Origin of the sequence: Legionella sp. W10-070 (assembly GCF_900640175.1) — a bacterium.
Taxonomy (GTDB): Bacteria; Pseudomonadota; Gammaproteobacteria; order Legionellales; family Legionellaceae; genus Tatlockia.
The window spans coordinates 1-42,387 of the sequence record NZ_CAAAJC010000024.1; the positions used below are offsets into that span (position 1 = coordinate 1).

The window sequence follows — 42,387 nt, forward strand, 5'->3', positions numbered from 1 at the left end:
GGAGACCCTGTGACGCTAATCACCGCATCCGTTATCGCTGGCGCCTGAGAAATGCGTAAAATATTGGCGCTACTGGGCCGATAACACTGGCTGGTAGAACCTTGTTGGCAAACCACTGGCCCATCGGCAATAGGGCTGCTTATCTGGCTGCCAACTATTTGTAAAGACAGAATGCAGGAACTTTTGCCCCTGAGCACAAATGGATTGCCACAAATGCCCAGTCCAGAGTTGGTTTGGGTAACGCCACTAATGGATTGCATCACCAACGTCTTCGGCTTGCTCGATTGATTAGTCACCCGGTATTGCACCATCGCCGTACCATTGGCAGGCACTGCAACCGTGGTCGCTGTCAGGGGTTCAAAGATCCACAAGGGAGTCCCTGCCTGTGCTGCAGTCATCATCAATCCTGACGAAATAGATACGAGGAGTATGCAACTCAACAAAAGAACCCTGTTTTTTCTTTGCATTGCCTCAGTCCTTAATTTTATGCAAGTAAAAATTAGTAAAATACCATTGGCATCAATAAATTACTATAGGTCTTCAATCTCAAAAAAGTTGCTATTGATACAATAAGCAGTCTCATAAAATTGACATAATGCCTCTCTGAATTGGGCAGCACGCCGCGGCAAGCCCTGCTCGCAGTAACACAAAACCTGCTGATGAATCGCCTGCTTAAATGCTTCCGTCTCAGGAGGAGCCCCATTCAGATTATCGACACTGATGCGAAATCGATAGCCAGCAGCCATTGAAAGTATCCACTCCAATGCCTGGGGCTTTACTTCAACGCGCTGAAAGAGGGATTGCTGTTCTGCGTTACGCCCGTCAGCCACATACCAGTAACCATAGTCTACCTGTTTCCTGCGCTCTTTGCCTGCAATCAGCCAGTGCGCACACTCATGAAGGGCGCTGCTGAAAAAGCCATGGGCAAAGAAAATGGCATTAAATGGCCTTGTCGCATCCGCAGGAAGGTAAAGCGGCTCATCATTACCTCTGACGAGTTTAGTATTATATCGGGACTCAAAACAGCTATTAAAAATAGCAATTAAATCCTGATACTGATGCCTGGTCTTACTCAATCTGCCCCCTGTAAAAAATACCGATTTTAATTTGAACCTCCTGCCAATTGCCAGTTTCTTTATCTTAAGCAGAGAATTGATTAAAACCCGCCATTATGTCGCTATCATGCCGATATCATCTTACATATAGACAAAATTGCCAAGTTAAGGCAAAATCACCGCAATTTTGTTAAATGACCTCATAATGAAGAAAATACTTGCTCTCCACGGACCGAACCTCAATCGCCTGGGATTGCGCGAACCCCATATTTACGGGGGAACTACCCTGGCAGAACTCGATGCTTCATTGGTTAAGCAGGCGAATCAAGCGGGATTGTCATTAACCTGTAAACAAACCAACTCTGAAGCAAGCTTCATTGAGTTTATCCATCAGGCTGCGGATAACAAAACAGATTACCTGATCATTAATCCGGCAGCATTTACCCATACCAGCATTGCAATTCGCGATGCTTTGCTAGCAACAGCGCTTCCCTTTATTGAAATTCATATCAGTAATATTTATTCGCGCGAAAGCTTTCGCCATCACTCTTACTTTTCCGATATTGCCCAAGGGGTTATCAGCGGTTTAGGTGTCAGGGGATACTTCCTGGCTTTGCAAGCAATTACAGATAAACTAAATTAGAGAGTTATTATCAATGGATATCCGTAAAATTAAAAAATTAATTGAATTATTGGAAGAAACAGGCATTTCAGAAATTGAAATCAAGGAAGGCGAAGAGTCGGTACGCCTTAGCCGCCACAACTATGCCGTAGAGCAACCACCACAGGCACGTTACATTGCCCCGATTCCTCAGGCTACAGTTCAACCTGCAGCATCAAATATCGCTGCCCACGACAGCAAGCCTGAGACTCCGGTTGCTTCCGGCCATAAGGTGCGCTCACCAATGGTGGGAACCATGTATACTTCTCCCTCGCCCGATGCAGCCGCTTTTGTGACGATTGGCCAAACCGTCAAGGTAGGCGATACGCTCTGTATCGTTGAGGCTATGAAGATGTTCAATGAAATCGAAGCAGACCGCGCTGGAAAAGTAGTGGACATTCTGGTCGCTAATGGTGAACCCGTTGAGTATGACCAGCCTCTATTTATCATTGAGGAATAGGAGACACGTCCATGCTCAGTAAAATTGTTATCGCCAACCGCGGGGAGATAGCCCTTCGCATTCTCCGCGCCTGTAAAGAACTTGGCATCCAGACTGTTGCCGTTCACTCAGATGTGGACAAAGATTTACTTCATGTGCGGCTTGCTGATGAAACCGTATGCATTGGTCCTGCCAACTCACAAAAAAGCTATCTGAATATTCCTGCAATTATTTCCGCTGCAGAAGTTACCGATGCTGTCGCAATCCATCCGGGATATGGCTTCTTATCGGAGAATGCCGATTTTGCAGATATTGTAGAGCAAAGTGGTTTTCGTTTTATTGGCCCACGAGGCGATACCATTCGCTTAATGGGAGATAAGGTGTCGGCAATTGCCGCCATGAAAAAAGCCGGTGTTCCCTGCGTTCCCGGTTCAGATGGCCCTCTATCAGACGATGAGCAACTAAATCTGGCGTTGGGCCGTAAAGTAGGCTATCCGGTTATCATTAAAGCGGCAGGCGGCGGTGGCGGTCGAGGGATGCGGGTTGTCCATAGCGAAGCCAACTTGCTTAACGCGATTGCCTTAACGCGCAGTGAAGCAAAGGCTGCCTTTAACAATTCAATGGTCTATATGGAAAAATTCCTGGAAAATCCACGTCATGTTGAATTCCAGGTCTTGGGTGATGGCAAAGGCAATGCCATACACTTGGGGGAGCGTGACTGTTCAATGCAGCGTCGTCATCAAAAAGTCGTCGAAGAAGCACCAGCACCTGGTATTAGCCCCGAATTAAGAGAAGAAATCGGGCAATCAGTGATTAATGCCTGCCGTGAATTAAGGTACCGTGGCGCCGGTACTTTCGAGTTCTTATATCAGGATGGCTGTTTTTATTTTATTGAAATGAATACCCGTATTCAGGTTGAACATCCCGTTACAGAATTGATTACAGGAATTGATATCGTTAAAGAACAAATCAAAATTGCCAGTGATATGCCTTTCACATTAAAACAGGAAGACATCAAGTTTCATGGGCATGCAGTTGAATGCCGTATCAATGCAGAAGATGCAAAAACATTTATGCCCTCGCCAGGGACTATACGTCTTCTACATCAACCAGGCGGTCCTGGCATTCGCTTTGATTCCCACATTTACAGCAGCTACACTGTCCCACCTAATTATGACTCTATGATAGGCAAACTAATCAGTTATGGTGAAACCCGAGCCGAAGCATTTGCCAGAATGCGCAATGCCCTGGATGAAATTATTATCGATGGCATAAAAACCAACATTGAATTACATCAACGTATCCTGCGCGACAAAGCCTTTATGCAGGGCGGTACCAATATTCACTATTTAGAAAAAATGCTGAAGGAATGATGCAGTGTGGTATCAATTGCAAATTGAACAGTGTCAGCGCGACGAAGTAGAACGGTTGACCGAGGCACTCGAAGAAACGGGTGCCTTGTCAGTTACATTAACTGATCAGCATGATGAACCGGTACTTGAGCCCCAACCAGGAACAACCCCGCTTTGGCCTGATGTTGTTGTTAATGCTCTTTACACAGAAGAGCTGGATGCCCATCTGGCTCTGAAAATACTGGCTCAACAATACAGCCATTTGAACTTTAGCGTCCAGCAGCTGCCTGACCAGGATTGGGAGCGCGTGTGGATGGTTGACTTTAAACCTCAGCGTTTTGGTGAAAAATTATGGATTTGCCCTTCCTGGGCAGAGCCACCCGATCCTGATGCTGTCAATTTAATTCTCGATCCAGGACTTGCTTTTGGCACTGGAACCCATCCAACAACGTCACTTTGCTTAAATTGGCTGGATCAGGCGTCATTAGATGGAAAAGTAGTGATTGATTATGGCTGTGGTTCAGGAATCCTGGCTCTGGCAGCCTTAAAACTTGGCGCCTCAAAAGTTTATGCTGTCGATATTGATGAACAGGCGCTGCAAGCGACAAAAGATAACGCCATTGCAAATATTAAGGAGCCATCCCAACTCATTATCGGCTTCCCTGAGGATTTGGAAGGTCAAGCTGATTTACTCATCGCCAACATTCTTTTGGCACCATTAATCAGTTTGACAACCCGGTTTAAAGATCTGCTTAACGATAACGGTACTTTGGTTGTTTCCGGCATCCTGGAAGAGCAGGCCGCTTTGCTTATAAATGCCTATCAAGCTGACTTTAGCCACCAAAAAGCAGAAAGCCATGATGGTTGGTCCCTCTTGGTTTTTAAGCGCCGTTAGCGATACCTGTCAAAGCAAAAACTGCTTCTTCATCCATCGTTTAATCAAAGGACTATTAATTTTTTGATAATTATCCTTGACTCAAAATAAGAAGCTATTCAATATGAGGAAAACATAAGCGAGGATAGTTTAACGTGCCCCGAAATACTCTACGCCATTGGTTAAAAAACCGTACTCTCTTTCTGCACAAACTATTTGCTTCAGACGAGTGGAATGAAAAAATTGCCGAGCCTGAGATCCAGGAATCCATCCGGAAAACAAATAAAGAAAAAGCCCTGTACTCCTACATAGAACGAAGTTTTGCATGCGGCAGGGCAAACATCATCAACTGTAAATTAAGAGAAGCATTTACACAGCTCAATGCAGATGATTTTTCAAATCCTTCAGGCTTTACTGATATCATGAAAGCCAGCTCGAGAGTAAAGCGTTTCCTAGAGGAACGCAATATCCTTGAGTATTTCATTAAAGAGGACATTTGCTGCCATAATAAACGGGATATTCAGCTTAATACCTTTCGTCGATGGCTTTCTGTTGCCAATCTCCTGAAGAAAAATCACTGCTATGAAGGGTATTTTCTGGTAGTTAATCTGCTGTTAACAATTGATATTGATTATAAATTTAGCAAAGAGTTACCTAAGCCTTGTCAGAAAGATTTTGCAGTACAATGCGAAATGATTTCGCCTTTGAGTAATTTCCGCACATTAAGAAACGAAATTGCCCTGCACAAATCAGCTGAGAATTTAACGCCTGTTTTTTTAAGATCCAAGGATATAATTTCGTTAAATGAGGTATTGGGAGATGAGGAGGACAGCATTGGAGAGCAACACCCTAAATACAAAACACTCCAACTGAAGCAAAGGATCCTTCAGGAAATAACCAGTGAATGTATGGCAAAAAGCCCTGAGTTAGCCGGTTACTTACAGGATATCTATGCAAAGGTCAGAGAAAAATACGAAGGCAAATGCCTACCCACTGCTCCTGAAATAAAAAAAGAAGACAAAGATCCTCCCAAGGTTAAGGAAACAGCCGAATCATCCCGATATTATAGTCGCTTATTACCTTCATTATTGTTTCGAGGATGCAAAGAAAGCAGCTATTGGAAAAAGATGTTTTACATTCCTGAGAGCAATAATTCTGGGAGCAGTCCTAAGCCCAGGTAGGTTGCAAACCTGCCCTGCCCATTTTGGCGGTTAATGCAGCTTATAAGGGACTGTTATCACCAACCCCAGATCGATTTACAAGGTTAACTGAGGGCAATTAAAACTGCGGTTGGTGTTAATTAATGGTAGTCCGGATAGAGCTTATTATGCATGACAATCATCACCCTTCTGAAAACCCTGCCTGTTGCCATAAGTCAAAGAAACCAGTAACCAGACGGAACTCGTCTGACCTTTCTCATGGAACAATAATGTATACTTGCCCGATGCATCCTGAAGTCCGTCAGGAGAAACCCGGTAACTGTCCCCTTTGCGGCATGGCGCTTGAGCCTGAATCCATCCGTATGGAAGAAGGAACCAACCCGGAATACAAAGACATGCGCTACCGCTTTTGGGTCTCATTGATATTAACCCTGCCTGTTTTTATCCTGGCAATGGGGGAGCATATTTTTATCCAGGCGATGACCGCTCGTTTGTCAATCTGGATACAAATGATATTAGCTACACCGGTAGTCCTTTGGGGTGGTTGGCCATTTTTTCAACGAGGATGGCAATCACTAAAAACCCGTCACCTGAATATGTTTACCTTAATTGCTATAGGCACAGGCGTCGCCTGGGCCTATAGTCTGACAGCCACTTTATTCCCCAATCTTTTTCCACACGCTTTTCGCACTGAACAAGGTACAGTGGAAATATACTTTGAAGCCGCAGCAGTGATAATCACCCTGGTCTTACTAGGTCAGGTACTGGAACTTAAAGCGCGTGAAAAGACTGGCGGTGCTATTCGAGCCTTACTGGAATTAGCCCCGAAAACAGCTCATAAGCTTCAAGATGATAAGGAGTTTGAAGTCAGTCTCGATAAGATTGCACAAGGCGATTTACTACGCGTTCGCCCAGGCGAAAAAATTCCCGTCGATGGCGAAATTATTGAAGGGCGAAGCCTGATTGATGAATCGATGATCACGGGAGAACCCATCCCTGTTAGTAAAGGGATCGGCTCCCAGGTTATTGGAGCGACCATTAATCAAACTGGCAGCTTCATCATGAAAGCAGTGCATATCGGTCAGGATACAATGTTAGAGCGAATTGTACAGATGGTAAGCGAAGCCCAACGCAGTCGTGCTCCTATTCAACGATTAGCCGATGCCGTTTCCAGCTGGTTTGTTCCCGTGGTGCTGCTAATCGCTATTATTGCCTTGATTACATGGCTGCTTATTGGCCCCCAACCTGCTTTTAGTTATGCCCTGATTGCTGCCGTCTCCGTGTTAATTATTGCCTGCCCTTGCGCACTCGGCCTTGCAACCCCGATGTCGATCATGGTGGGCATTGGCAGAGGGGCTGGTCAAGGCGTACTGATTAAAAATGCAGAAGCTCTCGAGCGAATGGAAAAAGTGGATACCCTTGTGATTGACAAAACAGGAACCCTAACGGAAGGCCGCCCCAAACTCACTCGGATTATCAGCCTGGAAAAGACAGAGGATGAAATCCTGGCACTCGCCGCAGCACTCGAAAACAATAGCGAGCACCCCCTGGCTCAGGCGATTGTCCTCGCAGCAAAAAAAAAGGGATTGTCATTTGCAGCAGCCAGCAGTTTTGATGCCCTTACAGGTAAAGGTATACGCGGCGTTGTAAATGATAAGTCCATTGTAATCGGCACCATGCAATTAATGGAAAGTGAGCAGATTGATTTCTCCGCATTTGATGAGCAGGCTGACAGATTGCGCTCTACAGGAGCATCGGTGATGTTTATGGCCATTATGCATAAGCCGGCCGCAATGCTGGTTATCGAAGATCCGATTAAATCTGCAACCCCGGCAGCTATTAAAGCCCTGCAGCAAGAAGGTATCGAGATCGTTATGCTGACTGGCGATAACAAAAAAACGGCAGAAGCCGTTGCTGCTCAATTGAATATCCATCAGGTAATTGCTGAAGTGCTCCCCGCTGATAAAATCCGTATTGTCGAGGAATTTCAAAACAAGAAGAAAATTGTTGCCATGGCCGGTGATGGCATCAATGATGCACCTGCACTTGCTCAGGCAGAGATTGGTATAGCTATGGGAACCGGTACCGATATCGCCATTGAAAGCGCAGGCATTACTTTGCTGCATGGTGATTTACATGGCATTGTTAAAGCGCGTTTTTTATCTGAAGCAACCATGCGTAATATTCGCCAAAATTTATTCTTTGCCTTTATCTACAACGCGCTAGGCGTCCCTATAGCTGCAGGTATCCTATATCCTTTAACCGGGCTGCTTTTGAATCCAATGATAGCTGCTGCAGCCATGTCGCTAAGTTCTGTTTCTGTTATTGTTAATGCTTTGCGCTTGCGTTGGGTCAATTTATGAGAAGGGCTTTGTACCTGAAAATGCTTCTTTTCCTAATCGGATTTCTCCCCTTCATCGCCTTAGCCAAACCTGGATTAACATTAGAGCAGTTGATTAAGATTGCTATTGAGAACAACAGGGATTTAAAAGCAGCCCAATACAACCTTATATTAGCCCAAGCCAGACTAAAGCAGGCGGGATTATGGCCTAACCCAAGATTGGAAATTGCCGATAACGATGATCGTCTCTTTACGGATGAAGGAGAATATACGCGCAGTATAAGATTCCAACAGGCATTCCCCATCTCAGGGCGAATAAGCAAACAAAAAAATATAGCACGACTTGATCTTGCGCTTGCTGAAGCTGAAATCAGAAATGCCAAACGAGAACTCAAAGGCCAGGTAGCAGATAGCTTCTATACTCTTCTGATTGTCGAAGCCCGTTTGTCCCAATTAGACAGACTTTTGACTATTAACCAGCAACTCATCCAGGTAAGTCAGAAACGATTTCATGCAGCAGAGGTTTCAGAGCTGGACGTCAATACTTCAGCATTGGAGTATCAACGGATTTTACAGGAAAGACAAACCCAGGAAAGCTTAAGAGTCAATCAAATTGCCAAATTAAATCAGTTATTGGGGCGCTCTGGGCAGCCAGCATTAGCCTTTGATAAAAAACTGCCGAAACCAATACCGTTACCAGATATGAAAGTCCTGCAAAAAATAGCGTTAAAGCAGCGACCAGAAATGCAAATAGCCAGATTAAATCTTCATCGCTCCCAGGCACAACAACAACTTGCCCGCGCAGAACGATGGGCTGACTGGAGTGTCGGTCTTGGTATCCAACAAAACAAACAGGTCGTAGATGGTGCCCCACCCCAGCAGGCAGACAGAGCATTAATGATTAATGTCTCTGTCCCCTTGCCTTTACTAAACGCCAATCAGGGACGCATCGAGGAAGCAAATGCACAAGGAATACAAAGCCTGCTACGGCTCAAAGCAATAAAACTGGCTATTGAAACAGAAGTCATCAGCAACTACAGGCAGTTACAGGCCTTACAGGTAACAATGAAACAATCACAAACGAATCGCACGTTGAACCTTATTAACCGTAATAATAAGCTGGCAAGATCAGCTTACAGGAATGGACAACTTTCTTTATTGGATGTTTTGCAAATACAGCGCCAACAAAACGATTTACAAGTAGCCCAACTTAATTTACTCGAAAAATACCTGCAGGCTCTGGTAAGATTATGTATTGCATTAGGAAATTATACGGCATCGTTCTGCCCTAATTTTTCTGAGAAGGAATTCTAAATGCACGCCTCCAGGCCTAAAATTCTCAAATTAAAGAACCTGCCTCCAGGCTCTATGTTAATTTTATTAGCTGCCATGTTCCGCTGTCTCTGTGCCTTTGGTCATGGCGAAAAAATCGAAATCAGCGATTATCAGCCCAAAGGACCAATCTATTTAACTAAAGAACAACAAAACATCATTGACTTAAAATTGGTGAAGGCCAGTCGGCGGCCAATGACTCAGTCACTTGGCTTAAATGGTGAAATTCAACTCCTGCCAAACGAACAGGCGGATGTCAGTGTCAGGATAAGCGGCAATGTTGCGGCTGTATATGCCAATCTGGGCGATCAGGTCAAAGTAGATCAGCCACTACTCAAAGTACAGTCAAGATTGATTGGTGACCCGCCCCCCAGCATTATTGTTTATGCTCCAATTGCAGGAATAATTGATGCTCGCAATGTAAATTTAGGACAGGCTGTGGAACCTGACACCGTATTGTTCCATATCAGCAACCGCAAACGATTGCTCCTCATGGCAAAGGTTTATGAGGAAGACCTGGGGAAAGTTAAAGTGGGTCAAAAGGCCTCTCTGGATGTTTTAAGCTACCCTGCAAAGACTTTTACCGGCGAGGTTTTTCTCATCGAACCCAACCTTGACTCAATGACAAGAACGGTAAATGTACAAATTATGCTTGAAAATGTTGGCAATCTATTGAAACCAGGCATGTTTACACGCGCCAACCTGATGTTGGGGGAAAACCAGAACGCATTGACTATTCCCAATACCGCTATTCTGGAAGCCAATGGTGAAAAATTCGTTTTTATACGGCAAGACAATAAATTTCAACGTATCGTTATCCAGACCGGTCTAAGCAATGATCATTTCTCTGAGGTTACAGAAGGTCTGCATGCCGGAGATGAGGTGGTGGTTCAGGGAAACAGACAACTATATACTTTCTGGTTAACCGGCGGCGGCCATGCTGCCCCAGAAAAGGATCACCACTAGATGTTTAATCGTATAATCGCCTGGTCACTGACAAATCGTCCGCTGGTATTAGCCCTGACTTTGGGGTTGTGCATACTGGGTGGATACGCCTTAAAAAATATGCCGATTGACGTTTTTCCGGAATTTGCCCCCCCACAGGTTGTGCTGCAGACTGAAGCACCAGGCATGGCACCCCAGGATGTGGAAGCCTTGATTACCTATCCTTTAGAAAGTGCCATCAACGGGACGCCTGGCGTTGACAGCGTGCGCTCAAGAACTTCAGCCGGACTTTCAACCATTGTTATCATTTTTAATGATAACACAGACATCTACCTTGCCCGCCAACTGATTAATGAGCGAATTCAGCAGGTAGCAGGAAAGTTGCCGCCTGGAAGCTCATCACCCATTATGTTGCCGGTCATCTCCGCTGTAGGCTGGATGCTTAAATACGCCCTGGTCAGTGATAAATTCTCAGCAGAAGAATTACGCACTATTTCTGACTGGGTTATTCGCCCACGCCTGCTTGCCTTGGGCGGGGTAGCTTCTGTCGTCTCGCTGGGAGGGGAGGTCAAGCAATACCAGGTTCTTTTAGACCCGTCGCGGATGCTTGCCTATCGCATCAGTGTTGAAGACGTACGCGAAGCGCTGGCCAGCTCAAATCGCAATGTCCCAGGGGCTTATCTGCAAAAATCAGGCAGGGAATTAATCATTGGCACGATTGGGCGAATCAAGACACTGGACGATATTCGGAAAACGATTATCACAACCCGCAAAGGAGTGCCTATCACCGTAGGGAACGTCGCTACCATACGTTTTGGCGGCGAGATCAAACGGGGCGATGGGGCTTATGGTTTAAAAAATGCAGTGATTGGCACCATCTCAAAAACGCATGGTGCGGATACTCTGGCTACAACAAGAAAAGTAGAAAAGGCCTTGGCAGACATAACCCATGCGTTGCCCCCGGAGGTAACATTAACGACGGATGTATTCCGCCAGGCGAACTTCATTGAAGCAGCCATCCGCAATTTAAGTATTGCCTTGTTACAAGGTGCTTTAATTGTTATTGCCGTTTTATTCATTTTTTTGATGAATGCCAGGGCTTCTTTTATTACCTTCTTATCGATGCCGGTTTCCTTTATCATTGGCATTTTGGTTTTATATCTTTTTGGCCTCGGCATTAACGCCATGACCCTGGGCGGTCTTGCCATTGCGATAGGTGAGGTGGTTGACGATGGGATCATTACTGTTGAAAATGTAGTCCGTCGTTTACGCTTAAATCGCCTGGCTGCCACCCCCTTGCCTGCTCTGGAAATCGTTTTTGATGCTGTTCTTGAAATTAGAAACTCCGTTATTTATGCAACTATTATTGTCAGTCTGGTTTTCCTGCCTATTTTTTTCCTGTCTGATATTGCCGAACGTATTTTCAGTCCTCTGGCAGTCGCTTACATAGCCTCCGTTCTTGGCTCACTTGCCGTTTCTATTACCATGGTTCCAGCACTGTGCTACCTGCTTCTGGTTCGCAAAGAAGAAAAACAACCTGAGCGCGGAATCCATTTGCAGGCCTTGACTGATAAGGAGCGCCTGCCTCAATCAACAGAACTGCAGGTTAAATATCAAGAAAAGGAAACGGCATTTGCCATCTGGCTGAAGCATTATTTTCGCCCCCTGCTCCATTGGTCCGTTAATCATTTTCGCTGGGTCACTGGTAGTGCTGTAGCCGCTTTTGCCCTTGCATTAGCCCTGCTTCCTTTTTTGGGAACTTCATTTTTACCTGAATTTCACGAAGGAAATTTTATTATTGCCATGACTACCTTGCCCGGAACCTCTTTGGAAGAATCGATGCGCCTGGGCGCTCAGGTACGCAAACGATTATTAAGTTACCCTCAGGTGATTTCAATTTCCCAACGTGCCGGGCGAAGCGAGTTAGACGAAGACGCATTGCCGCCTAACGTCAGTGAATTTGATCTTTACCTTGATTTTGACAAAGATAAAAGCATGTCCTCAGCAGCGTTACTCAAGCACATTCGCGAGGATCTGAGCCTGATTCCAGGGGCAGCATTTAATATCGGTCAATTTATTGCCCATCGAATGGATGAGGTTCTTTCCGGTATACGTGCCCAGGTAGCCGTTAAAATTTTTGGTGATAATTTAGCTACCCTCAATCAATTGGGAGACGCTGTAGACGATCTGCTGAAACAAGTCCCTGGGGTTGTTGATCTTAATAAAGAACAACAAATAGATGTTCCCCAATTGATCATTAAAATTGATCGGCAAAAAGCCGCTTACTATGGAATCAATGTCGGGCAAATTTCAGAAGATATTCAAATTTTATTAAATGGACTTTCCGTTTCCACTGTGCTGGAGGGACAACGAAGTTTTGACTTATACCTGCGCCTGGCAGAATCCAGCCGTGACAGTATAAAAGATGTTCAGAACATGCTAATTGATGCACACGGTATCAACTCCAGACAAACTGAAAAAATTCCTTTACGCGCTGTCGCGGAAATTTCAGAACAGAAACAACCTTTTTTAATTAATCGGGAAAATGTACAGCGGATGATTATCGTTGCCTTTAATGTGCAAGGACGTGCATTAGGGCAGGTAGTAGAGGAAGTCAAACAGCTGGTTAAAGAAAAAATCAAACTTCCATCAGGCTATTTTATTCAATATGAAGGTCAGTTTGAAAGCCAGCAACAAGCATCCCGTACCCTTCTTTTTTTAGGAACCTTGACGGTTTTTGCCATGTTATTACTCCTGTACAAAGCGTTTGGAACATTAAGGGAGGCTTGCCTGGTGCTGTTTAACCTGCCGCTTGCCCTGATTGGCGGCATCGTGTCGCTTTTTATTGTTAATGGAGAAATGAGTATTGCAGCAATGGTAGGCTTTATTACTCTCTTTGGCATTGCAACGAGAAATGGTATTATTCTGGTCGCTCATTATAATCAATTACAAGCAGAAGGAAGACCATTGCAGGAGGTGGTTATGCAAGGTACCCTGGATCGTCTCATTCCAGTTTTAATGACAGCCACAACAACAGCCTTGGGTTTAATTCCTTTGTTATGGGGCTCCCCTGTAGGTAAAGAATTAGAGAGGCCTTTAGCAGAAGTATTATTGGGCGGCCTGTTCACCTCTACCTGTTTAAATATGCTGGTCGTACCCACAGTCTATAATGCGATGGAACAATGGCGTACAAAGCGCCAATTAATGGAGAACCCACTATTGTGAACAATTTCAGTAAGCTGTCAATGAGCGTTAGTCTACTATCGATAAGCCTGTCCTACCAGCCCTTGGCAGTTGCCGGCATGGATCACCACCATCAGCATAAGCAGCCAGTACATGCTGAGAAAAAAGCAGCAGTGACCCGGCTGTCAGTCGAAGAAATCATCAATAAAAATGGCAAAAAGCTTGTGCGTATAAAGCTTGCGGAAATCACCAGCAATAAACCCCTCACATTGAATGACCTTAGTGAAGTCCACACTCAGAAGATCCACTTATTGATTATTGATGATAGCCTCAAGGATTACAGTCATATTCATCCTGAAGAAACGAAAAAGCCTGGCATATATCAATTTGAATGGAACCCTAAACGTCACAATGCAACTTACCGCATGTGGGCTGACCTGCTTCCTTTAAGCAGCCAGACGCAGGAGTATGTTGTTACTGATCTAACCTCCCCCCCCAATAACCAACCAGCCACTATTGATCGCAAACCCTCCTATAAAAGCACTGTCAACGGTTATCAGTTTACCTTAACTTTCGATAAATCAGCGTTGAAAGCAGGCAACCCTGCTATGGGCAGGATCAAAATTACTGATATTGATGGTAAACCCGTCTCCTCTTTAGAACCTTTGATGGGCGCTTATGCGCATATCGTTGGGTTTAATGAAGACTTTAAGACAATAGTGCATATTCACCCTATGGGTAAAGAGCCACAGCATAAAAGTGATCGCGGCGGACCTGAGTTAGTGTTCCATCTGCAACCTGAAAAAGCGGGTTTTATTAAGTTATTCGCTCAGGTGAAAATTAATGGAGAAGAGATTTATGCTCCATTTGGGATTGCCGTTCAGTAGAATTCTCCTGACGTAATAGCTCAAGCCCTCATGTTGATGTTTGCCCAAACGGTTAGGTTTGAGTGTTGTGAGAAAATATTTCAAAAAAGGCGCTGCATTCATTGGACTATGAATTCAAGATCCCTGGGTCCTGCAGTCAAGCCGCAGGATCCAGGAAGTTAGTGAGAATAGATCTTGGTTTGGCATTGCCCTACTTAGTCCTTAAGCAAACCCAAGGCTTTAACCGTGTCACGCTCCTGGCGAAGCTCATCCAGGGTTTTGTCAAATTTTTCCTGACCATATTCGTTAAACTTTAATCCTTCTACTACCTGAATTTCATCATGTACACGATAGCAAGGGAAAGAGAAGACAAGGCCTTCATCCACACCATATTCGCCTTGTGAACTCAGGCACATGGAAAATGATTCATTCGCAGGCGTATCATTTACCAGATGGTTAACCCCCTGAATAATGGCATTGGCAGCCGATGCGGCAGAAGATGCGCCACGGGCTTTAAGTATTGCCGCACCACGCTGTTGTACCGTAGAAACAAACTCCCCTTTTAACCAAACCTCATCTTTAATAACAGACGCTGCCGGCAGGCCCTCAATTTTAGCATTATAAAAATCAGGATACTGAGTTGAGGAATGGTTCCCCCAGATTGTCATTTGACTTACGTCAGTCACAGCAACTCCGGCTTTTTTTGCCAATTGCGTACGCGCCCTTAATTCATCTAATGTGGTCATCGCATAAAATCTGTCATTAGGGACATCCCTTGCATTGTGCATGGCAATAAGACAGTTGGTATTGCAAGGATTGCCGACAACAAAGACTTGAACATCATCTGCAGCATAATCGTTAATGGCCTGCCCTTGTTTAGTGAAAATACCGCCATTAATTTGCAGTAGATCGGAACGCTCCATTCCCTGCTTACGTGGAACCGAACCAACCAGCAAGGCCCAATTCACCCCATCCATCGCCTTGTTTAAGTCCGCAGTGCAGACAATACGCCTTAGAAGGGGAAATGCACAATCATCCAACTCCATCGCCACCCCCTCAAGCGCAGGCAGTGCCTGCTCCAGCTCAAGCAAATGCAACTCGACATCGGTATGAGGGCCAAACATTTGCCCTGAGGCTATCCTGAACAACAAAGCATAGCCAATTTGTCCGGCCGCACCGGTTACAGCAACTCTAACTCGTCTATTCATTATTCTTTTCCTTTTTCCACCATTGTTTAACTAATAAAAGTGCAGCAATACTGCGTGCTTCAGAGAAATCAGGACGCAACAATAATTCATCCGCAGCGCTTAATGGCCATTCCACCACCTCAAGCGGCTCCGGCTCGTCTCCTGGCAATGGCGAAGGATATAAATCATAGGCAACAATCAGATCAAGCATCGCACCAAAATACCCTGGCGCTAAAGTCATCCGCCTTAGCCAATGAAGCTGCTTTGCCCCAAACCCCACTTCCTCTCGTAATTCACGATTTGCTGCTTCTAAAGCACTTTCCCCCCGGTTGATTAACCCTTTGGGAAAAGCCAATTCATAAGAATCGGTACCTGCTGCATATTCCCGCACCAGCAATAAGGATTCACCGGCTGTCAGGGCTACAATTAATACAGCCCCATGTCCATGGCTGCGAATTCGCTCGAAAATACGTTGAGCCCCATTGGCAAATTGAAGATGCATTTGCTCAATGGTAAACAAATTGGATTTCGCAACCACTGTTCTTTTGCTACAGACTGGTTTTTTTCGCATCCTGACAAACTCTGGGTTTTTGTCGAAATTCTTCTCATGATACTATTGGAAACTTTAACAAGCCAGTCCGATGTTAACAATGATGCCTGCTTCCTTATATATCCATATCCCCTGGTGCATCCGTAAATGCCCCTATTGTGATTTTAATTCCCACAAAACCTCAGGTCCCTTACCTGAAAAACATTATATCCAGGCCCTAATCGAAGATTTTAAATCAGACTTAACTGATTTCCCCCCCCGCGAAATCACCTCTATTTTTATTGGCGGCGGTACCCCCAGCCTATTTTCAGCTCAAGCCTATGACTCCTTATTCAGCCAGCTTAAGCAACTGGTACCCTTTTCTTCTACGGTTGAAATTACACTTGAAGCAAACCCCGGGACGGTTGAACAGCAACGTTTTTATGATTATCGACAATTAGGAATTAACAGGCTTTCTCTTGGCATCCAAAGCTTTAATGCACAGCATTTAAAAGCACTTGGGCGCATTCATGATGATCTGCAAGCCCACAAGGCCATTGAAGTTGCCCGTTTGGCAGGGTTTACTAACATTAATATTGACTTGATGCATGGTTTGCCAAATCAGTCCGTTCAGCAGGGATTGGACGATTTAAATCAGGCATTGGCTTATAAACCTGAGCATTTATCCTGGTATCAATTGACTATCGAACCTAATACCGTTTTCTATAAGCAAAACCCTCCCTTACCCAATGAGGATGATGCCTGTCTGCTGGAGGAACAGGGATTGGCTTTATTATCTGCCAATGGTTTTCATCGTTATGAAATTTCAGCATTTTGCCAGGCAGAACAATTCGCTTACCACAACCTTAATTATTGGCTATTTGGCGATTACTATGGCATTGGCGCCGGAGCCCATGGAAAGATAACCGTAAGCAATCAAGTTTATCGCACCCGCAAGCATCGCCAACCTAAAGATTATTTAAATCCCGATAAAGCCTTTCGCGCGACGAAAGAACTAGTGGCTCCGGATGCCCTGATCTTTGAATTCATGCTGAATACCACACGTTTACAACAGACTATACCTTATGAACTTTTCAGCCAGCGCAGCGGTCTTTCTCAGGCAATATTAAAACCCCTCCTGGTTAAAGCCGCAGAAAGAAAATTAATTGAATTTCATGAGAATGGCTGGCAAGTTACAGCATTGGGACGTCAGTACACCAATGATTTACAAGGCTTATTTCTTCCAGAATAAGGAGTAACTCATTAAAGAACTGCTACTGCAGGAGGTTAACGACTATAAGTCATCTTTTCATGACAACTGCTAAATTTGCCCATACGAAAGTTACACCCCGGGATAATGCTTCAAAATAGAGCCCCCCCCATCCTCTACCTCGTTGATAATATGTCTATACTTTATAAGTCTTCACAACGAGCCAGCTTTCATTGATAATGAAGCCGATTTTTTTATTGGAGGAGCAACATGTTAGCCGCTCTATTATTTATTTTTCTTGTTACATTGGGGTACTTGGCTGGTTCAATCTGTTCTGCCGTAGTAGTTAGCAAAATCTTCTCGCTGCCCGATCCTCGATTAAATGGTTCAAATAATCCGGGAGCCACTAATATCTTAAGGCTGGCTGGTAAGAAATATGCAGCCATTGTCCTGATTACAGATATGTTAAAAGGTCTTTTCCCGGTTCTTCTGGCAAAACTGTTAGGGGCAGACCCTATCACCTTGGGTTTTACCTGCTGGGCAGCAGTAATGGGACATATGTACCCTGTTTTCTTTGGTTTTCGCGGAGGAAAAGGGGTTGCAACAGCGATAGGTGTCTTATTAGGGCTTCACTTCATTCTCGGAGTTTGCGTTATCGCAACCTGGCTTCTGGTAGCAAATTTCAGCCGTTACTCTTCCCTGGCTTCCATTACTGCTTTGGTTATGGCACCCGTTTATGTTCTCTTTACTCCCAATGGGCTCTTAAGCTTCCCGCCTTTGCTTTTTATTGCTTTATTTATCCTTTATAAGCACAGGGACAATATTAGCCGTTTGATCGATGGTGAGGAGCATAAAATACAGTTTAAAAAGAGTTCATTAGAGGAAGAGATCAATGCCGTACTGATGGAACAAGAAGCGGAACAGCCTGCCGAACAACAGGGTGAAATTTCCAACAAGGAAGTACAGAATACCTTGCCCCCCAAATCAGAGGTAGCCGAATCAAAAAAATAGCAGTGCGTCAAACATATTGCTCACATTCCTTTAATCTGATTCAATTTGTCCCTCAAGCCCATCGGGCGTTGATTTCGGTAGGGTAAAATTATTCAGAATATCTGATTTGATAGCACTGGGCTTAGCAGCCCAGCCTGCACTTGCTCCAATTGAATTATCGATAACTATCTGCACGGCAGTTGTTTATCATTATTATCTGTAAGAGAAGGGGCACTACTCACTGATTGGTTGGATGTTTTATGCGACCACAAGCTGCTGTGAAAGAGGGTTTCATCTTTCTTATTCAACGCCATGATCATTAATCGATGAAACTGATCGACTATGAAAAGATCATTTACGCAGTAATGCACACTAGCTAAATATGGATCCGGGTGATACAAGCGTTGGTAAAGTGTAGTGTGCCAAACTAATTTAATAGTATTAATTGCTTGCGTTTGTATACTGAATTGCTTTTCCAGTTGTAAAAGTACGCTATCGACTACTCTAACCGTATTTGTAAAAGTATCATAAGGTAAATCAAATTTCTTATCGTGCAGACTTGCTTCAATTGCCGGCCAATACATCACTGCAAGAAAAAGAGAAATATCTTTCACAGTGAAACCCATAGCATCTAATGCGGCAAGCGTATTTTTAATCAAGAATTGACTAACCAGGTTTTTACTATCCACCATACATTTCACTGCATCAGGTAATAGATAAGGCAATAAATCCAATGATTGTAATTCATCAAAATTTTTCTGGGCATTTTCTTCAAAAAACAATTTTTCCATTTCTCTTAATAAGCGAGCTGGTTGCACTTTTGCTAAAAGAAATGCATTTTTCCTAATCGCAGTCCGTGTATTAGGCTCAATCTTGAAATTGTAACGCATGCTATATCGTACCGCTCGTAACATACGAACAGGATCTTCTTGGAATGACTCATTAGGCTCATTAATGCTACGAACCAGGCCATTGCTTAAATCATTTAAGCCTAGTCCAGTAGGATCAATTACAACATGGTTGACTGGATCATAAACCAGGGCATTAATCGAAAAGTCTCGATGTTTTGCATCTTCCAGCAAATCGGTCGTTGGTGTATATGCTACCAAGGTAGCATCATCGAGGGTAACACAAATTTGATTTTTAGATGGTGCTTTCTTTCGCATCGGCGATATTTCAACAACTATATCAGAATCTTCGATGATTTTAAGCACACAGGAGGTTTTTCCAACGATGATTGCCTGGTGGTTAATCAATGCTCTTGATTCCTCAGGCGTAGCGGTACTTATCAAATCATAATCAACGGGGGTTCTTTCTAATAAGGAATCCCGAACAGCACCGCCAACAATATAGATTTGATGATTTTTCCCAGTATGCTTTTTAACTATTTCCTCTACAAATGGGCTGATTTGAACTATTTTTTTAATCTGTGAGTACTTTGCCGGTACTACTTCTTGCGTTTTTGCAGGCGGCTTTGACTCAGGTGAAGCATTCAAATTGGATGATCTTGCAGATTGCGTAGCCGATTGAGGCAAGTTTGTCGTTATTTCTTTTTTTACAGTTTTAGCACTTGATGACTGGCTCACTGATGAAGGAATACCATCATATTTTGAAGCACTTCTGCTTTTATAAAGCAAAGCCGACAGTCGACTGACGGCATCATTAGCAAACTCTTTCCAGATAACCCACTCCTGATATTCGGGATTATCCAGTGTCACATCGGAAATTTCTTTATTTAATAAATCAAGTGCTTTTTGATAATTTTGCAGGGCAGATCTTCTCAACTGCTGTGAAAACTTAAAGTTCTTCAAAGACCTTTGCCAATCTGAATACGCATTATAACAATCACCGATACTCATCCGAATTTTAATTGCCGCCAAGGTATTTTCGGCGGTTATTTCTTGGGGTAATTGTTGGGTATACAGTTGGACTGCTTTAATATATTCACCCTCAACATAAAAATCAAAGGGGGTCTTTTGTTGAGAAACATTGCCTGGCGATTTAGAAGACTCTTCTGATTTAACATCAGCGGTATTACTTTCATAGATGCTTTCCACAAAGATAGAAAGTCTGACTTTTTTAGAATATACCTTCTTAATTTTCTCTCTATGAACAAGATTATTTGAAAACGTTTTTGAGTATTGTTTTAGTCGTTCATCAAGTTTTGCTTGTGCATCAGTTAGCTTGTGATACAACGGTTTTATTTTCTCCCGCTCTTTTATTAAATCGTTCCTTTTTTCTTCAATTTTTTTTCTTTCATCGGTAATACTTATTTCTAAATCTCGTATAATTTTATCGAAATTTTGTCTTTCAGCAGGGACCATCTTGCTTCCATCAAACATAGAAATTTGCTTGGAAAGCACGCTTATCATGAAATCTAAAATAGTTTTATAGCACGAAAAAATATTCAACGCATCTTTTGCCGAGTCATTTTGCATATGATAGCAAAATGTATTAATTTCGCTTTCAGTGTAATGGGCATCAATAATCAATTGAAAATGATCTAAAGTTAATTGAATATTAGTAATTAACATAAGCGAGTTCATCGACATTAAAACACCGCGAAGGTCATTTTCCCGCATTACAGGATCCGATGCTATTTTAATCAGTTCATCAATAAGCTCTATGTGCTTTTCTGGCTTGAAATATTGTTGGTATATTGCCACCGTGTTAAGTATGAACTGGGTTGCAGTTTTTTTATCATTTTTAAATAATCGATTAGTAACGTCTTTTAAATCCCTAGCAGTCTGTTCTTGTAACATTTCTTTAATGAGAAAATTTTGCTGTTCATTTTTTGAATTTTTTTTATTGGTTAGTCCACGTAAATGATTATAAAATTTCATGTAATTTGAATTTAATTCATAACTAAATTGACCATTAGCTATTACACTTAAAAATACTTCCCGATCCTGAAATTCAGAAAATTGAGTTCTGTTAAGTAATGTCGATGCCCTTTCAAAATACTCCTTTGATTTGACATAAGCTTGCGTTGAATTATCATCTATTATAAAGCTCCGTAAATCACCTTTGGCAAAAGTAGAGCCTAACTCCAGCCACCCCACAATAGCAGATACATCGTGTTTTATCTCCTCTAGAAATTTTTCCAATTTATCTACGTAGAGGCGTAAGCTATATGCTTGTACTAAATCAGGTGATTTAACATATTTTGCAACTTCTTTTGCAAAAAGTTGATAATAGGAAGCATAAAGGGATCTGGGAGATCGATCACGCAACTCAGGTGGAATCGCAGAGTTTTTTTTACCTTTTGGCATAGAATATTCTTTTTAACGCAACAATGGAGATAAATCCTGGGCAGCTTCCTTTTAGCAAGGAAGCTCAATGCCAGAGAAAAAACTAATTTCAGACTTCTACAATTTCATGAATAACTATCTCTTCCAACGGCACATCAGCATGTCCCATCCGCTGCCCGGTCTTCATTTTAACAATGGCGTCAACCACATCCATGCCTTCTACTACCTCGCCAAATACACAATAACCATAGCCTTGGCTATGTTCCCCACTAAAATTAAGAAAAGTATTATCGGCCACATTAATGAAGAATTGCGCTGTAGCCGAATGAGGATCCATCGTTCTTGCCATGGCAATCGTACCCCGTTTATTGGGTTTGGCCTGCTTAGCTTCGTTTTTAACAGGAGGCTGCGTTGGTTTTGGATTCATGTCGACTGTTAACCCGCCACCCTGAATCATAAAACCATCAATCACACGGTGAAAAATAGTATTGCTATAGAAACCACTACGGACATAGTTGAGAAAATTTTCAGCAGTCAGAGGGGTATTTTCTTCATCCAGCTGTATGCCGATATCGCCTTTTGAAGTCTTGATTGAAATCATTAAGAGTCTCCTGTTATCACTTGAAATTAGGACATAAAATCAGGTTGCGCATTTTAGCACAAACATCATGCATTACATGAACATTATGTATACTTGCCAATGCTGTAAATACATTAGCCTTTTGTTTAAACAGATGATGCAAATAAGCTCGTGAATAGACTTTGCAGGTATAGCAGGAACAACTTGCCATAATTGGGCTTAAGTCGTTGGCAAAGCATGCTTTTTTTATTTGAATACGCTCATTCTCATACTCACTTTGAAACTTTAGCCAGTTTCCTTCCTGAATAATTTCACCACAGTATAATGCCCCATGCCGAGCATTGCGTGTTGGCGCAACGCAATCAAACATATCAATACCTTCAGCAACGACATCAAGTAAATCTTGAGGCGACATGCCTACTCCCATGGTATAACGTGGTTTTTGCTCTGCTAAAAATGGCCGAACCCAGCGAATTACCTCCACTGTCGTCTTCATATCAAAACCGATCGTCTCACCGCCAATGGCAATACCCTCTGTATCCATGGATGCGACGAAATCGGCACTTTCTCGGCGTAGATCTTCATAAGTGCCTCCCTGAATAATGCCAAATAAAGCCTGAGCAGCACCATAGTGGGAAGCAGGGAAGTGTTGATGATATGCGATAGACTGTTTCAGCCAGCGATGGGTACGTGCCATGATATGTTGAACTTCCTGACGGGAACAGCTATCAGGAGTACACTGATCAAAGGCCATAATAATGTCAGCGCCAATAACTTTTTGAGTTTCAAGTGACATTTCCGGTGTCATATGGATCAATCGTTGAGAGCCGGGTAATTTAAAATGAGCACCTTCTTCATCAATAGTGCAAATTTCTTTATTCTTCGACAGGCTGAATACCTGGAATCCCCCGCTGTCAGTCAGCATAGGTCCCTGCCAACCCATAAAAGGATGCATTCCTCCAGCTTGTTTTATTACCTCCATCCCAGGTGCGCAAAGCATATGATAGGTGTTACCGCCTAAAATAATCTGACTTCCTGCCTGCCGCAATTCCTCAGGCATCATATTATTTACCCCGGCACGCGTGCCGACTGGCATAAATACAGGCGTTGTGAAACTGCCATGAGGTGTGCTAACGCGAACTACACGTGCTTTGTTATGGGTATGCGTCTTGATAACTTCCGCGTGAAATTTATTGGTCATAATTTAATTTGTTAACGATGGGCCTTTGATAACAGCCAGTTGATTTTTTTTTGGTCAATTGATTGCCTGCATTTTACTATAAGAAAGCAACTCTTTAAATTCCTGGAGAATCACTAAATTTATTCCAGTTAAAAAAGAGATAAGGCTAATTCATCATTTAAGAGTGCTTAGGCCGCGCCAAAGTAGCGCGCTTGCAACCAGCATAAATAGGAAATAGATGGCAGCCCATGCAGGCATGGATAATCCCAGCCATCGCCAGGTTATCTCTGCACAATCTCCCGCCCCCCATAATAACGCATGGAGTACATCACGCCAGGGAAAATAACGTATCAGCACCTCAAGGTCTGGCATGCATGCCGGCGTTTGACCTGCAGGCAATGCTTGTAACCAAAGCTGTCGCCCGGCAAAATACAAACCGGCAATGGCAATGGTCATCTGGAAACCAACTAATATCCTGGCTCTTAGGGGATGAACATAAATTCCTGCAAAGCAGGTTAAAAACAATATCAATGCACAGAAACGTTGCATCAGGCATAAAGGACAAGGTTGCAGCTGCTGGATGTATTGAAAGTAAAGTGAACTTAAAAATACCAGCAAGCTGACTAATGCCAATATAATCTGTAAGCGCTTATAGGTCAGGGTTTTCATGCCTCTGGCAACATATATTGAACAGCCTCTTTGATATCTTCATCACTGCAATCCATACAAGTTCCCTTAGGGGGCATTGCATTGATACCTTTGATTGCCGAGGCAGTCAGACCCTCGAGTTTTTTTTCCTCAAGCCTTGACTTCCAATCAGACAACACACGAAATTTTGGAGCCCCTGCCACACCATCACGATGACAGACAGCACAAGAGCGGTCATAAACCGCTTTACCAGGAATTTCCTCCTTGGCTGCAACCTCTTCTTTGGGAGCCTCCACGCCGGGGGAGACAGTCTGCTCTCCTTCTAAACGCACTTTCCCAATAGGCTTGATACGTTGTTGAATTTGCTGGCGATCGAAATCCTCACTGGCATAAGCGCCCAATGAACCGATAATAAGTAACATGAACAAGCCAAAACGCATGCTATGACCTTCTGTCTTTAAATTTAAAATCATACCGACAAGCAAGCCATATTTCCAGCTTACAGCGAATATTTAAAAAGGAATAACCATTATGCTATTAATGCGGTTTCCCAATTGAAGGATTATCCTCACCAGTTGCTAGCCTGATTAGCCTGGCTACTACTAAATTTACACCAACCGCAGTTTTAATCGCACCCCCGAATATTTAAAAATCAGCCCATCCCATCTGTTCATGTATAACCTGTCAGGAAAAATTAGCGGTTAGATTTGAGCCTGTTAAGCTGCCAAAACCATCCTTTAATTCAAGGTTGCTAATTGTATAAAAGGATTAGATACTAGCTAATAGACGATAATCAACGAGATTTTGCCATCAATACAAAGCAAATGCATGGACAAAAAGGTGAGTACCCCGCTTTTATTAATCGTGCCATACAGCAATATTTTGCAACCAGAATGGAACAATCATGGCAAGGCCAGCATATTCTTAAAGGCAAACCACCCGGGGATAAGGCTTTAATGCTGACAAGCAATGATTACCTGAATATCAGTTGCCATCCTCAACTTATCCATACTCAAATAACTGCCATACAAAAATATGGCAATGGGCAAATGCAATCACCCGTCTTTTTGAGTGATAATAGCCTCCTTTCGACCTGTGAACAGCAATTTGCCCGGTTCCTTAATTATCCAGCCTGCCTGCTGGCTCAATCAGGCTGGTGTGCCAATACAGGATTAATTCAGGCGTTGGCCTATCCTGATTTGCCAGTCTACCTGGATTTTTTTACCCACATGTCTTTTTGGGAGGGGGTTAAAACAGCTCATGCAAAACCGATTCCTTTCCAGCATAACGCTGTCGAATCACTTTACAGGCGACTGAAACGTTACGGACCTGGCATTATCGCAGTCGATTCCATCTATAGCACAACCGGAACCATTTCTCCTCTGGCTGATTATGTACAATTAGCTAAAGAATTCGACTGCTTGCTGATAGTTGATGAATCTCATTCCCTGGGTACACATGGCCCACAAGGAACCGGTCTGGTTGCTGAATTGGGTTTATCAGCACAAGTAGATATTATTACCTCAAGTCTCGCAAAAGCCTTTCCCGGACGTGGAGGGCTAATTGCTGCAAATCAAAAAATAATCGAATTAATTCGCTACACCGGCATGTCGATAATCTTTAGCTCAACGCTGTTGCCCCACGATTTGGCAGGTTTTCACGCATCACTTGATATTATTGCCAAAGAAGACTGGCGGCGGAAAAAACTGCATGCCAATGCTTCCTTTCTGCGGAAATCGTTATTGCAGCATGGTTTTAAACTGGGAGGCAGCAATTCCCAAATTATCCCGCTTATTTCAGGCAGCGAAGCAGACACCATCTGGTTACGCAACCAACTGGAAGACGCAGATATTCATGGGGCGGTATTCTGTTATCCCGCAACCCCCAAAAACAAGGCATTAATCCGCTTATCAATCAGTGCCAGTCATCAACCTGAAGAATTAGCAAGAATACCAGACTGTTTGCAAAAACTTAAACTAAAGAAGCCTGCACTCCCACTTTTCAAATAAGGGCAAACCGGGTTCTGTCGACATTCATCCTAACTAAATAGCAGTAGCAGCAATAAAGGTGATCTCGATTTTTTAAGCGTACATAAATTCAAATTTTCAAATCAAGAAGTTTTACTCAGCTATATATATGAAGAAAATGAATTAATATTAACCCTATTAAAATTAGGTGCTCATGAAAATTTTTATCGGGATATTAAAAATATCGAATATTCTGGGTTCTGTGCCCTTATCTACCGGCTGCAAATTGAGATTAATTTGCTCAATTTTTGCTTCGATAAAAGATAAGGGCACAGAACCTAATCAAATCTGTGAGTTTTTCGCAGCCAGCAAATTCCTACATAAAAAACGTCCTGATCAAAACCGACTTCTTTTGGTTAGCTGGCCAGGAGCAACTCTTCAGCATCAACTTCTTCTAGATGATCGTGGTAAGAAAGAATCTTATCTTGCTTTACATCAAATAAAACAGGCCCTTGAACATAAGCATAAAAATAAGTTTCAGTCGAAGTAAAACGTGAGGCAGGAACCAGATAAAAAGACCATTCATCCCACTCTGGTGTTTTTGTATTTGTCGGCCCAAAACAAGGTATCCTCTCTCCGCTTGCCAATTGATCAAGTACTTCATCACTGGCACCATTATCTAATGCCAGATCATAGTGCAGCTGGATATCCGCTTCATTCTTAACAATAAGAAAATTAACATTGGCATCATCGTCAAGCAATAAAAAACTTCCCGAATTATCAGCGAGATAATACTCAACAATTCCTTTCTCCTGGCAAAGATGACTAAAAAATTCAGCAAATTTTCTATCGTGCAAACAGCTGGGGGAAGTCACCGATAGCATACGCACAATGAGATCAGACATCCGTTGAAAATATTGTAACTGCAATTCGTAAATACTTTTTATAATCAATTCGGCAACATTGGGATCATTTTTTTGGATATAGCGATGAATTAACCCCTCATTAAAAGCCTCAATAGCCAGTTTTTCATCAGCCTGTCCCGTTAACAGGATTTTCTTGATATTTGCATTATCCATGCGGCGGCAAAATTCCAATCCATCCATACCTGGCATAGCATAATCTACTACTACCACAGAGATTTCAGAAAATCGGCGAGAATTATAAACTTCAGCATGGATAGCCGCCAGATTCAGGTTAACTGTATGATTAGTCAGGGGACAATTTTTAGCTTCTGTATACTCAGACAAGCAGCGTTGGCTTAACATTTCCAATTCACAACGCTTCTTATGAATGCAATCCAATGCAGCAAACGGGGAATCAAAAACCCGATAAGCCAAACCTTCGTCAAGCTGCAATACAAAATTCAGCAAAAAATCGCGGCTGTCATCGACAAACAACGCCGTACTTGGAAAATAACAAGTTGGTATTGAGAAATTTGACATGGCTCCTCCTGAGCAACTTTCCTGTACAAATAACAAGCTTTGGTAAAGCTTTTCCTCCTGATTACAATGTAACGCAAAGCATTACAATTTGTATATAAAATAACACGTTTAACTTCATTTCCCAAATCATCAGGTTAACAATCATGAGTTAATTCATTGGGATAAGGGAAGGACAGTGCAAATTGAGTATAACTTCCCTCTTGTGCTTCACAGCAGATAGTACCTCCAAAACGATCCATGACTAACTTGCAAAATGACAAACCAATTCCGGTTCCCATAAAGGTTGTTGTATAGAAATGGTTAAATAACCTTGCAATTTGTTGGGAAGACATCCCTTTGGCGGAGTCCTTAAAATAAAGCAGGTTGAAACGCTCTCCAGGCTCTACCCAGATAGTAATTTCTCCTTTTTGTGCCGTAGCAATGGCGTACAGGGCATTTTTTAGCAAGTTAAATAGCACATGTTGCATAAGCAGTTTTGAACCAATGAATGTAAAATCACCATGCCAGTTTACTAACGCCCGTTCATTGGCCGATTTAAAAGGATAACGCGTCATTGCCTCTTGTAGACAATCAGCCATCGAGCAAGGCTCTAATATGCAATTCAAAGAAGAATGTACACGGCCTGCCTTCATCAACAGCATGTCAATAATTGTATTCGCGTAATCGATTTCATGAATGATCCGTCCATTGACTTCTTCCAGTTGCTTTAATCGTGACTCCCGTATGGTCGTATCCAATAGCCCTTTCTCCTTTGCTAACTGATAAGCCTGGAATAACTGAGGGGAGTAGCGGCTTACTGCCCTTATACCACTTTTTATTCCTAACAGCGGTGTCCGAAGCTCATGCGCTATCATTCCTGCTGCAGCAGCCATCCCTATCATACGCTGTTGTTGAAGCATTGCCGTTTTATAATTGAATGTTGACCCGGCAATAATTACAAAAAGCAACACCAGCATGATTTCAAGATGAGCCTCGCCCAAATATAGTTGTGAGGCAGTAAGCGAGTAAGAGAGTAAAGCAATTCCCCACCCTAAAATCAGCAGTACAATAAGGCTGGGCAAATCGACTAATAAAACCAATAAAAACACACTGCAAAGCAGCGACATCGCCGAAACAAAACTGGCTTCATTCATTAAAAAGGAATATGCAAAAAAAAATGATAAGGTATATGAGATAGTTAAAAACCAATACCAGGGCAGATAAGGTTTGCTTGCTGCTGGCCAGTAAGGCGTCAGCATTAAGCCCAACCCAAGAATACTGCCAACCAAACGCAGCCAGATTGTTTCATAAGGTTGGGGGAACCAAACAGTCCATATCCAATAAAACAGCGGAAACCCCAAAAAGGCAATAGCGCCAACCGCCACCAACTGATGGGCGGCATTTGCCAGGCTCCGCTGCATTGAATGATCAAGATAACTGACTATTTTTCTTATATTAACCATAAAACCAGACATCCATCCCTGATTTGTTTTGTTCTACCTTTAATTTACACTCAAATGAGGGAATGACCTAACTTTCTATGACGCTTTGGGTACTCTCACTTTAGAATCAATGTTATGATGTAATCATATTGATCTAAATCATTTTTCCTGATGGATATCGACATTTTACGTATTGCTACAAGGAAAAGCCCACTTGCCTTATGGCAAGCCAATTTTATTGCCGACAAAATTAAGGCATATTACCCCACTATGCGGATAGAGTTAGTTCCGATGGTAACTTCCGGGGATAAGTTCCAAAAGGACAAATTACAGAGCGTCGGTGGCAAAGGACTTTTTGTTAAAGAGCTTGAAGAAGCCTTGCTGGACAAACGTGCCGACATTGCTGTTCATTCGATGAAAGACGTGCCTGCCACTTTCCCGAAGGGGCTGGCGCTTATCAGTATTATCGAAAGAGCCAATCCGTTTGATGCGTTGATTTCCAGAGAGAACCTCAAACTGCAGGAATTACCCAAAGGCTCAAGGATAGGTACAACCAGCCTGCGCCGGCAATCCCAACTACTGGCCATTCGTCCGGATTTGGAAATCAAGCCCTTGCGGGGCAACATCAACACCCGCCTGGAGAAATTGAAGGCAGGCGAATATGATGCCATTATACTTGCGGCTGCTGGCCTGGAACGTCTGGGCATGGAAAAAGTCATTACTGAAGTATTAAACGATGACCTTATCCTTCCTGCTTGCGGACAAGGTGCTTTAGGTATTGAAGGACGTAAAAACGACCCGGCGATACAAAAATTAACAGCCCCCTTGAATAATTTATTATCAGCGACTTGTGTCCACGCTGAGCGACATGTTAATGCATTGTTAGGTGGTAATTGTCATGTTCCTCTGGCAGTTTACTGCAAACCCAAAGCGAATGAACAACTGGCATTATATGCCAAAGTTTTGACTTCCGACGGCAAAATGGTGCTTGAAGACAATCAAAATGGCCATCAATCACAAGCGATGGCTTTAGCTGATCAATGTGCCCAAGCACTTCTTGCCAAAGGAGCCAGTCAATTACTTAGTGAATTATCATGAACTATTCATTGCAAGGGTTACGGATCCTCAACACCAGGCCATCAGAACAAGGCAAATTATTGAGCCTCGCTATTAAGGCTGCAGGGGGGCTTGCGGTTGAATGCCCCGCACTGACAATTGAACCAAAAGACAAAATCTGGGTCACATCCCTGCCCAATTTACAGCAAGTTGAAAACGCCATTTTTATTAGTGCCAATGCAGTACATTGCTGTTTCAGAGTACTAAAAGAAGAAAAGATAATTTGGCCAGGCTCAATACAAATTATTGCTGTGGGGCAAGGAACTGCCAATGCCTTGCATCAGAATCACATCAAAGTTGATTTAATGCCGGCAGTCCCTCAAAGCGAATCCCTCCTGGCACTTGAAGCAATGCAAAACGTTAACAAGAAAACGATTCTTTTATTTAAAGGCGAAGGCGGCAGAACACTCATCGCAGATACATTGATAGGCCGTGGCGCAAATTTGATACCCGTTGATGTTTATAAGCGCAACCCACCTGATCTTGATCGCCAACAGGTACAAACCTTATGGCATGAAAATGCGGTAGATATTATACTCTTTACCAGCCAGCAAGCCATGGCAAATATTTTCATCCTGTTTGGCAAAGAAGCACAATCATGGCTCTGCGATAAACCTTGCCTGGTGATTAGTGAGCGCCTAGCAAAAGCAGCGGCACAGTTAGGCATTAAAACAATTATAGTAAGCAATCCAGAAACCATTTTAATTACATTGCATCAATTCAACCAAGGATTAGTTCATGGCCAATAGCAATGAAGGACGAAGTAAAAAACCGTCTGCAAAGTCAACTCAAGAAACATCGTCCGCTACAGGGAAAACCACACAGCCACCTAAAGAGAGAAAACCTGCAGAGAATACTTCCTCCAAACATTCCACATCCCTGCCACTGGCAGTTATCATCGGCGTGGTTGCCCTGCTCTGTGGACTTTACGCCATCTATGCTAATTTTCAATCCAGACAAACAGCCCGAGATCAAAAACAACAATTTATTGCTGAACTCAAGGAAGTAAAGCAGCAGCAATCAGATGCCCAGTCAACGGCGGCAGCTTTGCAGAATTTAACCCACTCACAGACCAGATTCACCGAACGGCTGGATGCCCTAGAGAAAGAGCTTCAAAGCGCCATACAACAACGCTCATATCAAAGAGAGAACTGGGTTTTATTGAAAGCACGTTATTATCTGGAGCTAGCCGAGATTAATGCGCATTGGAGCTCTGATCAGCAGGCAACCATCGCACTCTTGCAGCAGGCCGACCGATTGCTGGTAAATTTATCCAGCCAGCAATTATATGCAATCAGGCAGGCTATCGCTCAGGAAATTACTGAACTGCAAGCGCTTCCCAAAATTGACAGTGCAGGACTTCTAAGCCAGTTAGATGCTATCCAAAATAACATATCAGGCTTACCTCTCAAGCGGCCCCTTAGCAAGGAAAAGAAGGTTAATCAGGTAACTGCCGAAAAGAAAACCTCATCCTGGCGTGAGCAACTACGCGATAGTCTTAATTCATTTGAAAAATTAATCGTTATCCGGCGAACGGATGAAGAAATCCAGCCATTGCTTTCACCCATACATCAAACAGTGCTGCAAGACATTATTCGCATGAATCTGCAAGAGGCACAATGGGCTGTATTGCAAACGAATCCTGTAGTGTATCAGTTAGCACTAAAACAAGCATTGCAAAATATAAAGCGGACTTTTGATGAGAATTCATCGCAAACCCAAGCCTTAATCAAGCAGTTGCAAACTTTACAGCAGGAAAAGCTAACGGTTTCCATACCGGTGATAGGCAAGTCACTTTCGCTGCTGAATCAATTCATTGACAGCAATCAATTAAACCCCGGTGCTTCTGCCGTTAAGGAAGGAGAAACCTCGCAATGATACGTATATTAGGGATTTTGATCGTCTTATTTGTATCCGTATGGTTGGGTATTCAATTAAACAGGGATCCTGGTTATTTGCTGATTGCTATCAATCATTGGACTGTGGAAACCCCGTTGTGGGTTGCGATTATAGGATTAATTTTTGTCTTTTTTTTACTGCACGCATTATTATTAATAGTCGGCGTAATTAGCAAAACCCCCGCTTCTTTTCAAAACTGGCAGGCAAAACGCCGAACCCAAAAAGCCCAGGCCAAAACCCAGCAAGGCTTAATTGAATTCAGTGAAGGTTACTGGTCAAAGGCAAAAAATCACCTGATTAAGGCACTGCCCAACAGTGATTCGCCCTTATTAAATTACTTGACGGCTGCCCGTGCCGCACAGGAAATGGGGGATCATAAATTAAGGGATCGCTTTCTTCGTGAAGCACAGCAATCGATGCCTGATGCTAAAATAGCAGTAGAACTTACCCAGGCACAACTACAGCTTGCCAATAAGCAATGGGAACAAGCATTAGCAACATTAAGGCACTTACAGGATTTGGCCCCTCACCATCCCTATGTCCTGAAACTGCTCATGCGTTTATATAAAGAGGTTAAAGACTGGCCTCAACTAATCGCCTTATTACCCGAATTAAAAAAGAACCAGGTCATCTCCAGGCAAGCGTTTGAACAGTTACGTCATCAGGCTTATTTGCAAACCATGCTGGATCTGAGTAAATCGTCCGAATCCGAGGCATTAAATACATTGGTATCGAATCTTCCTAAATCATTGGCCCATGATCCGGAATTAATGGCTGTCTACTGCCGTTTTTTATTAGCTCGAAAAGAAGACGTACAAGCCGAATCTATTTTACGTTATTGCTTACGTAAGCAGTTTAATGAACAGTTAATTGAGTTATATGGTCAGGTGAAAATTGATGAAAAACCACTGGCTTTTGCCGAATCTTTAACCAAGAAACACCCGCATTCGGCTGCCCTGTATTTATGTTTGGGACGTTTATGTTTATACAATCAATTATGGGGTAAAGCCAGAAGCTATCTTGAAACAAGCATCAATCTAACCCCTATTCCTGAAGCTTATGCAGAATTAGGCAACTTACTTGAGCAACTCGGCGATCAGGAGGCTGCATGCAAGGCTTATCGTTATGGATTATTATTAACTACCAGGAATACCCTCTATAACTCTGAAAAAGCCCTTATTTCTCCTGGGTGTTAAGCCAGCCGTAACCGTTCACGGAGTATGTAAATTTTTCTGTTTATAAGCCTATTTTTCCCGCGAAGGCGGGAATCTATCCATAAAGTTAGCACCTGGGTTGATTTTTAGATAGATTCCCTCCTTCGCGGTAAAGACAGAGGACTTAATATTCCTTAATTACATACCCGTGAACAGTTACAGCCAGCCAAGCTGTTAAGCTTCAACCTCCGCCTGCGCAAGTATGCCAAAGGCATCAAGGGCTTTCATATTTTTTCAAATTCAGGCTAATTTAAGATCGGTTTACATGCATCATCACAAAAAGTTAGATTACGTTCAACCTGAATAGTCGCATGATGAATATTATGTTTTTCTCGCAGCATTTTTACTAATAGCTGCCTTGCCTCATCACTCAACGGCATTTCCGGCATGAACAAATGAACCGATAAAGCATTTTCTTTCGTGCTCAAAGCCCAGATATGTAAATCATGCACTTCTTTAACGCCAGCTACAGTCAGTAATGATTCACGCACATCCATCCAGGATATTCCTCGGGGTACCGCATCAATAATCAAGCGAAAGCTATCAGAGAAAAGCGACCAGGTTCCTTTAATAATTAACAAAGCAATCAACAAACCAACAACAGGATCTATCCAGAGCCAATTAGTCCAATAGAGGATTATAGCTGAAATAACAACACCAACAGAAATCAGTGCATCATAGAGCAAATGGAGAAAAGCAGCCCGAATGTTTAAATCATCAGTACCCCGTAAAAATAAAGCAGCTGTTGCGCCATTAACCAGAATACCTATTCCGGCAACAATCATTACCGATACGGCCTGAACTTCTGTGGGGGAGAACAACTTATACATTGCTTCAGTAGCAATGATGCCACAGGTAAATACCAGCAATACCCCATTGGCCAATGCAGCGAGAATGGAGGTTTTTTTCATCCCGTAAGTACTCTGCCTGGTTGGGATACGTTTTAATAAATTGTTTGCAACCCAAGCCAGAATCAAGCTTAAAACATCGCCGAGATTGTGCACCGCATCTGCTAACAAACTGGTCGAGTTAGCAAGATAAGCAAAAATAATCTGGCATATCACAAACAAACCATTAGCAACTACAGCGATTAAGAACGCGCGATTAAATTCTAATACCCCATGGTGTGTATGGGAATGAGAATGGCTATGTTCACCCTCTTCATACTGATGAAAAATCATTCCTTCTCCCGATTCACAATAGAGTCTGTCGGGCTATCTGTGTTTTCCACACCATAATAATTTTGTCCAATTTTAATGCGCTCCCGTGTATTTTGCTTCCGCCATGCATTGGTATCCCTCAAAGAGTAAACACATCCGCAATATTCCTGCTTATAGAAATTTTCACGTTTGGCTATCTCATACATTCTTTCAGAGCCTCCGTTCTTACGCCAGTTATAAGTCCAATAGGTGATATTTGGATAGTGGCTGGCAGCCAGGATACCTGCGTTATTGATTTGCTCCATGTCCTTCCAGCGGGAAATCCCCAAAGAACTGCTGATAACAGGAAAACCATGCTCATAGGCATAAAGTGCCGTACGCTCAAACCTCATATCAAAGCAAGCAGTGCAGCGCTTGCCCCGCTCCGGCTCAAACTCTAAACCCTTTACACGGGCAAACCAATTATCCTTATCATAATCAGCATCGATAAAAGGAATATCATGCTTTTTAGCAAAAGCAATATTTTCCTGCTTTCTGATTTCATATTCCTGGACAGGATGAATATTAGGATTATAAAAGAAAATCGAGAAATCGATTTTTGAAAACAACAAAGCCTCCATCACCTCACCAGAGCAAGGAGCGCAACAGGAATGCAGGAGTAATTTGTCAGCGCCATCAGGAAGCGCCAATTGTTCACGTTTAACCATTAGAAGTATCCGATAAATTAATAAAATGCTGACGATAATAAGCAAGTTCGGCAATCGAATCCTTAATATCTTCAATTGCCAAATGCTTGGACTCTTTCGTTATCCCATTGAGCAATTGAGGCCGCCAACGCTTCACTAACTCCTTTAGTGTACTTACATCAAGGTTACGATAATGAAAATAAGCTGCCAGTTCAGGCATGTATTTATACAGGAAACGCCTATCCTGACAAATGCTATTGCCACACATTGGCGATTTGCCCCTATCCAAATAATTCTTAAGGAAATCTATTGTCCGAGACTCCGCTTCAGCCTCTTTTATTTTAGATTCTCTGACACGCTTTACCAAACCCGATTGGTTATGTTGTTTAGTATTCCATCCATCCATGGATGATAATAATGCTTCATCCTGATGGATAGCCATCACCGGTCCTTCAGCCAAAATAGTCAATTGGGCATCTGTTACTATCGTTGCTATTTCGATAATATGATCCTTCTCAGGATCAAGACCCGTCATTTCCAAATCAATCCAAATCAGATTATTATTATTTTTCATTTTGATTTCCAATTTGCTCAACGCAGGCAACTCGCTGCAGATGCAATCTTTTTTTTATGGCTTCCCCTTGATGCCCTTGCGCTATTATTTCCTGTACCGATATCCGCATGCATTGTTCCATCAAGTGACGCCAGATGCGAGCTTGCTCATACTCTTTTTTTCCCGAACCCCGTGCATCAGCTTCACAAACAACTAACAATTTGTTAAACAAATTGGGACGGCGAAAAGCATCCGTTTGCTCAAGGATTTTCACCTTGGTTTGGGCACGAAGTTCAGAAACTCGATGAATAGTTATATGAAAGCGGGACACCATCATTGCAAATTTACGATATTCTGCAGGAATTCGCAAACGTTCGCATAGGGACTGAATAATTGCTCCCCCCCGCTCTTCATGACGAATGTGGCCAGGCCACTCGCTCATCGGTGTGGCAGCCTTACCTAAATCATGCACAAGCGCTGCAAAACGTATCAAAGGATCAGCAGATAAGGTTGTCGCAATGTTCAGAACCATTAAACTATGTACCCCGCTGTCAATTTCACTGTGGTACTTGCGGGGGTTAGGAACCCCAAAGAGAGCATCAATCTCTGGCAATATAATCTTAAGAGCGCCACAAGATCGTAAAATTGAAATAAAGACTTGAGGATTTTTTTCCCCCAAACTGCGAGACCATTCCTGCCATACCCGTTCGGAAACCAGATGTGTCAATTCGCCACGTCTTACCATAGCATACATTAATGCACGTGTTTCATCAGCCAGTCTAAACCCTAGATGATGGTAACGGGCAGCAAAGCGGGCAACGCGAAGAACACGCACAGGATCTTCTACAAAAGCCGGAGAAACGTGCCTTAGTAGCCTGGCTTCTAAATCAGCTTGGCCATGATAAGGGTCTATCAGGCGGCCATTTTCATCCATGGCCATTGCATTAATAGTTAAATCCCGACGCAATAGATCGTCTTCCAGAGTAACATGCGGATTAAAATCACATTGAAAACCGTAGTAGCCCGGCGCTGATTTACGCTCGGTCCTGGCTAAAGCGTACTCCTCCCGGGTGGATGGATGGAGGAAAACGGGAAAATCCCGTCCAACTTGATGATAGCCTGATTGCAGCAGCTGTCCTGGTGTTGCTCCAACGACAACCCAGTCACGTTCTTTTACCGGATATCCCAGCAATTGATCGCGAACAGCCCCTCCCACTAAATAAATTTTCATTAATTGCTATTTGCCTTCATACAATACAGTAGCCACGCATAATCCCTGACAGCGGTTATTGTGGTAAGCTATGTGCCAATCTCCTAGGGTTTTGGCAATTATAGACTACTTTTAAATCATGAGTAAAAGGCGAATTAACCAACAACAATCTGCACGAATACAAAAAAAGCAGGCTGACTATCGTCATCAATCAAAAACCGGCGATCAGTCTTCTATTTCCGGGCTGGTCCTTACCCGCTTTAGCCGTCATGCAGAAATCGAAGATGATAGCGGCAATCGCATACATTGCTCTATTCGTCCTAACATTGACTCGTTAGTAGCTGGTGATCGTGTCATCTGGCAAACAACCGGTTTGGGTCAAGGTGTGGTTGTCAGCCGTTTCCCAAGAGAATCCATGCTTGGCCGTCCTGATAAAAGAGGGGAAATCAAACCGGTTGCCGCCAACATAACCCAGATTATTACCGTTGCTGCTGCCAGACCAGAACTATCCTGGCCGTTGTTAGATAGTTATCTGGTGATGGCTGAACATTTAGGGATTAAGGTTTGCATTGTTCTCAACAAGATAGATCTTCCCTCAACAAACCCACTAAAACAAGAGCTCATTGAGGGTTATCAATCACTGGGATATCCCATTTTATTTACCAGTAAAGAAGATAAACAAAGTTATACCCAGCTTAAGAAAGCACTTAACCATCATATCAGCGTTTTTGTTGGGCAATCAGGCGTAGGGAAATCATCACTGATTTCTGAAATATTACCTCATGAGCAAGGAATTCAAACTGCGGAAGTTTCTGCAGGCTCAGATCTGGGATGTCATACTACAAGCAATTCACGTCTTTATCATCTTCCTGATGGGGGGGCACTGATTGATTCACCTGGGGTACGCGAATTAGGCTTATGGCACATGCCTCTTGCAGAAATTGCACTGGGCTACCGAGAATTCCGTCCCCTTCTATCAGGATGCAAATTTCGCAATTGCAACCACAAAGATACTCCTGGTTGTGCGATTATTGCCGCCTTGCAGGCAGGCCGGTTAGCTCCCAAACGCTATGATAATTTTGTTAAAATCTCCGCTCAGTTCACAAAATAATTTTAACGTTTGTAGTCAACTAGTACCGTTTCCATTTAGTTTTGACAGGTTGTCTTGTGCAAATTGTTCTGTTTCTTGTCATCCCCGCGAAGGCAGAGAAGGCAGAGATCCATGCAGGATATAGCACGGAGCGCCTTAAAAATGGATTCCCGCCGACAAACAACCTGTCAAAACTAAATGGAAACGGTACTAACCGCAGTTGCAGCCGTGAAAAAATTGATTCACAGAGCCTAAGTTACTGACAGGACTTATCCGCTGACTGGGATACATTTATCCGCTTATTGAGTGCCTTGATACTTATTATATTCACCCCAGACTGCTGTTGGATAAAAAGAATCCTTCTTGCCAGACTCCCTTTGGGATCAACCCTTTCACTCTTTTCTATTAACGCTTGTTCTAATTCCTTAAGAAGCAAAACCACGCTCATATAGCCTGGACTGAATTTTGTCTGGGTGTTGCAAATTTTAAAGAGTTCCCTGACAGCTTCAGTATGGTGGCGGTTACAATGGGTAAATAGTAGTTTTATTGAGGAGAAGAATTTTGAATCACCTTTACAATAATCTTTTAGAATCTCAAGAGCCGAGTAATAGTCCTTCAATGAATCAGAGAGCAAATATCTTTCAGGAGATCGGCCCTGCTCCCATATTTTCTTATAGCTTGCCGGGAAAATTGGCAATATATCATGAGCATCGTCCCATCGCCCCTTGCTTACTCCAGATTCGATATTTTGAAACAGTAAACTGCGAAGCATACAATTCAACGAATCCAGTCCTAAAGCTGTACTGGCTGCAGTAACCACCCTGCCATCTACATTAATTTGTATTTTTTTAAGCTTATCCTCCGCAGTATTTAAACAAGTATCCGCCTTGGTTCCCACTAAAATAATGAAACCATCCGGGTTTAAATAGTGACACCTGCTAATGTGAGCTTTAATAGCCTCTTCATCTATGTCCCCTGATAGGTCCACGCAATATAGCAGAAGATTACTGCCATAAATATATAAATCCAATAAGCGTTCATACTGCAGTTCAGGGCTGCAATCCCATAATTGCATTTTAAAGCCTAAAAGCTCTAAAGATGAGAACCTGGCTCCTATAGTGGGATAATAATTGAGTTCAAAAGGTTTTTTAAGCATCGCACTGCAAAGTGCAGTTTTTCCAGACATCCTGGCACCAAGAAAAACAATTTTAAACATAAGCAATATCCGAAACTTAAAATTTAATCATTTTCACAGCGACTATTCTTTTAAAAGTCGTTTTCTTCCATGACGCCTCTCAACCCGCACCTTAGTTTAAACTGTGTACTGAGGTAACCTCAGATTTTAAATTTCCCTCGCCTGGCTTTTCAATTGCTTGCAGATATTCTCCAATTATTGTTGCCTGCGCTGGCTTAGCTATCTTTGAAGAAGCGATTTTCATTTGTTCAACAACACCGGCAATATTAACCTGGGTATAACACTCCTTGAAGAATCCAGTCAACTCATTAAAAATTTTGTTATATTCAAGCTCGTATTGCCCAGGTGCCACTCCAAATATTCCCTGCTTGTGACTGGCTTCATGAATAATCTTTGTCGTCAACCGATATACTAAAAACTCCACACCACTTTGTATGAAGGCTTCATCGCTTACACCCCCTGGTGTTTGCCTTAAAATTCCAAGAATTTCTTCACACTTTTCGGGCAAACTATTTAACATTTTGTTGAATTCAATATTGATACGTACCCATTTTCTATAATCATTATCGGGTTGCAGAAGCGTCTGCATTAACTGCTCAAGAAATTTTACTACCGATTCATTACTATTACCTTTTACCCACGCAACAAGAACAGTCAACAACATTTTAGGTTCAAAGCAAACCTTTTTCTCCGCTTTAAACATGGAGCCATCTTCAATACTTTTTAACCAGCTTAAAGTATCTTCATAGCGCGTATATTTTGTAATGAGATTAGGATTAGCCAGTGCCTTTTTAACAATATTCTGGACAGTATAGGTGCAAATATGACGAACCAGACTGAAATCACCCGAATTGATAATTGGCTGTAGCACATTAAATAACTCTTGTCCGGTATTAGTCAGCGTATTACGATAATCCTCATGTTTTGATGGTTTTCCTGTGTGCCATACGTATCTAAAAGGGTGGGTCATGATAGAAACAAAGGTTGTCAACACTCGCAGGGTAGCCTCTTGCTGATCAATATGATCATAATCACGTAACGTATTTTTAGCAGAAAAACGTTGCATTTCCTTTATTGCAACCACAGAATTTTTATGTAGCCCCTCTACTAATTTTACATACTCCAGATCCGGGTCATAATCTATAATCAGCTTAAGCCAAAATTGACCTGCCACAGCAATGCACTCACGGTCATCAACTGTCTTGGAAGTCTTTTGTATATTGTCCATCAACGTGGAAAATTGAATTTTTTTTGTCCGCCAAAGGATTGGATGTGCATGTAACCGGCACAATTCATCAGCAGGCATGCTGTCCATATAAAGCAAAAATTTTTCATAAGCCTTATCAGCGATAGACTCTTGATCTGCACTAATTTTGTGTCCCCAGAATAAGGCGCTTGGATTAAGAGTACCATTGACTAAATCACCTAACGCTTTAATTGTCTCCAGACTAATGGCAAGCACCGTCTCTTCTGTCAGTACTTTGGTTGAGTAATAGTCATAAAATTCAGAATTGGCGAAAGATAAGCGCTTTAATTCCTTTGCAGTCAACATCTTGGGGGGATTAGCAGTACAATTATAGAACGTTCCACTGGCCTTATGATGGCCAACACAATTAGGCAAATAAATTAGTGACTTGCCATCTTCAGCAAGAACATAATGTGATAGAGGGTAGGCTGTTAGATTTTCTTGCGTCACTGGATCAATATCATGCTCCAGTGTTGGGATCAGCAACTTATAATAATTAGCATCAACGTAGCCTGCTCCCGCCAGATATTGTGCCAACCGAATCCAGGCAAAATTTTGCCCTTCCTGATTACGCATATAATCATCAGGATGATCCATGATGTATAGCCAACGTAAAGAGTACAGTTCCCGCAGCTGTTTAATAATTTCAGAAGTATTGGCACCCTTATCAAGGTCTTCGAGCAGTTTTTTTAATTTTGGTTTTAATTCTTCAATCCCCGGATCCAGCTTGGAAACTCTATCTTTAAGATGTAGGAGATTAAAATAACTACCTGCTTGAAATTTTTTATAAACTGAAGCCAAACTATCACTTTGACTAATAAGAGAAGGGTCAAAACGACACAGCCATTTGGCTACGTTGGCAAATTTCTCATTTAAGCCTCTTGACCCCTGCAAGCAATCGATCAAGATTTCAACCAAGTAATAGCCTTCGGTTTCACTGGCATAGATAGGTATACCATAAAAATAATTGATATTATCTAAAGAACAAAGACGCAATTCTTCGTTCAGGTTATTTAAACATGCTTTAACAGAGCTTGCTTTTGAATCCCCTCCAGATTGAAAAAAAGCTTCTACCAGCGTTAGCAATATTGGCAATAAATGCCTGGGGCACTCACCTCTATTATTCCAGGTTGGCACTATTTCTCTAAGAAGGTAGTCCCAAAAACTGGCATAAACTTCTTTTCCGCTTCGTTTTACAAACTCTTCACTAGCCTTGGCCCGTATTCGGAATAGCTCCTTTAACGTTAACGCGCGGGGCTTTAGTCTTTCGGAGATATCATAAATACAAAAATTAACTGAAGGTTTTTCCTTTGTATACTCAAAGAGACCTTCGATTGTACGCCAGTTACCATCCTCATCCAGATAAATATAACGCAGCTCTTGCTGTTCGGTTAGACGAGTAAATCTATCTGGATCAGTAAGATTAGTAATTGTAGGGATTAATACACAAAGATAAGGCTTCCCAAGCTCCGCTGCCAAATCCTTCGCCAGCCGAACCCAGTGAATATTGTTAGCCCGGAGGTTAAAGGTATAATCTGCAGGCTTATCAGCTATTTCCTGCCATCGAGTAGCAAAGCATTCCTGAATCCAGTTTAATTGCTCTTCATTTAAACTGTCGTTGACATTAACCCTAATATTGTTATGTCCCAGCCTATCAGCAGGTAGGGGATATTTTTCCTGAAAACGGGAAAGTAGCTTTTGATCTATCTCCTCTAACTCATCCTCAATACTGACCAATGCGTTGATAAATTCATGAACTCGATGGACTAGCATACTACTCTATATCCTTATAAATGGTGATCAATTCTACTGTATTTATTTTTAACTTACGAGACTTATAAAGAGAACATGCTGATATTCTAGTCGCTTTGATCTCTAAATTGTTCGACAGGGGAAGGATAGCAATAATCACTGTAATTGAGAATCATTATTATTCTCTGCACGGTACGATATGCTGTTCAGGAGTCTTGATGGATCCCATACATAGTGAGTAATATACAAGCAGATTTCAAGCTATAAGTCTTGATGAAAAGTTTAATGTCTGAGCCCCGGGTTTCACTCAGCTACTTGCTTATAGTAATGATTTATGATGTTGGTTTAACTTCAAATTATAAATTTTTGACACGAAAAACAGATATAAAAAAAGCGGCTATAAGCCGCTTAAGAAAAAAAGCCCTGGCGATGACCTACTTTCACATGGGGAGACCCCACACTATCATCGGCGCGGGTCTGTTTCACTTCTGAGTTCGAGATGGATTCAGGTGGTTCCAGACCGCTATGGTCGCCAGGAAAAACGGTATCCCTCAGGAAGCGGCTTGTCTTATTAGCAAGCCAACCCCTTCAGGCTGGTAAAGAAGTAATCGGTAACAGGAACAATTTTTGAAAGAAGTTCTTTCACTTCC

Annotated in this window: 34 protein-coding genes, 1 rRNA gene and 2 pseudogenes; 19 read left to right on the forward strand and 18 right to left on the reverse strand. The window is 42.6% G+C overall.

Going from position 1 to position 42,387, the window contains the following annotated elements; all coding sequences use genetic code 11:
* A pseudogene (locus E1O65_RS10235) lies at positions 1–467 on the reverse strand (hypothetical protein); the annotation flags it as partial.
* A gap of 63 nt (positions 468–530) precedes the next feature.
* Positions 531–1,076: an elongation factor P hydroxylase gene (locus tag E1O65_RS10240; RefSeq protein ID WP_133133514.1), complete on the reverse strand. Its 546-nt coding sequence runs from the start codon at positions 1,074–1,076 to the stop codon at positions 531–533.
* 184 nt (positions 1,077–1,260) lie between these two features.
* On the opposite strand from E1O65_RS10240, the gene aroQ reads away from it, so the two are divergent.
* The 10 genes from aroQ (at position 1,261) to E1O65_RS10290 (ending at position 14,229) form a co-directional block, all read left to right on the forward strand.
* Positions 1,261–1,698: a type II 3-dehydroquinate dehydratase gene (gene aroQ / locus E1O65_RS10245; protein WP_133133515.1), complete on the forward strand. Its 438-nt coding sequence runs from the start codon at positions 1,261–1,263 to the stop codon at positions 1,696–1,698.
* A gap of 13 nt (positions 1,699–1,711) precedes the next feature.
* Positions 1,712–2,176 carry an acetyl-CoA carboxylase biotin carboxyl carrier protein gene (gene accB / locus E1O65_RS10250; protein WP_133133516.1) on the forward strand — a complete coding sequence of 155 codons (465 nt, stop codon included), beginning with the start codon at positions 1,712–1,714 and terminating at the stop codon, positions 2,174–2,176.
* 11 nt (positions 2,177–2,187) lie between these two features.
* Positions 2,188–3,528: an acetyl-CoA carboxylase biotin carboxylase subunit gene (gene accC, locus E1O65_RS10255; RefSeq protein WP_133133517.1), complete on the forward strand. Its 1,341-nt coding sequence runs from the start codon at positions 2,188–2,190 to the stop codon at positions 3,526–3,528.
* Between the two features lie 4 nt (positions 3,529–3,532).
* Positions 3,533–4,402: a 50S ribosomal protein L11 methyltransferase gene (prmA, locus tag E1O65_RS10260; RefSeq protein WP_133133518.1), complete on the forward strand. Its 870-nt coding sequence runs from the start codon at positions 3,533–3,535 to the stop codon at positions 4,400–4,402.
* A gap of 134 nt (positions 4,403–4,536) precedes the next feature.
* On the forward strand, positions 4,537–5,562 hold the full coding sequence (locus E1O65_RS10265) for a RasGEF domain-containing protein (protein WP_133133519.1): 1,026 nt from the start codon (positions 4,537–4,539) through the stop codon (positions 5,560–5,562).
* 146 nt (positions 5,563–5,708) lie between these two features.
* Complete coding sequence (locus tag E1O65_RS10270; protein WP_133133520.1) at positions 5,709–7,904, forward strand: copper-translocating P-type ATPase; 2,196 nt, start codon at positions 5,709–5,711, stop codon at positions 7,902–7,904.
* Positions 7,901–9,196: a TolC family protein gene (locus tag E1O65_RS10275; RefSeq protein WP_133133521.1), complete on the forward strand. Its 1,296-nt coding sequence runs from the start codon at positions 7,901–7,903 to the stop codon at positions 9,194–9,196. The genes E1O65_RS10270 and E1O65_RS10275 overlap by 4 nt, the downstream gene beginning before the upstream one ends.
* Positions 9,197–10,180 (forward strand): efflux RND transporter periplasmic adaptor subunit, encoded by a 984-nt coding sequence (locus E1O65_RS10280; RefSeq protein ID WP_347400070.1) that lies wholly within the window; start codon positions 9,197–9,199, stop codon positions 10,178–10,180.
* Entirely contained in the window at positions 10,181–13,384 is a 3,204-nt protein-coding gene (locus tag E1O65_RS10285) for an efflux RND transporter permease subunit (protein ID WP_133133522.1), read from the forward strand.
* Between the two features lie 20 nt (positions 13,385–13,404).
* Positions 13,405–14,229: a hypothetical protein gene (locus tag E1O65_RS10290; protein WP_133133523.1), complete on the forward strand. Its 825-nt coding sequence runs from the start codon at positions 13,405–13,407 to the stop codon at positions 14,227–14,229.
* A gap of 194 nt (positions 14,230–14,423) precedes the next feature.
* On the opposite strand, the gene E1O65_RS10295 is transcribed toward E1O65_RS10290, so the two are convergent.
* Positions 14,424–15,416, reverse strand: a complete 993-nt coding sequence (locus tag E1O65_RS10295) for a malate dehydrogenase (protein ID WP_207384242.1) — start codon at positions 15,414–15,416, stop codon at positions 14,424–14,426.
* Positions 15,409–15,966 (reverse strand): ADP compounds hydrolase NudE, encoded by a 558-nt coding sequence (gene nudE, locus E1O65_RS10300; protein WP_133133525.1) that lies wholly within the window; start codon positions 15,964–15,966, stop codon positions 15,409–15,411. Before nudE ends, E1O65_RS10295 begins: the two co-directional genes overlap by 8 nt.
* Before the next feature lie 79 nt (positions 15,967–16,045).
* On the opposite strand from nudE, the gene hemW reads away from it, so the two are divergent.
* Complete coding sequence (hemW, locus tag E1O65_RS10305; RefSeq protein ID WP_133133546.1) at positions 16,046–17,176, forward strand: radical SAM family heme chaperone HemW; 1,131 nt, start codon at positions 16,046–16,048, stop codon at positions 17,174–17,176.
* Between the two features lie 228 nt (positions 17,177–17,404).
* Complete coding sequence (plsY, locus tag E1O65_RS10310) at positions 17,405–18,145, forward strand: glycerol-3-phosphate 1-O-acyltransferase PlsY (RefSeq protein ID WP_133133526.1); 741 nt, start codon at positions 17,405–17,407, stop codon at positions 18,143–18,145.
* A gap of 164 nt (positions 18,146–18,309) precedes the next feature.
* On the opposite strand, the gene E1O65_RS10315 is transcribed toward plsY, so the two are convergent.
* The 5 genes from E1O65_RS10315 to E1O65_RS10335 form a co-directional block, all read right to left on the reverse strand.
* Positions 18,310–21,396, reverse strand: a complete 3,087-nt coding sequence (locus E1O65_RS10315) for a hypothetical protein (protein WP_133133527.1) — start codon at positions 21,394–21,396, stop codon at positions 18,310–18,312.
* Between the two features lie 88 nt (positions 21,397–21,484).
* Complete coding sequence (locus E1O65_RS10320; protein ID WP_133133528.1) at positions 21,485–21,976, reverse strand: peptidylprolyl isomerase; 492 nt, start codon at positions 21,974–21,976, stop codon at positions 21,485–21,487.
* Between the two features lie 16 nt (positions 21,977–21,992).
* Positions 21,993–23,156: a tRNA guanosine(34) transglycosylase Tgt gene (gene tgt / locus E1O65_RS10325; RefSeq protein ID WP_133133529.1), complete on the reverse strand. Its 1,164-nt coding sequence runs from the start codon at positions 23,154–23,156 to the stop codon at positions 21,993–21,995.
* 153 nt (positions 23,157–23,309) lie between these two features.
* Positions 23,310–23,804 (reverse strand): disulfide bond formation protein B, encoded by a 495-nt coding sequence (locus E1O65_RS10330; protein ID WP_133133530.1) that lies wholly within the window; start codon positions 23,802–23,804, stop codon positions 23,310–23,312.
* Positions 23,801–24,256 carry a c-type cytochrome gene (locus E1O65_RS10335; protein ID WP_347400071.1) on the reverse strand — a complete coding sequence of 152 codons (456 nt, stop codon included), beginning with the start codon at positions 24,254–24,256 and terminating at the stop codon, positions 23,801–23,803. Before E1O65_RS10335 ends, E1O65_RS10330 begins: the two co-directional genes overlap by 4 nt.
* A gap of 351 nt (positions 24,257–24,607) precedes the next feature.
* Here E1O65_RS10335 and cqsA point away from each other — a divergent pair, with 351 nt between their 5' ends.
* Positions 24,608–25,792, forward strand: coding sequence for an alpha-hydroxyketone-type quorum-sensing autoinducer synthase (gene cqsA / locus E1O65_RS10340; RefSeq protein ID WP_133133531.1), 1,185 nt, complete (start codon positions 24,608–24,610; stop codon positions 25,790–25,792).
* Positions 25,793–25,855: 63 nt separating this feature from the next.
* Positions 25,856–26,077 (forward strand): annotated as a pseudogene (locus E1O65_RS10345) (type II toxin-antitoxin system RelE/ParE family toxin); the annotation flags it as partial.
* Positions 26,078–26,166: 89 nt separating this feature from the next.
* Here E1O65_RS10345 and E1O65_RS10350 read toward each other — a convergent pair.
* Both E1O65_RS10350 and E1O65_RS10355 read right to left on the reverse strand, forming a co-directional pair.
* Positions 26,167–27,195, reverse strand: a complete 1,029-nt coding sequence (locus tag E1O65_RS10350) for a response regulator (protein WP_133133532.1) — start codon at positions 27,193–27,195, stop codon at positions 26,167–26,169.
* Between the two features lie 134 nt (positions 27,196–27,329).
* Positions 27,330–28,649 (reverse strand): HAMP domain-containing sensor histidine kinase, encoded by a 1,320-nt coding sequence (locus tag E1O65_RS10355; RefSeq protein WP_242601586.1) that lies wholly within the window; start codon positions 28,647–28,649, stop codon positions 27,330–27,332.
* A gap of 138 nt (positions 28,650–28,787) precedes the next feature.
* Here E1O65_RS10355 and hemC point away from each other — a divergent pair, with 138 nt between their 5' ends.
* From hemC to E1O65_RS10375, 4 genes are read left to right on the forward strand one after another with little or no spacing between them, the layout of a single operon-like run.
* Positions 28,788–29,714 (forward strand): hydroxymethylbilane synthase, encoded by a 927-nt coding sequence (gene hemC / locus E1O65_RS10360; RefSeq protein WP_133133534.1) that lies wholly within the window; start codon positions 28,788–28,790, stop codon positions 29,712–29,714.
* A complete protein-coding gene (locus E1O65_RS10365; RefSeq protein WP_133133535.1) occupies positions 29,711–30,481 on the forward strand; it encodes a uroporphyrinogen-III synthase in 771 nt (256 codons plus the stop codon). The genes hemC and E1O65_RS10365 overlap by 4 nt, the downstream gene beginning before the upstream one ends.
* On the forward strand, positions 30,471–31,610 hold the full coding sequence (locus tag E1O65_RS10370; protein ID WP_133133536.1) for a uroporphyrinogen-III C-methyltransferase: 1,140 nt from the start codon (positions 30,471–30,473) through the stop codon (positions 31,608–31,610). The genes E1O65_RS10365 and E1O65_RS10370 overlap by 11 nt, the downstream gene beginning before the upstream one ends.
* Positions 31,607–32,827, forward strand: a complete 1,221-nt coding sequence (locus E1O65_RS10375; RefSeq protein ID WP_133133537.1) for a heme biosynthesis protein HemY — start codon at positions 31,607–31,609, stop codon at positions 32,825–32,827. The genes E1O65_RS10370 and E1O65_RS10375 overlap by 4 nt, the downstream gene beginning before the upstream one ends.
* Positions 32,828–33,090: 263 nt before the next feature.
* Here the strand turns inward: E1O65_RS10375 and E1O65_RS10380 are convergent, their stop codons facing one another.
* The 4 genes from E1O65_RS10380 to E1O65_RS10395 are packed head-to-tail and all read right to left on the reverse strand — an operon-like array spanning position 33,091 to position 36,475.
* Positions 33,091–34,026: a cation diffusion facilitator family transporter gene (locus E1O65_RS10380; RefSeq protein ID WP_133133538.1), complete on the reverse strand. Its 936-nt coding sequence runs from the start codon at positions 34,024–34,026 to the stop codon at positions 33,091–33,093.
* Positions 34,023–34,712, reverse strand: a complete 690-nt coding sequence (locus E1O65_RS10385; protein WP_133133539.1) for an epoxyqueuosine reductase QueH — start codon at positions 34,710–34,712, stop codon at positions 34,023–34,025. Before E1O65_RS10385 ends, E1O65_RS10380 begins: the two co-directional genes overlap by 4 nt.
* Positions 34,705–35,265: an oligoribonuclease gene (orn, locus tag E1O65_RS10390; protein WP_133133540.1), complete on the reverse strand. Its 561-nt coding sequence runs from the start codon at positions 35,263–35,265 to the stop codon at positions 34,705–34,707. Before orn ends, E1O65_RS10385 begins: the two co-directional genes overlap by 8 nt.
* Complete coding sequence (locus tag E1O65_RS10395) at positions 35,255–36,475, reverse strand: multifunctional CCA addition/repair protein (RefSeq protein ID WP_133133541.1); 1,221 nt, start codon at positions 36,473–36,475, stop codon at positions 35,255–35,257. Before E1O65_RS10395 ends, orn begins: the two co-directional genes overlap by 11 nt.
* 118 nt (positions 36,476–36,593) lie before the next feature.
* Between E1O65_RS10395 and rsgA the strand changes: the two genes are divergently transcribed.
* The gene (gene rsgA / locus E1O65_RS10400) at positions 36,594–37,565 is read left to right on the forward strand and encodes a small ribosomal subunit biogenesis GTPase RsgA (RefSeq protein WP_133133542.1); all 972 of its coding nucleotides are present in this window, start codon (positions 36,594–36,596) and stop codon (positions 37,563–37,565) included.
* A 235-nt stretch (positions 37,566–37,800) separates the two neighbouring features.
* Here the strand turns inward: rsgA and E1O65_RS10405 are convergent, their stop codons facing one another.
* The 3 genes from E1O65_RS10405 to rrf all read right to left on the reverse strand — a co-directional run bounded on the left by E1O65_RS10405 (position 37,801) and on the right by rrf (position 42,274).
* The gene (locus E1O65_RS10405; RefSeq protein WP_133133543.1) at positions 37,801–38,760 is read right to left on the reverse strand and encodes a DUF5617 domain-containing protein; all 960 of its coding nucleotides are present in this window, start codon (positions 38,758–38,760) and stop codon (positions 37,801–37,803) included.
* A gap of 91 nt (positions 38,761–38,851) precedes the next feature.
* Complete coding sequence (locus E1O65_RS10410; protein ID WP_133133544.1) at positions 38,852–41,758, reverse strand: hypothetical protein; 2,907 nt, start codon at positions 41,756–41,758, stop codon at positions 38,852–38,854.
* Between the two features lie 400 nt (positions 41,759–42,158).
* Positions 42,159–42,274: ribosomal RNA gene (rrf, locus tag E1O65_RS10415) — 5S ribosomal RNA — on the reverse strand.
* Between the last annotated feature and the right edge of the window lie 113 nt (positions 42,275–42,387).

Bases quoted from the DNA above. Each gene is read 5' to 3' on its own strand.
- aroQ (WP_133133515.1), top strand. From the start codon at position 1,261: ATGAAGAAAATACTTGCTCTCCACGGACCGAACCTCAATCGCCTGGGA.
- accB (WP_133133516.1), top strand. From the start codon at position 1,712: ATGGATATCCGTAAAATTAAAAAATTAATTGAATTATTGGAAGAAACA.
- accC (WP_133133517.1), top strand. From the start codon at position 2,188: ATGCTCAGTAAAATTGTTATCGCCAACCGCGGGGAGATAGCCCTTCGC.
- E1O65_RS10270 (WP_133133520.1), top strand. From the start codon at position 5,709: ATGCATGACAATCATCACCCTTCTGAAAACCCTGCCTGTTGCCATAAG.
- E1O65_RS10275 (WP_133133521.1), top strand. From the start codon at position 7,901: ATGAGAAGGGCTTTGTACCTGAAAATGCTTCTTTTCCTAATCGGATTT.
- E1O65_RS10280 (WP_347400070.1), top strand. From the start codon at position 9,197: ATGCACGCCTCCAGGCCTAAAATTCTCAAATTAAAGAACCTGCCTCCA.
- E1O65_RS10285 (WP_133133522.1), top strand. From the start codon at position 10,181: ATGTTTAATCGTATAATCGCCTGGTCACTGACAAATCGTCCGCTGGTA.
- E1O65_RS10290 (WP_133133523.1), top strand. From the start codon at position 13,405: ATGAGCGTTAGTCTACTATCGATAAGCCTGTCCTACCAGCCCTTGGCA.
- E1O65_RS10295 (WP_207384242.1), bottom strand. From the start codon at position 15,416: ATGAATAGACGAGTTAGAGTTGCTGTAACCGGTGCGGCCGGACAAATT.
- nudE (WP_133133525.1), bottom strand. From the start codon at position 15,966: ATGCGAAAAAAACCAGTCTGTAGCAAAAGAACAGTGGTTGCGAAATCC.
- hemW (WP_133133546.1), top strand. From the start codon at position 16,046: ATGATGCCTGCTTCCTTATATATCCATATCCCCTGGTGCATCCGTAAA.
- plsY (WP_133133526.1), top strand. From the start codon at position 17,405: ATGTTAGCCGCTCTATTATTTATTTTTCTTGTTACATTGGGGTACTTG.
- E1O65_RS10315 (WP_133133527.1), bottom strand. From the start codon at position 21,396: ATGCCAAAAGGTAAAAAAAACTCTGCGATTCCACCTGAGTTGCGTGAT.
- E1O65_RS10320 (WP_133133528.1), bottom strand. From the start codon at position 21,976: ATGATTTCAATCAAGACTTCAAAAGGCGATATCGGCATACAGCTGGAT.
- tgt (WP_133133529.1), bottom strand. From the start codon at position 23,156: ATGACCAATAAATTTCACGCGGAAGTTATCAAGACGCATACCCATAAC.
- E1O65_RS10330 (WP_133133530.1), bottom strand. From the start codon at position 23,804: ATGAAAACCCTGACCTATAAGCGCTTACAGATTATATTGGCATTAGTC.
- E1O65_RS10335 (WP_347400071.1), bottom strand. From the start codon at position 24,256: ATGATTTTAAATTTAAAGACAGAAGGTCATAGCATGCGTTTTGGCTTG.
- cqsA (WP_133133531.1), top strand. From the start codon at position 24,608: ATGCATGGACAAAAAGGTGAGTACCCCGCTTTTATTAATCGTGCCATA.
- E1O65_RS10350 (WP_133133532.1), bottom strand. From the start codon at position 27,195: ATGTCAAATTTCTCAATACCAACTTGTTATTTTCCAAGTACGGCGTTG.
- E1O65_RS10355 (WP_242601586.1), bottom strand. From the start codon at position 28,649: ATGTCTGGTTTTATGGTTAATATAAGAAAAATAGTCAGTTATCTTGAT.
- hemC (WP_133133534.1), top strand. From the start codon at position 28,788: ATGGATATCGACATTTTACGTATTGCTACAAGGAAAAGCCCACTTGCC.
- E1O65_RS10365 (WP_133133535.1), top strand. From the start codon at position 29,711: ATGAACTATTCATTGCAAGGGTTACGGATCCTCAACACCAGGCCATCA.
- E1O65_RS10370 (WP_133133536.1), top strand. From the start codon at position 30,471: ATGGCCAATAGCAATGAAGGACGAAGTAAAAAACCGTCTGCAAAGTCA.
- E1O65_RS10375 (WP_133133537.1), top strand. From the start codon at position 31,607: ATGATACGTATATTAGGGATTTTGATCGTCTTATTTGTATCCGTATGG.
- E1O65_RS10380 (WP_133133538.1), bottom strand. From the start codon at position 34,026: ATGATTTTTCATCAGTATGAAGAGGGTGAACATAGCCATTCTCATTCC.
- E1O65_RS10385 (WP_133133539.1), bottom strand. From the start codon at position 34,712: ATGGTTAAACGTGAACAATTGGCGCTTCCTGATGGCGCTGACAAATTA.
- orn (WP_133133540.1), bottom strand. From the start codon at position 35,265: ATGAAAAATAATAATAATCTGATTTGGATTGATTTGGAAATGACGGGT.
- E1O65_RS10395 (WP_133133541.1), bottom strand. From the start codon at position 36,475: ATGAAAATTTATTTAGTGGGAGGGGCTGTTCGCGATCAATTGCTGGGA.
- rsgA (WP_133133542.1), top strand. From the start codon at position 36,594: ATGAGTAAAAGGCGAATTAACCAACAACAATCTGCACGAATACAAAAA.
- E1O65_RS10405 (WP_133133543.1), bottom strand. From the start codon at position 38,760: ATGTTTAAAATTGTTTTTCTTGGTGCCAGGATGTCTGGAAAAACTGCA.
- E1O65_RS10410 (WP_133133544.1), bottom strand. From the start codon at position 41,758: ATGCTAGTCCATCGAGTTCATGAATTTATCAACGCATTGGTCAGTATT.